This window comes from Thermodesulfovibrio aggregans, from assembly GCF_001514535.1.
In the GTDB taxonomy this organism is placed as follows: Bacteria; Nitrospirota; Thermodesulfovibrionia; order Thermodesulfovibrionales; family Thermodesulfovibrionaceae; genus Thermodesulfovibrio; species Thermodesulfovibrio aggregans.
This window is the reverse complement of sequence record NZ_BCNO01000002.1, coordinates 229,331-285,211: the sequence shown is the minus strand read 5'-3', so window position 1 is coordinate 285,211 and position 55,881 is coordinate 229,331. Positions and strand designations below refer to the sequence as shown.

General features: G+C 35.8%; 60 protein-coding genes, 2 tRNA genes and 3 pseudogenes (2 of these 65 only partly in view). 39 read left to right on the top strand and 26 right to left on the bottom strand.

The window, feature by feature from the left end:
* The 7 genes from rsmB to TAGGR_RS07930 form a co-directional block, all read left to right on the top strand.
* Positions 1-252, top strand: the end of a protein-coding gene (gene rsmB, locus TAGGR_RS07960; protein WP_059176832.1) for a 16S rRNA (cytosine(967)-C(5))-methyltransferase RsmB. The gene continues 1,029 nt to the left of window position 1, outside the view; the window shows 252 of its 1,281 coding nt (coding positions 1,030-1,281); its start codon lies off the left edge, out of view; its stop codon occupies positions 250-252.
* The gene (locus tag TAGGR_RS07955; RefSeq protein ID WP_059176831.1) at positions 252-743 is read left to right on the top strand and encodes a PASTA domain-containing protein; all 492 of its coding nucleotides are present in this window, start codon (positions 252-254) and stop codon (positions 741-743) included. Before rsmB ends, TAGGR_RS07955 begins: the two co-directional genes overlap by 1 nt.
* Positions 740-1,756: a tetratricopeptide repeat protein gene (locus tag TAGGR_RS07950; RefSeq protein WP_059176830.1), complete on the top strand. Its 1,017-nt coding sequence runs from the start codon at positions 740-742 to the stop codon at positions 1,754-1,756. The genes TAGGR_RS07955 and TAGGR_RS07950 overlap by 4 nt, the downstream gene beginning before the upstream one ends.
* A 10-nt stretch (positions 1,757-1,766) precedes the next feature.
* A complete protein-coding gene (locus TAGGR_RS07945) occupies positions 1,767-2,309 on the top strand; it encodes a CDP-alcohol phosphatidyltransferase family protein (RefSeq protein WP_059176829.1) in 543 nt (180 codons plus the stop codon).
* Positions 2,290-3,591 (top strand): DUF512 domain-containing protein, encoded by a 1,302-nt coding sequence (locus TAGGR_RS07940; protein WP_059176828.1) that lies wholly within the window; start codon positions 2,290-2,292, stop codon positions 3,589-3,591. Before TAGGR_RS07945 ends, TAGGR_RS07940 begins: the two co-directional genes overlap by 20 nt.
* A gap of 83 nt (positions 3,592-3,674) precedes the next feature.
* Positions 3,675-3,749 (top strand) — tRNA-Ile (locus TAGGR_RS07935).
* A 9-nt stretch (positions 3,750-3,758) separates the two neighbouring features.
* A tRNA-Ala gene (locus TAGGR_RS07930) sits at positions 3,759-3,831 on the top strand.
* A gap of 9 nt (positions 3,832-3,840) precedes the next feature.
* Here the strand turns inward: TAGGR_RS07930 and TAGGR_RS07925 are convergent.
* Together TAGGR_RS07925 and TAGGR_RS07920 are read right to left on the bottom strand one after the other, a co-directional pair.
* The gene (locus TAGGR_RS07925; protein WP_059176827.1) at positions 3,841-4,020 is read right to left on the bottom strand and encodes a hypothetical protein; all 180 of its coding nucleotides are present in this window, start codon (positions 4,018-4,020) and stop codon (positions 3,841-3,843) included.
* A gap of 152 nt (positions 4,021-4,172) precedes the next feature.
* A pseudogene (locus tag TAGGR_RS07920) lies at positions 4,173-4,514 on the bottom strand (IS1634 family transposase); the annotation flags it as partial.
* Between the two features lie 341 nt (positions 4,515-4,855).
* Between TAGGR_RS07920 and TAGGR_RS07915 the strand changes: the two are divergent.
* From TAGGR_RS07915 to TAGGR_RS10285, 7 genes and pseudogenes are all read left to right on the top strand, one after another.
* The gene (locus TAGGR_RS07915; RefSeq protein ID WP_059176825.1) at positions 4,856-5,266 is read left to right on the top strand and encodes a universal stress protein; all 411 of its coding nucleotides are present in this window, start codon (positions 4,856-4,858) and stop codon (positions 5,264-5,266) included.
* Between the two features lie 12 nt (positions 5,267-5,278).
* A complete protein-coding gene (locus TAGGR_RS11035) occupies positions 5,279-6,547 on the top strand; it encodes a sulfite exporter TauE/SafE family protein (protein ID WP_059176824.1) in 1,269 nt (422 codons plus the stop codon).
* A gap of 2 nt (positions 6,548-6,549) precedes the next feature.
* Positions 6,550-6,939 (top strand): sulfite exporter TauE/SafE family protein, encoded by a 390-nt coding sequence (locus tag TAGGR_RS11030; RefSeq protein ID WP_059176823.1) that lies wholly within the window; start codon positions 6,550-6,552, stop codon positions 6,937-6,939.
* A 15-nt stretch (positions 6,940-6,954) separates the two neighbouring features.
* Positions 6,955-9,042, top strand: a complete 2,088-nt coding sequence (locus TAGGR_RS07900; protein WP_059176822.1) for a molybdopterin-containing oxidoreductase family protein — start codon at positions 6,955-6,957, stop codon at positions 9,040-9,042.
* A 12-nt stretch (positions 9,043-9,054) separates the two neighbouring features.
* The gene (locus TAGGR_RS07895; protein ID WP_059176821.1) at positions 9,055-9,546 is read left to right on the top strand and encodes a 4Fe-4S dicluster domain-containing protein; all 492 of its coding nucleotides are present in this window, start codon (positions 9,055-9,057) and stop codon (positions 9,544-9,546) included.
* Between the two features lie 94 nt (positions 9,547-9,640).
* Positions 9,641-9,895: a transposase gene (locus tag TAGGR_RS07890; RefSeq protein ID WP_059176820.1), complete on the top strand. Its 255-nt coding sequence runs from the start codon at positions 9,641-9,643 to the stop codon at positions 9,893-9,895.
* A pseudogene (locus tag TAGGR_RS10285) lies at positions 9,871-10,035 on the top strand (4Fe-4S dicluster domain-containing protein); the annotation flags it as partial. The gene TAGGR_RS07890 and the pseudogene TAGGR_RS10285, both read left to right, overlap by 25 nt.
* 10 nt (positions 10,036-10,045) lie before the next feature.
* Here TAGGR_RS10285 and TAGGR_RS07885 read toward each other — a convergent pair.
* The 6 genes and pseudogenes from TAGGR_RS07885 to TAGGR_RS11185 form a co-directional block, all read right to left on the bottom strand.
* Positions 10,046-10,384 (bottom strand): annotated as a pseudogene (locus TAGGR_RS07885) (IS1634 family transposase); the annotation flags it as partial.
* Positions 10,385-11,030: 646 nt separating this feature from the next.
* Positions 11,031-11,252, bottom strand: a complete 222-nt coding sequence (locus TAGGR_RS07880) for a hypothetical protein (protein ID WP_059176818.1) — start codon at positions 11,250-11,252, stop codon at positions 11,031-11,033.
* Positions 11,253-11,294: 42 nt separating this feature from the next.
* Positions 11,295-11,810: a hypothetical protein gene (locus tag TAGGR_RS07875; RefSeq protein ID WP_059176817.1), complete on the bottom strand. Its 516-nt coding sequence runs from the start codon at positions 11,808-11,810 to the stop codon at positions 11,295-11,297.
* 30 nt (positions 11,811-11,840) lie between these two features.
* Complete coding sequence (locus TAGGR_RS07870; protein ID WP_059176816.1) at positions 11,841-12,806, bottom strand: hypothetical protein; 966 nt, start codon at positions 12,804-12,806, stop codon at positions 11,841-11,843.
* Between the two features lie 13 nt (positions 12,807-12,819).
* Entirely contained in the window at positions 12,820-12,966 is a 147-nt protein-coding gene (locus tag TAGGR_RS10690) for a hypothetical protein (protein WP_161936201.1), read from the bottom strand.
* Between the two features lie 242 nt (positions 12,967-13,208).
* Positions 13,209-13,547, bottom strand: coding sequence for a transposase (locus tag TAGGR_RS11185; RefSeq protein WP_082673621.1), 339 nt, complete (start codon positions 13,545-13,547; stop codon positions 13,209-13,211).
* Between TAGGR_RS11185 and TAGGR_RS11180 the strand changes: the two genes are divergently transcribed.
* From TAGGR_RS11180 to TAGGR_RS10685, 16 genes are all read left to right on the top strand, one after another.
* On the top strand, positions 13,447-13,875 hold the full coding sequence (locus TAGGR_RS11180; protein WP_082673620.1) for a transposase: 429 nt from the start codon (positions 13,447-13,449) through the stop codon (positions 13,873-13,875). The two genes, TAGGR_RS11185 and TAGGR_RS11180, sit on opposite strands and share 101 nt — an antisense overlap.
* A gap of 24 nt (positions 13,876-13,899) precedes the next feature.
* Positions 13,900-14,424 carry an NADH-quinone oxidoreductase subunit B gene (locus tag TAGGR_RS07865; RefSeq protein WP_153000501.1) on the top strand — a complete coding sequence of 175 codons (525 nt, stop codon included), beginning with the start codon at positions 13,900-13,902 and terminating at the stop codon, positions 14,422-14,424.
* Positions 14,406-15,611, top strand: a complete 1,206-nt coding sequence (locus TAGGR_RS07860; RefSeq protein ID WP_059176815.1) for an NADH-quinone oxidoreductase subunit D — start codon at positions 14,406-14,408, stop codon at positions 15,609-15,611. The genes TAGGR_RS07865 and TAGGR_RS07860 overlap by 19 nt, the downstream gene beginning before the upstream one ends.
* The gene (gene nuoI / locus TAGGR_RS07855; protein ID WP_236698928.1) at positions 15,608-16,192 is read left to right on the top strand and encodes an NADH-quinone oxidoreductase subunit NuoI; all 585 of its coding nucleotides are present in this window, start codon (positions 15,608-15,610) and stop codon (positions 16,190-16,192) included. Before TAGGR_RS07860 ends, nuoI begins: the two co-directional genes overlap by 4 nt.
* A complete protein-coding gene (locus tag TAGGR_RS07850) occupies positions 16,189-16,572 on the top strand; it encodes an NADH-quinone oxidoreductase subunit A (RefSeq protein ID WP_201783834.1) in 384 nt (127 codons plus the stop codon). The genes nuoI and TAGGR_RS07850 overlap by 4 nt, the downstream gene beginning before the upstream one ends.
* Positions 16,557-17,087 (top strand): NADH-quinone oxidoreductase subunit C, encoded by a 531-nt coding sequence (locus TAGGR_RS07845; protein WP_059176814.1) that lies wholly within the window; start codon positions 16,557-16,559, stop codon positions 17,085-17,087. Before TAGGR_RS07850 ends, TAGGR_RS07845 begins: the two co-directional genes overlap by 16 nt.
* Positions 17,080-18,072: an NADH-quinone oxidoreductase subunit NuoH gene (nuoH, locus tag TAGGR_RS07840; protein WP_236698927.1), complete on the top strand. Its 993-nt coding sequence runs from the start codon at positions 17,080-17,082 to the stop codon at positions 18,070-18,072. The genes TAGGR_RS07845 and nuoH overlap by 8 nt, the downstream gene beginning before the upstream one ends.
* Before the next feature lie 11 nt (positions 18,073-18,083).
* On the top strand, positions 18,084-18,605 hold the full coding sequence (locus TAGGR_RS07835) for an NADH-quinone oxidoreductase subunit J family protein (RefSeq protein ID WP_059176812.1): 522 nt from the start codon (positions 18,084-18,086) through the stop codon (positions 18,603-18,605).
* Entirely contained in the window at positions 18,592-18,897 is a 306-nt protein-coding gene (nuoK, locus tag TAGGR_RS07830) for an NADH-quinone oxidoreductase subunit NuoK (RefSeq protein WP_059176811.1), read from the top strand. Before TAGGR_RS07835 ends, nuoK begins: the two co-directional genes overlap by 14 nt.
* The gene (locus TAGGR_RS07825; RefSeq protein WP_059176810.1) at positions 18,897-20,375 is read left to right on the top strand and encodes a monovalent cation/H+ antiporter subunit D family protein; all 1,479 of its coding nucleotides are present in this window, start codon (positions 18,897-18,899) and stop codon (positions 20,373-20,375) included. Before nuoK ends, TAGGR_RS07825 begins: the two co-directional genes overlap by 1 nt.
* Complete coding sequence (locus tag TAGGR_RS11025) at positions 20,372-20,506, top strand: hypothetical protein (protein WP_269083329.1); 135 nt, start codon at positions 20,372-20,374, stop codon at positions 20,504-20,506. The genes TAGGR_RS07825 and TAGGR_RS11025 overlap by 4 nt, the downstream gene beginning before the upstream one ends.
* Before the next feature lie 26 nt (positions 20,507-20,532).
* Positions 20,533-20,742 carry a hypothetical protein gene (locus TAGGR_RS07820; RefSeq protein WP_201783833.1) on the top strand — a complete coding sequence of 70 codons (210 nt, stop codon included), beginning with the start codon at positions 20,533-20,535 and terminating at the stop codon, positions 20,740-20,742.
* Positions 20,735-22,507 carry a Na(+)/H(+) antiporter subunit D gene (locus TAGGR_RS07815; protein ID WP_059176967.1) on the top strand — a complete coding sequence of 591 codons (1,773 nt, stop codon included), beginning with the start codon at positions 20,735-20,737 and terminating at the stop codon, positions 22,505-22,507. The genes TAGGR_RS07820 and TAGGR_RS07815 overlap by 8 nt, the downstream gene beginning before the upstream one ends.
* A 12-nt stretch (positions 22,508-22,519) precedes the next feature.
* The gene (locus TAGGR_RS07810; protein WP_059176808.1) at positions 22,520-24,016 is read left to right on the top strand and encodes an NADH-quinone oxidoreductase subunit M; all 1,497 of its coding nucleotides are present in this window, start codon (positions 22,520-22,522) and stop codon (positions 24,014-24,016) included.
* Positions 24,017-24,029: 13 nt separating this feature from the next.
* The gene (locus tag TAGGR_RS07805) at positions 24,030-25,421 is read left to right on the top strand and encodes an NADH-quinone oxidoreductase subunit N (protein WP_059176807.1); all 1,392 of its coding nucleotides are present in this window, start codon (positions 24,030-24,032) and stop codon (positions 25,419-25,421) included.
* A gap of 70 nt (positions 25,422-25,491) precedes the next feature.
* A complete protein-coding gene (locus tag TAGGR_RS10685; protein WP_059176806.1) occupies positions 25,492-27,075 on the top strand; it encodes a methyl-accepting chemotaxis protein in 1,584 nt (527 codons plus the stop codon).
* A 74-nt stretch (positions 27,076-27,149) separates the two neighbouring features.
* Here the strand turns inward: TAGGR_RS10685 and TAGGR_RS07795 are convergent, their stop codons facing one another.
* The 4 genes from TAGGR_RS07795 to TAGGR_RS07780 are packed head-to-tail and all read right to left on the bottom strand — an operon-like array spanning position 27,150 to position 32,319.
* Positions 27,150-28,490: a sigma-54-dependent transcriptional regulator gene (locus TAGGR_RS07795; protein ID WP_059176805.1), complete on the bottom strand. Its 1,341-nt coding sequence runs from the start codon at positions 28,488-28,490 to the stop codon at positions 27,150-27,152.
* 2 nt (positions 28,491-28,492) lie between these two features.
* A complete protein-coding gene (locus TAGGR_RS07790; RefSeq protein WP_059176804.1) occupies positions 28,493-30,094 on the bottom strand; it encodes an ATP-binding protein in 1,602 nt (533 codons plus the stop codon).
* Positions 30,057-31,703, bottom strand: coding sequence for a phosphate/phosphite/phosphonate ABC transporter substrate-binding protein (gene phnD / locus TAGGR_RS07785; protein ID WP_059176803.1), 1,647 nt, complete (start codon positions 31,701-31,703; stop codon positions 30,057-30,059). Before phnD ends, TAGGR_RS07790 begins: the two co-directional genes overlap by 38 nt.
* Positions 31,690-32,319, bottom strand: coding sequence for an MBL fold metallo-hydrolase (locus TAGGR_RS07780; protein WP_059176802.1), 630 nt, complete (start codon positions 32,317-32,319; stop codon positions 31,690-31,692). The genes phnD and TAGGR_RS07780 overlap by 14 nt, the downstream gene beginning before the upstream one ends.
* 166 nt (positions 32,320-32,485) lie before the next feature.
* Between TAGGR_RS07780 and TAGGR_RS07775 the strand changes: the two genes are divergently transcribed.
* From TAGGR_RS07775 to TAGGR_RS07755, 5 genes are all read left to right on the top strand, one after another.
* Positions 32,486-33,412: a hypothetical protein gene (locus tag TAGGR_RS07775; RefSeq protein WP_059176801.1), complete on the top strand. Its 927-nt coding sequence runs from the start codon at positions 32,486-32,488 to the stop codon at positions 33,410-33,412.
* A complete protein-coding gene (locus TAGGR_RS07770) occupies positions 33,409-34,512 on the top strand; it encodes a hypothetical protein (protein WP_059176800.1) in 1,104 nt (367 codons plus the stop codon). The genes TAGGR_RS07775 and TAGGR_RS07770 overlap by 4 nt, the downstream gene beginning before the upstream one ends.
* Before the next feature lie 2 nt (positions 34,513-34,514).
* Positions 34,515-36,647, top strand: a complete 2,133-nt coding sequence (locus tag TAGGR_RS07765; protein WP_059176799.1) for a tetratricopeptide repeat protein — start codon at positions 34,515-34,517, stop codon at positions 36,645-36,647.
* 73 nt (positions 36,648-36,720) lie between these two features.
* Positions 36,721-37,896, top strand: coding sequence for a hypothetical protein (locus TAGGR_RS07760; RefSeq protein ID WP_059176798.1), 1,176 nt, complete (start codon positions 36,721-36,723; stop codon positions 37,894-37,896).
* Positions 37,897-38,119: 223 nt separating this feature from the next.
* Positions 38,120-40,009: a methyl-accepting chemotaxis protein gene (locus tag TAGGR_RS07755; protein ID WP_161936200.1), complete on the top strand. Its 1,890-nt coding sequence runs from the start codon at positions 38,120-38,122 to the stop codon at positions 40,007-40,009.
* Positions 40,010-40,095: 86 nt separating this feature from the next.
* Here the strand turns inward: TAGGR_RS07755 and hcp are convergent, their stop codons facing one another.
* Positions 40,096-41,703: a hydroxylamine reductase gene (hcp, locus tag TAGGR_RS07750; RefSeq protein ID WP_059176796.1), complete on the bottom strand. Its 1,608-nt coding sequence runs from the start codon at positions 41,701-41,703 to the stop codon at positions 40,096-40,098.
* 159 nt (positions 41,704-41,862) lie between these two features.
* On the opposite strand from hcp, the gene nrfH reads away from it, so the two are divergent.
* The 3 genes from nrfH to TAGGR_RS07735 all read left to right on the top strand — a co-directional run bounded on the left by nrfH (position 41,863) and on the right by TAGGR_RS07735 (position 44,521).
* Positions 41,863-42,327, top strand: coding sequence for a cytochrome c nitrite reductase small subunit (gene nrfH / locus TAGGR_RS07745; RefSeq protein WP_059176795.1), 465 nt, complete (start codon positions 41,863-41,865; stop codon positions 42,325-42,327).
* The gene (locus TAGGR_RS07740) at positions 42,314-43,777 is read left to right on the top strand and encodes an ammonia-forming cytochrome c nitrite reductase subunit c552 (protein ID WP_059176794.1); all 1,464 of its coding nucleotides are present in this window, start codon (positions 42,314-42,316) and stop codon (positions 43,775-43,777) included. The genes nrfH and TAGGR_RS07740 overlap by 14 nt, the downstream gene beginning before the upstream one ends.
* An 81-nt stretch (positions 43,778-43,858) precedes the next feature.
* Positions 43,859-44,521, top strand: a complete 663-nt coding sequence (locus TAGGR_RS07735) for a Crp/Fnr family transcriptional regulator (RefSeq protein ID WP_059176793.1) — start codon at positions 43,859-43,861, stop codon at positions 44,519-44,521.
* A 32-nt stretch (positions 44,522-44,553) separates the two neighbouring features.
* Here the strand turns inward: TAGGR_RS07735 and TAGGR_RS07730 are convergent, their stop codons facing one another.
* Together TAGGR_RS07730 and TAGGR_RS07725 are read right to left on the bottom strand one after the other, a co-directional pair.
* Entirely contained in the window at positions 44,554-45,294 is a 741-nt protein-coding gene (locus TAGGR_RS07730) for an ABC transporter ATP-binding protein (RefSeq protein WP_059176792.1), read from the bottom strand.
* Entirely contained in the window at positions 45,291-46,067 is a 777-nt protein-coding gene (locus TAGGR_RS07725) for an MlaE family ABC transporter permease (protein WP_059176791.1), read from the bottom strand. The genes TAGGR_RS07730 and TAGGR_RS07725 overlap by 4 nt, the downstream gene beginning before the upstream one ends.
* A 64-nt stretch (positions 46,068-46,131) precedes the next feature.
* On the opposite strand from TAGGR_RS07725, the gene TAGGR_RS07720 reads away from it, so the two are divergent.
* Positions 46,132-46,716: a DJ-1/PfpI family protein gene (locus TAGGR_RS07720; RefSeq protein WP_059176790.1), complete on the top strand. Its 585-nt coding sequence runs from the start codon at positions 46,132-46,134 to the stop codon at positions 46,714-46,716.
* Here the strand turns inward: TAGGR_RS07720 and TAGGR_RS07715 are convergent.
* The 11 genes in view from TAGGR_RS07715 to TAGGR_RS07660 are tightly spaced (at most 2 nt apart) and all read right to left on the bottom strand, a layout consistent with a single transcriptional unit that may run on beyond the window.
* The gene (locus TAGGR_RS07715; protein ID WP_059176789.1) at positions 46,713-48,368 is read right to left on the bottom strand and encodes an ATP-dependent helicase; all 1,656 of its coding nucleotides are present in this window, start codon (positions 48,366-48,368) and stop codon (positions 46,713-46,715) included. The two genes, TAGGR_RS07720 and TAGGR_RS07715, sit on opposite strands and share 4 nt — an antisense overlap.
* On the bottom strand, positions 48,365-49,630 hold the full coding sequence (locus TAGGR_RS07710; RefSeq protein ID WP_059176788.1) for an endonuclease Q family protein: 1,266 nt from the start codon (positions 49,628-49,630) through the stop codon (positions 48,365-48,367). Before TAGGR_RS07710 ends, TAGGR_RS07715 begins: the two co-directional genes overlap by 4 nt.
* A complete protein-coding gene (locus TAGGR_RS07705; protein ID WP_059176787.1) occupies positions 49,617-50,378 on the bottom strand; it encodes a hypothetical protein in 762 nt (253 codons plus the stop codon). Before TAGGR_RS07705 ends, TAGGR_RS07710 begins: the two co-directional genes overlap by 14 nt.
* A 2-nt stretch (positions 50,379-50,380) precedes the next feature.
* On the bottom strand, positions 50,381-51,088 hold the full coding sequence (locus TAGGR_RS07700; protein ID WP_059176786.1) for a lysophospholipid acyltransferase family protein: 708 nt from the start codon (positions 51,086-51,088) through the stop codon (positions 50,381-50,383).
* Positions 51,085-51,750, bottom strand: a complete 666-nt coding sequence (gene queC, locus TAGGR_RS07695) for a 7-cyano-7-deazaguanine synthase QueC (protein WP_059176785.1) — start codon at positions 51,748-51,750, stop codon at positions 51,085-51,087. Before queC ends, TAGGR_RS07700 begins: the two co-directional genes overlap by 4 nt.
* Positions 51,747-52,337: a glycerol-3-phosphate 1-O-acyltransferase PlsY gene (gene plsY, locus TAGGR_RS07690; RefSeq protein ID WP_059176784.1), complete on the bottom strand. Its 591-nt coding sequence runs from the start codon at positions 52,335-52,337 to the stop codon at positions 51,747-51,749. The genes queC and plsY overlap by 4 nt, the downstream gene beginning before the upstream one ends.
* Entirely contained in the window at positions 52,334-52,870 is a 537-nt protein-coding gene (pgsA, locus tag TAGGR_RS07685; protein ID WP_059176783.1) for a CDP-diacylglycerol--glycerol-3-phosphate 3-phosphatidyltransferase, read from the bottom strand. Before pgsA ends, plsY begins: the two co-directional genes overlap by 4 nt.
* Positions 52,851-53,855 (bottom strand): D-glycero-beta-D-manno-heptose 1-phosphate adenylyltransferase, encoded by a 1,005-nt coding sequence (rfaE2, locus tag TAGGR_RS10825; protein ID WP_153000500.1) that lies wholly within the window; start codon positions 53,853-53,855, stop codon positions 52,851-52,853. The genes pgsA and rfaE2 overlap by 20 nt, the downstream gene beginning before the upstream one ends.
* Complete coding sequence (locus TAGGR_RS07670) at positions 53,833-54,258, bottom strand: NUDIX hydrolase (protein ID WP_059176782.1); 426 nt, start codon at positions 54,256-54,258, stop codon at positions 53,833-53,835. The genes rfaE2 and TAGGR_RS07670 overlap by 23 nt, the downstream gene beginning before the upstream one ends.
* Positions 54,258-55,325, bottom strand: a complete 1,068-nt coding sequence (gene rseP / locus TAGGR_RS07665; RefSeq protein ID WP_059176781.1) for an RIP metalloprotease RseP — start codon at positions 55,323-55,325, stop codon at positions 54,258-54,260. The genes TAGGR_RS07670 and rseP overlap by 1 nt, the downstream gene beginning before the upstream one ends.
* Positions 55,322-55,881: the 3' portion of a 1-deoxy-D-xylulose-5-phosphate reductoisomerase gene (locus TAGGR_RS07660; protein ID WP_059176780.1), read on the bottom strand. Its footprint extends 586 nt past the window's final position; only the last 560 of its 1,146 coding nucleotides appear in the window; its start codon lies beyond the right edge, outside the window; its stop codon occupies positions 55,322-55,324. The genes rseP and TAGGR_RS07660 overlap by 4 nt, the downstream gene beginning before the upstream one ends.

Genomic DNA, 55,881 nt, shown 5'->3' with positions numbered 1-55,881 from the left:
AGAGTAAGTGAAGAGGAAATTAAAAGACTTTCTAAAATTCAAAAAATAATGCTTGAGAAAGTCTCACGATTTTTAGCTAAAAACTCTTTCCTTGTATACTCTGTGTGTTCAACTGAGCCTGAGGAGGGAGAAGAGGTAATTGAAAGCTTTTTACAGAATCATGATGAATTTAGTAGTATAGATAAGTTGAGAACATATCCACATGTAGAGGGAACAGACGGATTTTTCATAGCTAAACTGTTAAGAAATTGATGAAGAAAGTTTTATACATAGCAGGAGCAATATTAGCAGGTTTTTTAGCAGGGTATCTTTCCTTAACCATTTTTGTTTCAGGAGGAACCACAGAAGTGCCTGATTTAAGAGGAAAGGATATTGTTCAGGCGAATCAATTGCTGAAAGAAAAAGGACTTTATATAAGAATTGACGGAGAAGAGTATTCGGAAATGCCTACAGGAACAGTTTCAAGACAATCTCCGCCTTCAGGCACAAAGATTAAAAAGGGAAGAGAAGTTGGAGTTGTAATGAGTAAAGGATTGAGATTCACAGTTTTCCCTGATGTAAGAGGATTGAGTTTTGAGGAAGTTGAGAAAATTTTGAATGAAAAGAGTATTCCAATAGAAAAAGTAATAAAAATTCATTCAGATAAATATCCTGAAAACACAGTTATCGCTCAGTCACCAGAACCCCAGGAAGGAGGAAAAGCGATAAAACTAATTGTGAGTCTTGGGAAGGAAGAAGAATGAAAAAACTTATTGAAAAAGCTGAAAAATTAAGAAAAGATGGTTTATTTAAAGACTCATTGAGACTGTGGAAGAAGATCTACAAAAATGCTTTAAAGAGTTCTGATATCTCTATAACATTGGATGCTTTAATTGCTCTGGGAGATTTAAGTAGAATTTTGGGAAATTTTAAAAATGCTATTGTTTATTATGAAGAAGCTTTTGAAGTTGCTCAAGCTCTTAAGGATGAAATTTGTCAGGCAGATGCATTAGTGGGGATAGCATTGTCAAAAAAGGCGATGGGACAGTGGAAGGAATCTCTGAAATTTTTAGTAAGAGCAAGAAAAATTTATGAAAAACATAAAGATAAAAAAGCAATATATTTTACACTGTGGGCTGAGGGAACTGTATGGCGATGGGGTGGAAGAATTAGAAAATCTATTGAGTGTTTTAAAAAAGCTCTTGAAGGATTTAGTAAACTCAAAGATAAAGAAGGCATTGGGTATAGTTGTTGTGGTCTTGGTGGAAGCATGAGAGTCTATAAAGATTATGTAAATTCTATGAAATATTACAAAAGGGCAAATGAAATATTTCAAAAAATTGGTGATAAATTTGGAATGGCATACTCTTTTTGCGGAATAGGTAATGCTTACAGAATGATAAATGATCTTAAGAATGCTGAAAAGTTTTTCAAAAAAGCATTAAACCTTTATAGCAAAATCGGTGATATAGTAAGCTCATCATATACTTTGTGGAGTATGTCAATGACATGTATCTTAAAACAAGACTACAAAGCAGCGTTGCAATACATTGAAAGGGCTGAAAAAAACTTCAAAAAATGTAAAGATCCAAGAGGTTTGATATATTGTAAAATCCAAAGAGGCATGTTTAATTATTTAAGCAAGAGAAAAAAACTGGCAAAAAAGTATTTTAATGAAGCCTTAATAGAAGCCGATAGGCACAAGTTTGCACTTGAAAAAAAGTATGCCCATGATTTACTTATGGGAAAATATTCGTTGCCTTATAACATCCCGTAGAGTATAATTTATGATGGTAAATGCAAGGATAATAACAATTCCGAACATATTAAGTTTTCTCCGCATATTTCTTGTCCCCTTTTTTATACTCGCAATGAATTCAAAGGACTATTCGGCTGCATTAAAAATTGTCATTGTTGCAGGTTTAACAGACAGTCTTGATGGAATTATTGCAAGAAAATTCAATCAAATATCAAAACTTGGAGTTGTTCTTGACCCTTTAGCAGACAAATTTCTTCTTTTGAGTATTATGATTACATTTTATATTAACGAGCTTGCACCAAAATGGTTTATAATATTAGTTTTCATAAGAGATGCTCTTGTAGCCATTGGTTGGTTAGAAATTTATTTAAGAAAAAAAGAGATAACAAAACCAACAATGCTTGGAAAAGCAAGTAATGCATCCCAGGTAATTATCTTTGGTTATATTCTTCTTGCAACAAACTTTAATATTCCACCTATACCTCAATTTGGATATTTCTTCGTAAGTTTTTTAGCCATTGTCTCACTATTACAATACATACTGATAAGAAATGGCAAAATCAGGAGTTAAAATTGAACATGTACATACTTCAACTCCTGCCTATAAAGCAGGTTTAAAAGAAGGGGACATAATACTCTCAATAAACCGACATTCTATTAAAGATGTTCTTGATTTAATGTTCTATACTGATGAAGATTTTCTTAAGATTACAGTTGAAAGAGAAGGTAAAAAAATAAGTTTTAATATTAAAAAGAAAGCACAGCCTTTGGGAATAGAGGTAGAACCTTTCAGAGTAAAAAGATGTGTTAATAAATGTTTATTCTGCTTTGTTGAACAACTGCCGAAGGGATTAAGAAAGTCACTCTATGTTAAAGATGAAGACTATAGAGCAAGCTTTCTTTATGGTAATTATATTACATTAACAAACCTCACCCAAAAAGACTACGAAAGAATAAAAAAGTTGAGACTATCTCCTCTTTACATCTCTGTACATGCCACAGATCCTGAGATAAGAAATACTCTTTTGCAAAACTTTGAAGCACCACCTATTATGATGGAACTAAAAAAACTTGCAAGGATGAAAATCAGAATGCATACCCAGGTGGTGCTTTGTCCCGGGTTTAATGATGGAAAAGTTCTTGAGAGAACAATTTTGGAACTTCATAAGCTTTATCCCTATGTTTCTTCAATAGCAATTGTACCTGTCGGGCTTACAAAGTATCACAAAAATGGACTTACTCCTGTGACAAAAAATAAAGCTGAAGAGGTAATAGGAGTTGTTGAAAAATTTCAGAAAAGATTTAGAAAAAAACATGGAATTAGTTTTGTCTATCTTGCCGATGAATTTTATATTAAAGCTAAAATGTCTTTCCCTCCTATTAATATTTATGATGATTTCCCTCAAATTGAAAACGGAGTTGGAATGGTTCCACTATTTATGGACAAAGCAAAAAAACTTAGAATACCATCAATGAAGTTGAAACAGAGATTTGTTACTTTTACAGGAACCTCTTTCTATCCATATCTTTACGAATTCATTGAGAGGCTAAAGAAAAAAAACATTCCGATTGATGTTTATCCTTTGAAAAACAATATGTTTGGAGAGACTGTGACAGTAACAGGACTTTTAACTGGTGAAGATATAATCAGAGGGTTAGCTCAATATGTTGAACCGGGAGATTTTCTTCTTATTCCTGATGTTACAATGAAGGATTCAGATGGAATCTTTATAGATAACTTAAAAATGAGTGATATTGAAAAGATTTTAAAAATCAAAGCAATAAAAATTAGTTCAGAACCTGTGTACTTATTGAAGGAGATAAAAAATCAAGAGAAGTATTGCGGTCAATAAGCCAAATATCACCTCTATACTGAATACCTTAAATTAGCAAGATTGACAAAATTTAACTTTTTAGGTTAATTTAAATTACTGATGGGCCTATAGCTCAGCTCGGTTAGAGCGCACCCCTGATAAGGGTGAGGTGGTTGGTTCGACTCCAACTAGGCCCATTGAGATGTGGGGGTGTAGCTCAGTTGGGAGAGCGCCTGCTTTGCACGCAGGAGGTCGTGGGTTCGAATCCCTTCACCTCCACTTTAAATTTCAAGGGTTTTCATAGTATGCAACACTCTGTTTCACCCCGATTGTGACATTTTTTGTGATGTGAATGTTGTCTAAAGCCTTTACAGCTTCCATGTATTTTAACTCATAACAAAGTTCAGCTACTGATTTACTGCCTTTGATCCCTTCTAAACTCAAGCCATTTTTTCTTCTGCTGTCCATTTAGTACTTTCCGACTTCGTCCTCAGGAAAATGCTTTGCATTTTCTTTGTTTCACTTATACCCCTCTCGTTTGATTTTTTTCTTTCTGTTCTGCTGAAAAAGTTTAACCTCTACAAACTGATCGTGTCCACTATTTGAGGGGTTCAGTATACGATGTAGCCCTGTTCGTTTAGTATTTCCTTTTTTATTTTCTCAGGCAGACTCTTTATTCTTGATGCTATGATGTAACCGTAGCCTCTGTTTTTTATTGCCTCTATGTTTATTTTGCTCATCAATGCTTTGTCAGCTACTATAACTACTTTCCTTATCCCAAATTTTTTGCTGAGTTTGTCAAGCATCACTTCAAGGGTCTTTCCTTCAAAGGTGTTTCCAGGAAATATTTCATATCCCACTGGTCTTCCTTCCATGTCTATAAGTAATCCAAATACTACCTGAACATGATTTATTTTTCCTTCTTTGCTATATCCAAATTCCCTGAATCCATCCCTTCGTTTTTTAAATGAATTTATCAAGATAAAATTGAACAAATTTATAAAAAAGTTGCCACTACACTTTTTGAAAGTAAAAAATTAGAATGTAGATTTTTCAACGGTTTACAACGATAAAATCGCAAAAATTAGCCTCCAACTGACAAAGTCAGGATGAATTTTTTATGAATTTATTCTCAATGGTGGTTGTATTCATTCTGGGATATGTACTGTTCCAAATGGGACAGTAACCTTCTTTTTTTGTTCTAAATGGAACAATCCAATTCAAATTTTATTCTTATTTTTCAATAGGTTGGCATCTGGCAAAACTTTTGCATTTATTTAAAAAAACTCTCAGGAGGTAAACGATGGAAAGAATTTTAGTATGTTTTGACGGTTCTGATTGGTCAAAGAGAGCTCTTGAGAAAGCGATAGAGATTGCTCAGAAATTTGGCTCTCATATTACGGTTCTTTCAGTTGTCCCAAAGGTTTGTTTTCTTGAAATAGGAGTTGACTGTGCAACTGTTGAGGGCATTTTTAAGGCAGAATTTGAAGGCAACCTCAAAAGGGCACAGCAAATTCTTGAAGAAAAGGGGGTGAAAGGAGAGACAGTTATTTTAGAAGGTATTCCAGCTGATGTTATAGTTGACTTTGCGACGAATTTTGACTTAATTGTCATGGGATCAAAAGGAAAGGATGCTACAGAGAGAACGCTATTCGGAAGCGTTACTCAAAAGGTAGCTGCCAATGCTACAAAATCAGTTTTAATAGTAAGATAAGGAGGAGAGTATATGAAACGATTTTTTACACTTTTCACAATTTTAGCTGTTCTTCTATCTTTCTCAATTGCTTACTCACAGAATCCTGCAGAAACAAAACAGCCGGCAAAACCAGCTGAAAGCAAGCCTGGAGAGGCTATGCAGGAGAGTAAACCCGCAGAGGGAATAACAGTTCAGGTTGATAAAACTCAACTTTCAGGTGGGGGCAAGATAACCATCACAGGTAAAGCACCGGCAGGAAAGGATGTTTACATTGAAGTATGGTCTGAAAAAACAGTAAGAGCTGCAAGACTTGATGCAGACCCTGACCCAAAAACAGGAAAGAGACCCTATATCTTTTACATGACCGATGAAATGCCTGGATTTTACAAACTAATAATTCCAGAAAAATACAAATCAGTGCTTGAAGACGCAAAAAAAGAAGGGAAAAAATGGAGTGTTTCTAAGGTTATTAAGGATGCAGGTGCAGATGCAGTTTATGGATATCCTGCAAAGATAAAGATTGACAGATACCAGACTTCTCTCTGGGCGAGCATAATTGGTTCAAGAGGAACAAAACTTGAGCCAATGGATGAAAAGGAAAACAAGCGCAGATCCATGCAATTGCTAAAAGCAAAATTCAGAAGTGTTGGAGCCATATTTTCATCCAATCTTAAAATTGAAGAAGACGGTAGTTTTAAGGCAACAGTTGAAATTCCATCCAATGCAGCTCCTGGAAAATACTTTGTAGTTGCAAAAGTTGACAAAGACATAAAGAGTGAACCCATAGTTGTTGAAAACTCAGTTACATTCCCTAATGTCTATTTACCAAATGCTGGTAGAACTGTGAATGTATTATGGCCATTTCTCCTTACAGCAGCCATAACAACTTTTGGTGTATTGATGGGTGCAGGTGGTGGTTTTATTCTTAATCCAATACTTGTAATGCTTGGACTTCCCCATACTGTCGTGGCAGGAACAGTTATGCCAACAGTCCTTTTCTCTCAGGCTTCTGGAATATACAACTACTCGAAAATCAAGTTTATAAACTGGAAACTTGGTATAACTCTCGGCATAGCCATGCTTGTCGGTGGATTTATTGGACCAAAACTTACTGAGCTTATTACCCTTGAGCAATACAAATTTTTATTTGGCTGGGTTTTGATAATACTTGCAGCTTTGATGTTCTGGCAGACAACACCTAAGTACCTTGAGAAAAATAAGAAAGAACAGGCAATACTCAAAGAGTTTAAGAGAAGAGCTGAAGAAGCAGCAAAGAAAAAACAGGAAGGAGGTAAATAAATATGAAAATAGAATTCTGGGGACAGGAATTTAAGGCAAATCTTGCAATTGGTATTCCAGGTGCATTTTTGATTGCTGTAATGTCATCCATGTTTGGATTTGGTGGTGGTCCCTTTATGGTGCCACTTATGACAGTTTTCATGAGACTTCCCATGTATGTTGTTGTAGGTAGCTCACTTCTTGCCATATTTTTCAATACTCTTATGGGAACTTTCAGACACTACGGATTTGGTAATTTTGATTTGATATTTTTCCTTATAATGTTCCCTGCAGCAATTCTTGGTGGTTTCATAGGTCCCAGAATTGCAAAGAGACTTAATCCAATAGTAGTTAAAAGAGTTGCCTGCGCAGGACTGTTGATTCTTGCTTTACAACTGCTTGGTGTATTTTAAAAGGGGGAATTTATTATGAAAAACTCTGTATTCAGTAACTGTGGAATGTGTTCTGTTAGATGCCCCATTAGAGTTGAGACAACAGACGGAAGAGTTACCTGGATAGAGGGAAATCCTAACATCCCTGGCATGGAGGGAAGCCTCTGTGCCAGGGGCTCTGCAGGTATAGCTCTTCTCTATGACTTTGAAAGACCGCAGTATCCAATGATAAGAACAGGACCAAGAGGCTCAGGTCAGTTCAAGCGAGTCAGCTGGGACGAGGCATTTTCCTTTATCGCTGAAAAGGTAAAGGATCTTCAGTCTAAATATGGCAAAAAAACTGTTGCATTAGTTGACAGAGGTGCTGGACTTTTTGGTGAGATACAGAGACTCATCGTAAGAGGAATGGGTTCGCCAAATTACTTTAACCACGATGACTTTTGTCGCAAAAATGTTGATCTTGCCTATCAGACCCTACTTGGTTACGGAAGACCAGAAGTAGGTTATGACTGGACTAATACCAATCACATAGTGCTTTATGGAAGAAATGCCATCGAAGCTCTTGGTGTAAGGGAAGTAAACAATATTGTAAAGGCACTTGAAAATGGTGCAAAGCTTACCTACATAGATGTAAGAGCATCAAAGACAGCAACAAAGGCAACAAAGTATTTACAGATTAGACCCGGGACAGATTACGCTCTCAATCTTGCACTTATTAATGTAATACTCAAAGAAAATCTCTTTGACAGAGACTTTGTTGACCGCTTTGTAACAGGCTTACCAGAGCTTGAAAACTTTATTAAACCCTATACAGCTGAGTGGGCTGAAAAGGAAACCGGAATCCCTGCCCATGAGATTGTATCTCTCGCAAGACAGCTCGGCGCAGACAAACCTCGGGTTATTCTTTATCCAGGTTGGTTTGCTGCAAGATATATGGATGCCTTCTATTTTGCCCGCTCTGTAATAATTCTAAACGCACTTCTTGGTAGCATTGAGCAAAAGGGTGGATTAATCTTAGCCAAATCACCAAAAGAGGTTGGAGCAAAGGGACTTAATAGCCTTCTTGAGAGAATTCCAGCACCGGAGGAAAAAAGAGTCGAAGCTGAGGAAGGGAAAGGATTCCTCTATGATGGCGCAGGACATATACTTCATCTATTCCGAGCAATTAAAACAGGTCAGCCCTATTCAGTGAAAGCTCTATTTGTTGTAAGATATGACCCATTTGCTGGAATTACCCTTAAAGATATTGAAGAAATCCTTAATGGGCTTGAACTTTTGGTTACGATTGATACAAACTACTCTGCTACTTCATGGTATGCCGATGTAATTCTTCCTGAGTCAACCTATCTTGAAAGAGACGACATAATAGGAATGCAGAGAGGTGCAAAACCTGCCTTTGTTATGAGAAGAAGGGCAGTAAATCCAATTTACGACACAAAGGGCAGATGGGAAATTGTAAAGGGAATTCTTTCAGCCTATGGTGCAGGCGAATATCTGCCCTTTGAGACAATTGAAGAACTATGGAATTATCAACTTGAAGGAACAGGAGTTAAAATTGAGGATTTCAACAAAACCGGGCAGGTTGCACTCTGTAAAGATGCTAAAATCTACAGCCGTGATGAACTAAAATTTAAAACACCTTCTGGTAAGATAGAGATTCTCTCAGGCAAAATGGCAGAAAGAGATGTTCCCTATTTCCTTGACCCCATTACACCAGCTAAACCCAATACAGATGAAGGTGAGTTCAGGCTTGTATTTGGAAGAATGGCAGTTCACACTCATGTGCAGACCCACAATAACAAATATCTCAATGAAATTGTCCCTGAAAATGAACTATGGATAAACTCTGAAGTGGCAAAAAAACTTGGAATAAAAAATGGAGATATCGTCGAGGTTTCCTCAGAAGATTTCTCAGGGAAAATAAAGGCAAAGGTAACACCATTTATTCATCCTGAAGCAGTTTTCATGTATAGAGGCTTTGAAAATGAAGTCCCCTGGAAAACCCGTTCTTACGGTAAAGGACTGAATGAAGGAAGACTTCTCAGAGGTGCCTTTGACAGAATGGCTCATGGTAGTCACACAGGCGCACTCTTTGAAAACTTTGTTAGAGTGAAGAAGGTATAGGGAGGTTAGGAGATGAGCATTTATTACATATATCAGGACCATGACCGCTGTATTGGTTGCTATGCCTGTGAAGTTCACTGTAAAACTAAAAATGAGCTTCCTGTTGGTCCGCGACTCTGTAGAATTATTGAGACCGAGATAAAACTCATAGGTGGAATACCCCGCCAGAGATTTGTATTCATGCCCTGTTTTCACTGTGAGGATCCCTGGTGTGTAAAAGCCTGTCCAACAGGTGCGATGCAGAAACGCTCAAAGGATGGAATAGTCTTTGTTGAGCAGTCTCTTTGTGTGGGATGCAAATCCTGTATTACAGCCTGTCCATGGGGAGTTCCACAGTGGAATCCTGAAACTGGCAAAGTTGTAAAATGTGATTACTGCAAAGACAGAGTTGATCAGGGACTAAAGCCAGCCTGTGTAACAAAGTGCACAACAAAGGCTTTAAGATTTGTTACAGCCGATGAAGCCTCAAAACTTAAGAGAGAAAAATTCGTAAGGGTAGTGTAAAATTTTTTATGTGTAAAATTGACAGAGCAATAAAAGAGGGTGTATCCTCCATTAAATTAACCAAAAATCAAACAAAGAAAGGAGGAATACATCCATGAAAGAAAAACCTTTAACTAATTTAAGATTACCAGATTTATGGAAAGAATTCAACAGTAATTTTAATGAATCTTTCTGGGAAGAATTTGAACAAAAAATGAAGTTAATGAAGAAAAAGTTTATTGAATTAGCATTACAAGAGGAGATAACAGCACTTACAGGGGCTCAAAAATATGAAAGAACCCCAGAGAGAGTTTACCGTAGGAATGGATACTGGAAGAGATACATAATCCTGAAACTGGCAAAGTTGTAAAATGTGATTACTGCAAAGACAGAGTTGATCAGGGACTAAAGCCAGCCTGTGTAACAAAGTGCACAACAAAGGCTTTAAGATTTGTTACAGCCGATGAAGCCTCAAAACTTAAGAGAGAAAAATTCGTAAGGGTAGTGTAAAATTGACNATGTAGCCCTGTTCGTTTAGTATTTCCCTCTTTATTTTCTCAGGCAGACTCTTTATTCTTGATGCTATGATGTAACCGTAGCCTCTGGTTTTTATTGCCTCTATGTTTATTTTGCTCATCAATGCTTTGTCAGCTACTATAACTACTTTCCTTATCCCAAATTTTTTGCTAAGTTTGTCAAGCATCACTTCAAGTGTCTTTCCTTCAAAGGTGTTGCCAGGAAATATTTCATATCCCACTGGTCTTCCTTCCATGTCTATAAGTAATCCAAATACTACCTGAACATGATTTATTTTTCCTTCTTTGCTATATCCAGATTCCCTGAATCCATCCCTTCGTTTTTTAAATGAATTTGTCAAGATAAAATTGAACAAATTTATAAAAAGTTGCCAATACACTTTTTGAAAGTAAAAAATTAGAATGTAGATTTTTCAACGGTTTACAACGATAAAATCGCAAAAATTAGCCTCCAACTGACAAAGTCAGGTCTCCAAAAGAGAGTGGGCTCTAAGGCTAAAAAACTCCATATTGTTACAGAAGAAGATGTCTCTAAGAAGATTCTCCATTTAAAGATAGAGATGATGATTGCGCAGTTGCATGTTATTCTGATTATATAGTGACAGGTTATGCTGAATCGTTTTTTGATTGAATATAGGCATGCATAAACTTAAAGACATAATTCTATCCCTGGCTTCTTAATGCTTGCAAAACTTATGAAATTTTCTCTTCTAATGCAGAAATTCTACTTTGTATAAATTCAAGGTATCCAGTATTTGAGGGATTCAGTATACATAGGGGCACCAGTGAATCAGAGTGCCCCCATATTTTTTCAGAGTCTATTGAATACGCTCATGTGGTCTTGTGTTTCTCTCAATGGCTGTCAGAATAAGAACAATTCCTGCAAGTATCAATATCATAACAGAACTTACGATTGTGCCGAGATATGTAAGTATGTTTTGATTGGCCTTTGCCTTTTCAGTTACAACCTTACTTTTCTCTTATTGATGGACCTTTGGCTGTTTGAACCTCTTTGTCAACCTCTTCATAGCTCACTTTAACAGATACCGATTTTTCATCTTTAAGTAGTTTTGGTAAAGATGTGGCAATAAACACTCCGCTTATGATAAGTGAGATAAAGGCAAAAAGGGCAAAGACCAAAAGAACGCCTCTTACAATCTTAAATATTAACTTTTCAAATCTTTCAAACATGAAATCCTCCTACAATTTTTTAATTTATCGGTTTGTTTCTCTCTATTTTCCTTTTATCAAATTTCCATCTTTGTAGATGTAGGTCTCTTTGCCAGTGCCTCTATACTTGGGCATTTTTACAACAATCGTGTCTGCCTGTCTGGAAACCTCAGGAAGGTCACTGCATGTGCCAAAGTCTTCTGTCTTCTTTGCTGTTCCATCGGATTTAACTGTAACAAAGGTATAAAGCGCTGGACATGCGGTGCCTCCAGTGTTTAGCTCCAGCAGAACAACTTTATCGCCTTTTATGGTGAAGGCTTTTTTCAAATCAATAATGAAATATTCAGAATCAACAAGTCTCAAAACTGATTTACCATTATACTTAAGAATGTAATCTCTCGAGAAGGAGTCCTTCTTTTCAACGGTCTCAAGAGTAAATCCCTGTGCATCTCCACAATATCTTGTCTTGGTAATTACTGCAACCACTGTTTCAATTGTTTTTGTCTCACACTCATACTCTGCATATGCAAATGAAGTGATAATGAAAATCATAAAAATAGAAAACAAAAGCTTACTCATGCATCACCCCTCTTAGTTTTTTATAAATTACTAAAAATCAAAAAAAATCTTTATCACCCCCCTTTCTTCCAATGCTTTAAAATCTCTGTCACAGAGTTCTCTCACAGCACAACTTGAGCATTTATCCTCACTGAGACAGTAACCAAATCTTTCTCCTTCAGTTCTGGAACAGTATGTATAGACTCCTTCGTTTATCTGTCTTACTGTGTATGGAAGGTTCAGAGTTTTAAGAAAATCTCTAATTTTGTCCTTAGTCTCTTCTTCATCTTGATTGATACTAAACCCAAAAAGTTTCCCTATTCCTGTAACTTTGAAAAATCTTATGTTGCTACTGTCAAGCTTTATGATTTCTTTAGCAAAAGCAGATTCCTTAATGTCTGCAAATATAAAGTCAAACATATTTGGTCCAATACCTGCCAGTTTTCTCTCTTTCAGAATAGACTTCTTTAATTTTGAATACTCATCATAGCTTAAACTCAAAAAAGCTTTTTCAAGTTTAGTAAGATCATTTACTGCTGGATTAAAAATCTCTCTAAATTTTTCAAGCAAATAGCTTTTGAAACTTCCCTTGAAGTTTCTCTCAAGAAAGAAACAACTCTGTAACATCTGCCATAGTATCTCCCAGAAACTCTGTCCTTTTCTTGCATCTCTTTTCAAAAAGCACTCAACGGCATGATAAAACTTCCTGCCATTTTCTCCGTAGACACCTTTCTTTGCGTTCTCATAAAATGTTTTACTCAATGAACCTGCGAAGTCTCTATCATAGGACTTACAGTGAAGTTCTGAAGGCAGGATTTTTCCAAGTTCTGATATTGAGAAAATTCCAGCTTTATCGAGTTCTTCAGCAAACTTCCACGCTTCAAATCCGCCCCTTTCATAGCCTCTTTTTATGAAAACTTCATCTATCTCATTCCAACTGGTCTCATACTGTCTCCATCTCTGCTCTGTTGAGCTTACGACATGATTGATTATCTCCTTTGCTTTTTCTATGTCCATAGCTGTCTCCAGCTTAGTTCATTGGAGTCATTTCCTGAAGGGTAACATTTATGTATTCGTCTTTTTCTCCTTTCTCAATCTCGGTTCTGTAGAGGAGCATGTATTGGAACATATTATCGGGATTGGGATTTCGTAAGTTTTTTGGGATTGATATTATCATTTTGCATCTATAAGCATTCTTACCAGCCTCTGAAGCACTTACTCTGTCTGTTGAAAATTCTCACTGAAAATTGACCCACTTTTCTCATGAAAAGTGACCCACCCTTCTATTAAAATAACCCCTAAAACAGGGGGAAAGGAAAGGGTGATAAGCAATTTAAACGAAAAATGGAGGAATACACCTATTTATGAATTTACACAAAATTATTGACATTACCATTCGTAAGGGATACATATGCCTCTTTATACTGATAAAGAAGAACTCATAGATCTCGTTCTTCGCCTTACTTCCCTAAATGCCCTCTCTATTATGTTTGTTGTTCTTAACTTCTTCCATAAACTCTTCGGAGTCTTGTAAAAAGCTGTCAATTGCTCCCAGTTCTTCCTTATACACTCTACTGCTTTAGGATAAAGTCTACCCCACTTGCTCTCCCATAACTGAAAGTTTCTCTTTGCCTCTCTTAAATTCTCTGCACTATATATTTTCTTAGCTTCAAAAAGACATTCCTTTTCATCTTTCTTTCTAAGATANTATCTTAGAAAGAAAGATGAAAAGGAATGTCTTTTTGAAGCTAAGAAAATATATAGTGCAGAGAATTTAAGAGAGGCAAAGAGAAACTTTCAGTTATGGGAGAGCAAGTGGGGTAGACTTTATCCTAAAGCAGTAGAGTGTATAAGGAAGAACTGGGAGCAATTGACAGCTTTTTACAAGACTCCGAAGAGTTTATGGAAGAAGTTAAGAACAACAAACATAATAGAGAGGGCATTTAGGGAAGTAAGGCGAAGAACGAGAACTATGAGTTGTTTTAATAATGTTGAAAGTATTGAAAGAATAATTTTTGCAGTGATAAGCCATTTAAACGAAAAATGGAGGAATACACCTATTTATGAATTTACACAAAATTATTGACATTACCATTCGTAAGGGATACATATGCCTCTTTATACTGATAAAGAAGAACTCATAGAAGTAGAGGAAGGAACTAAGATTATCAGGGGTAGTAATGTCATAGTTACTACCCTTGATAAAATTGTAAACTGGGGTAGGTCTAACTCACTCTGGCCCCTTACTTTTGGACTCGCCTGCTGTGCCATAGAGATGATGGCAGCAGGTGCATCCCATCTGGATCTTGACAGATTTGGAATTTTGTTTAGAGCTTCGCCCCGTCAGGCAGATGTAATAATCATTGCAGGAACTGTCACATACAAAATGGCGCCAATTGTAAAAAGAGTCTATGATCAGATGCCTGAACCAAAGTATGTTGTTGCCATGGGAAGTTGTGCTTGCACAGGAGGAATTTTTAACACCTACAGCACAGTTCAGGGAGCAGATCAGTTTTTACCTGTAGATGTTTATGTTCCTGGATGTCCACCAAGGCCAGAAGCTCTGATGTATGGATTACTTAAACTAAAAGAAAAAATTATGAAGGAGCAGGGTAGATGGGGCAGCTGGAAATAGAGAGAGTAGGTGAGACAACTTTTGTTCTTCAGATGGGCCCCCATCATCCGGCAACTCACGGAGTTCTCAAGCTTGTCTGTGAGTTTGAAGGTGAGAGGGTTGTGAAGATAACTCCTGATGTTGGTTATCTACACAGAGGAGTTGAGAAACTCTCTGAAAGCAAAACCTACGCCGGTGCAATGACCCTCACTGACAGACTTGATTACATCTCAAGCATGACCAATAACATTGGTTACTGTGTTGCTGTTGAAAGACTAATGGGAATAGAACCGCCTCCAAGAGCGAAATTTATAAGAACAATGGTTGCAGAGCTCACAAGACTTAGCAGTCATCTGCTTTGGCTTGCAACCCATGCACTTGACATTGGTGCAATGACAGTTTTTCTCTATGCTTTCAGGGAAAGAGAACAGATTCTACAGTTTTTTGAGAAAATATGTGGTGCCCGTCTTACAGTTAGTTATCCAAGAATTGGTGGTGTAAGAGTTGATATAAGGGAGAATGTGCTTGATGAGATATACCGGTTTATGGAAACAATGCTTAAAAGAGTTGATGAGTATGAAACACTTTTAACTGAAAATCGGATATGGATTGCAAGAACAAAAGGAATTGGAGTAATAACTGCCCAAGAGGCAGTGTCTTTGGGACTTACAGGTCCTGCTCTTCGTGGTTCAGGTGTTTACTATGATATAAGAAAATTAATCCCCTATGATGCCTACTCTGAAGTGGATTTTGAAGTTCCTCTCGGTGAAAATGGAGATACCTATGATAGATACCTCTGTAGAATTCGTGAGATGAGGCAGTCAGCTCTTATTGTAAAGCAGTGTATTGAAAAAATGCCTGCAGGAGAGATTATATCAGAACAATCGCCCGATATTGATATGGCTTTTCAGGGCAAGAGAAAGATTGTAGCCGATGACTCTCTTTTGAGCGGTTTTATCAAGTTTATCGACGAAAAGCAGGAGATAATGCCAAAAGGAGAAATCTATTCAGCCATAGAAGCCCCTAAAGGTGAGCTTGGCTTTTATATAATAAGTGATGGTTCAGGAAGACCGTACAGAATGCGCGTTAGAGCTCCCTCTTTCATCCATATTTCAGCAATTCCAGAACTATGTGAAGGACATCTGCTTGCCGATGTTATTGCAATTATCGGAACTCTTGATATTGTTATGGGAGAGGCTGACAGATGATTAACATACTACTGAAAAAACTCCTTTTCATTGACCTCATAAAGGGAATGCTCATAACCTTCAAAACTATCTTTACTCAGCCTGTGACAATTCGCTATCCAAAGGAAAAAAGACCCCTCGAGTCAGGTTTTAGAGGAAGGCATGCCTTTGTTCGCGATACTGAAACAGGAAAAGAAAGATGCGTTGCCTGTACCAAATGTGCACAGGTCTGCCCGAGCCAGTGTATTTACATTGATTATTCAATCAACAATGAGACAGGCGCAAGAGTACTCACTAAGTATGAGATAGATGCATTGAGATGCATTTTCTGTGGATATTGCGAGGAAGTATGCCCGGTAAATGCCATTGTTCTTACCGAGTTTTATGAATATGCTTCCTATGACAGAAAAAGCAACTACTTTGATAGAGAGAGCCTGCTACAAAACTGGGATGAATTCATGAGACAGTATGATGGAGAAGATTATCTCAACAAGTTCTGGTATTTACCTGGTATTAATCGCAATAGACTTCCATTTGGTAAGAGGCAGCCAAAGAGAGTATTAAAAATATCAAATTTTAAAAATGAAGAGGAGTCGCAATGATGGAGCCTGGAAGCTATATTCCTTATAGGTATTTGCCTGTTCTCATTGCCATGATATTTGCTACCCTGTTTGGTGTTGGAGGACTGTTTTTAAATAGGTTTTTAGCTCCAAGAAAGTTCAATCCTGTTAAATTCATTGCCTATGAATCAGGTAATCCACCAAGTGGAGATACAAGGGAGAGATTTTTTATCGGATTCTTTTTACTTGCCATACTATTTGTTGTGTTTGATGTGGAAGTTATATTTCTCTATCCCTGGGCAGTTGCTTTTGATTTGATATCTCTTGAAGGTTTCTGGGTAATGATTATTTTCATAGCACTTATCCTGGTAGGCTATATTTATGAAATCTTTACAGGAGCTCTTACATGGCACAGGAAGTAAATTTAACAGATGAGTCCTTAAAAATTGCCCATGCTCTGAATGAGAGATTTCCTGAGCAGATGCTTGACATTAATGAATTCAGAGGACAGATTTCAGTTACTGTAAGGAAAGAAAAAATAAAGGATATATTGAAATATTTAAAAGAGGAACAGGGTTTTAATCATTTACAGGATTTATGCGGGGTGGACAATTATCCTGAAAATCCAAGATTTGAGGTTGTCTATAATCTTTACAGCATCTGGAGAAGGCTTCACATAAGGATTAAGGCAAAGATTTATGAGGAAGAACCTGAAATTGACAGCGTAACAGAACTATGGAAAGGTGCAAACTGGCATGAAAGAGAGTGTTATGACATGTTCGGTATCAGGTTCAGGAGTCATCCAGACTTAAGAAGAATATTGATGCCAGAGGATTGGGAAGGCTTTCCTTTGAGAAAAGACTATCCTTTAAGGGGAAAGGAACTCTGGAGAGGTTTTAAAGAGATCATTGAAAATGCTGGAGGGAACAGTGACTGAGCTTCTTATAATGCTTATTAAAACAACAGTTGTTTTTGGAGTAGTTCTCACCCATGTGGCATACACAACCTATGCAGAAAGAAAAATTATAGGAAGAGCTCAGGCAAGAATGGGACCAATGGAAGTTGGACCTCATGGACTGCTACAACCAATTGCTGATTTTATAAAGATATTTTTCAAGGAAGATGTTATCCCTTTAAATGCTGAAAGGTTCATATTTCAAATTGCACCAATTATTGTTCTCGTCTTCACAATGATAAATCTTACTGTTATTCCCTTTGACAGAAACTTTATCCTTGCAGACCTTAATATTGGCTTACTTTTTATTTTAGCCTCTGCGTCCATATCTGTCTATGGAATTATTCTTGCAGGCTGGGCATCTAACAGTAAATACTCTTTTCTTGGTGGACTTCGTTCAGCAAGTCAGGTGCTCAGTTATGAGATCGCACTTGGGCTCAGTCTTGCAGGAGTAGTTCTTGCAGCAGGCTCCCTTAATCTGAGAGATATTGTAGTTGCCCAGCACAATACAGCTTTAGGCATATATGCCATCCCCCAGATAATTGGATTTATTGTATTCGTAATTGCAGCCTTTGCCGAGACAAACAGAGCTCCCTTTGACCTTCCAGAAGCTGAAACAGAACTCGTTGCAGGATATCTTACCGAATACAGTGCATTCCGATATGCTCTTTTCTTTCTTGCCGAGTATGTTGCCATGTACATAATGGCATCCCTCTGTGCCCTGTGTTTTCTTGGTGGATGGACAATTCCAAAGTTTATAACAGATATCTTACCCTTTCTTGAAAGAGTTCCTGGAATAATCTGGTTTGCTATAAAAGTTTATGCATTTATTTTCCTCTATATATGGGTTAGGGCAACTCTACCAAGATATAGATTTGACCAGCTTCTTAACATTGGTTGGAAGGTTCTTATTCCTGCAGGAATTGTGAATTTGCTAGTCATAGCTTTTTTAAAAAAGTTTATTTAGAGGGATGAGAAATGTTAGCTGAAGTTTTATTTGGATACTTTGCTATTGTGATACTTTTCTCAGGTATTGCTGGTATTACAAGAAAAAATCTTGTTCACAGTCTTCTATGGATACTTCTCATGTTTGTTCATCTCGGTGGAGTTTATCTTCTTTTGAATGCAGAATTTCTTGCGATGGTGCAGATAATTGTTTATGCCGGTGCCATTCTTGTTATGTTTCTCTTTGTGGTATTTTTACTTAATTTAAAAGAGGAGATAAAACAATCAGTATTCATCAGTTCATGGCAGACAAGAGTTTATTGTTCTCTGTTGCTTCTGTTTTTTGCCCTTGCCGGAGCTTTTACATATAAGAAAAATTACTCAGGCAACTATACAATAGAGCTTATTGAAAGACAGGGACATACAAAAACGCTTGGGCTTGCAATATTTAATGATTATTTATTTCCATTTTTAATCTTAGGATTTATTCTGATAGTTCCTTTAATTGGCGTAGGAATAGTTGCAATAAGGAGAAAGACAAATGGTGCCGCTTAGCTATTACCTTGCTTTGAGTGTAGCTTTATTCTTTGTTGGATTTACAGGTTTTCTCATAAGGAGAAACCTTATAATGATGTTTATTTCAATTGAGATTATGCTTAATTCAATTAATATCTCTCTCATAGCTCTCAGTCATTACATGCAGGACATAAGAGGACAAATTCTTGCTCTATTTGTAATTGCCATTGCGGGTGGTGCTGTTGCAGTGGGATTAATAATCCTCATCTTAGCTTATAAAAATAAACCTACTCTAAAGCTTGAAGACTTTAACATTTTGAGGGAAGAGTGATGAATGTAGAGCAATCAATTTTACCACTAATTCCAATTCTTGCTTCTCTGGTAGCCATTCCACTGATAATCGCTACAGGGGAGAGAAATCCAAATCTCCGTGAGTTCTGGTCTGTAATTGCTGGTATTGTTAAGTTTGCCGTTATCGCATCAATGCTCCCTGCGGTATTAAACGGCAAGATCATAGAGTTTGAACTCTTTAAAATCCTGCCAGGTATTGAGATAAAATTCAGAGTTGATGCTCTGGGAATGCTCTTTGCTCTTGGAGCTTCCTTTTTATGGATAGTTACTACCTTTTATTCAATTGGATACATGCGTGGACACAACGAGAAAAAGCAGACAAGATACTTCGCCTGCTTTGCTGCTGCACTTTCAACTACCATAGGTGTAGCCTTCTCAGCCAATCTGTTTACAATGTTTCTCTTTTATGAAGGATTAACTTTTGTGACATATCCACTTGTTGTACATCATGAGACAGATGAAGCAAAGGCCGGGGCAAGAAAATATGCCATATATCTTATAGGTGCTGCAAAGGTTTTTCTTGTAGCAGCAATTGTAATAACCTATATGATTGCAGGTACTCTTGATTTTCAGAAAGGCGGAATATTTACAGAAACTGTGAGACACACTTACTCAGGTTTGCTCGGAATAGTATTTCTTATGTATATCTACGGTTTTGCAAAAGCTGCTGTTATGCCCCTTCATGGATGGCTTCCTGCAGCAATGGTAGCACCCACTCCTGTAAGTGCTTTGCTTCATGCAGTTGCTGTAGTTAAAACAGGAGTATTTACTGTATTGAGAGTAATATTCTTCATATATGGAACAGACTTTCTCAAAGAACTCTCCACAACAAACATAGCTCTCTTTATGGCAGCCTTTACAATAACAGTAGCTTCAATGATTGCTCTAACAAGAGATAACATCAAGGCAAGACTTGCCTTTTCAACTGTAAGCCAGCTTTCCTACATTATTTTGGGAGCTCTCTTACTTACCTATGATGGCATGATCGGAGGTATTATTCACATCTCTAATCATGCGTTTGCTAAAATAACTCTCTTTTTCTGTGCAGGCTCTCTCTATGTATGTGCTCACAAGACCGAAGTCTCTCAGCTTGATGGAATTGCAAAAAAAATGCCATGGACTATGGCAGCATTTACAATAGGTAGTCTTGGAATGATAGGCGTTCCTCTTGTAGGTGGTTTTGTAACAAAATGGTATTTACTTGTTGGAGCTTTAGAGAGAGGAAGTATTGAAATACTGGCGGTTCTACTCTTAAGCTCGTTGCTCAATGCTGGATACTTTCTTCCTATTATCTATCGTGCCTATTTCAAAGAGCTAAAGCACAATGATGGACACTCCCACGAAATTAGAGAAAATCCCTTTATGGCAACGACGCTTACTATTACCTCTATAATAAGTATAGTTGGTGGAATATATCCCGATTTGATAATAAATCTCGCAAAGGAGGTTCTCAAATGAATCAAAATGAACATGAAGAAAGACTGATTCTGAAGCATGATCCTATACCTCCATATAGAACAGTATTTTACATTGTTTTTATCATCGGCGTTATTTATCTTACAGCAATAATTATCCTGGGAGCTAAGTGATGGAAAATAAAAAAATGAGTAAGGGTTTGAAGAAAATTTTGACTATTTTCTACTCGTTTCTCGTCATTTTAATTCTAATTGATCCCTTTATTCATAAACATGCCTACTTCGGATTTGATGAATATCCTTCTTTTTACGGAGCCTATGGACTTGTGGCTTGCATCATACTTGTCTTAGCAGCGAAGTATATTCTCAGACCAATTGTAATGAGAGGGGAGGACTACTATGATGACTAATCTGATTCCACCTGCAGGAATTCTAATTTTTGGTTCACTGTTAATACTTTTGTTCAGGGGTAGAATGAGGCAGGTTTACATGATAGCGCTTCCCTTGCTCACCATTCTGTACGTCTTCAGTCTTCCTGAAGGAGTTTACTGGAAAGTAAGGATTCTTGAGTATGAACTTATATTTGGAAGAGTTGACAGACTCTCTCTTGCTTTCAGCTATATCTTCGCAATCATAACTTTTATCTCTTCTATATACAGCTTACATGTGAAAGATAATCTTCATCTTGTTTCAGCCTTTGTCTATGCAGGTGCCGCACAGGGTGCTGTTTTTGCAGGTGACTTTGTAACACTATTTATATTCTGGGAAATTATGGCATTTGCTGCAGCCTATATAGTCTGGTCTGCGAAGACAAAGAAGGCTGTAAGTGCAGGAATGAGATATTTGATGGTGCATATTTTTGGAGGTTTACTACTTCTTGGAGGGATAATTATCCAATATCATGAGACAGGATCTTTACTTTTCAACTATGTTGGGTTAAAAGGGCTGAGTTCATGGTTGATATTTCTTGGTTTTGGGATAAATGCAGCTTTTCCTGTTCTACATGCATGGCTACCTGATGCTTATCCTGAATCAACAGAGACAGGAACAGTTTTTCTCTCAGCCTTTACAACGAAAACAGCTGTTTATGTTCTTGCCAGAGCATTTCCTGGTACAGAGCTTTTAATTTATATTGGTGCTGCAATGACGGCATTCCCAATATTCTATGCAGTTATTGAAAACAATCTCAGAAGAGTTCTCTCATACAGTCTCATTAACCAGGTTGGGTTTATGGTTACCGGTGTGGGAATTGGTACTCAACTTTCTTTAAATGGAACAGTGGCGCATGCTTTCTGCCACATTCTTTACAAGGCTTTACTTTTTATGTCAATGGGAGCAGTGCTGTATAGGACAGGGAAAATAAATGCCACTGATCTCGGTGGTTTGTATAAATCAATGCCTCTTACTACAATATTCTGTATTGTTGGTGCAGCATCCATCTCTGGTGTACCCTTTACAAGTGGATTTGTAAGTAAGTCAATGATAGTCTCAGCAGCAGGAGAGGGTGGTATGCTTGCCATATGGATTGCTCTTCTTTTTGCCTCCGCAGGTGTTTTCCACCACTCCGGAATAAAAATTCCCTTCTTTGCTTTCTTCAGCCATGACTCGGGTATAAGAACACAGGAAGCTCCAAAACACATGCTTGTTGCTATGGGAATTGCCGCATTTCTCTGCATTGGAATAGGAGTTCTACCAGGTCCTCTTTACTCCATTCTTCCGTATCCTGTTGAATATGAACCATATACAGCAGCCCATGTAATAGATCAGACTCAATTGCTTGCCTTCTCTGCATTGGCTTTTACTTTGCTCATGCTTTCAGGAATATATCCTCCTGAGATAAGGTCAGTAAATCTTGATGCTGACTGGTTTTATAGAAAAGGATCAGCTCTTTTTATGAGATTTGCTAATAATGTTCTCGCAAAAGTTGAATACAACATAATAGGTCAGGCTTATGAGTTTATGGTTATTAAGCCTATTTTAAAGATTGCAGGATTTTTAAAATTAATTGATACCTCAGGAGTTGATAAAACTTATAATAACATGGCGACGGGTTCGATAAGGCTAAGCGATGCTGTCAGGGTTATTCAAACAGGAAGAGCCAATGATTATGCATTTGTAATGGTTATAGGTATCATCTTGTTGATTTTGATAGTTTTAATTCCAATAGTAATTTAAAGGGGTGAGAGGATGACTGAAACAGCACTTTCCTATCCAATTCTGTCAGTGGTTACATTTTTACCTCTCGTTGGAGTCCTTATAATACTTCTACTTAAAAACAACGAACTTATAAAATATACAGCCTTGATCACCACAGTGGTTGATTTGATAGTTTCAATACCAATATTTACAAATTTTGATAAATCAAATCCAGCCTTTCAATTTGTTGAATCCTATCAATGGATTCCAGCAATAAATGCTTATTACAAGGTGGGTGTAGATGGAATAAGTATTCTGTTTGTTTTACTTACCCTCATCATTGGTATTCTCTGTGTAGCTGTTTCATGGACTGCCATCAAGGAAAAGATAAAGCTTTTTTATTCGCTCTTACTGATAATGCAAACAGCAATGATAGGTGTCTTCTGTGCCATGGATTTACTTCTTTTCTACGTATTCTATGAGGCTATGTTGATCCCCATGTTTTTGCTTATAGGAATTTGGGGCAGTTCCAATAGAGTTTATGCCTCTGTAAAATTTGTTCTCTTTACCTTTGCAGGAAGTGTTCTGATGTTCATTGGAATTATAAGCCTTTACTTTATGGCAGGTAAATCTTTTGATGTGCTTGAAATTTCTAAGGTCAAACTCCCTCTGGATTTCCAGTACTGGCTATTTTTTGCACTTTTTGCTGCATTTGCTGTAAAGGTTCCCATGTTTCCACTACATACATGGCTTCCTGACGCCCACACTGAAGCTCCAACAGCAGGAAGTGTGATACTTGCTGGAATTCTACTTAAAATTGGAGGTTATGGATTTTTAAGATTCTCCATTCCATTTTGCCCAGATGCTACAATTGCTTTAAAGCTCTTCATGCAGATTTTATCACTGATTGCTATAATCTATGGGGCATTTGTAACACTCATGCAAACAGATTTTAAAAGACTAATTGCCTATTCAAGTGTGAGCCACATGGGATTTGTAACCTTAGGAATTTTCTCATTGAATGAAACAGCTATTCGGGGTGGCATACTTCAGATGATCAATCATGGAATTGTAACCGGAGCTCTCTTTATGTGTATAGGTGTTATCTATGAGAGAACTCACACGAGAGAACTAATTAAATACGGCGGTCTCGGGAAGGCTGTTCCAATTTTTGTTCTCTTCTACACCTTCTTTTCAGCTGCAGCAATTGGTTTCCCCGGAACAAACTCTTTCATAGGAGAATTTCTTGTGATGTTAGGTGCTTTCAAAAGTAGTTTCTACATAGGCACACCACTAATTCTGGGAATATCTCTCGGTGCAACATACATGATATGGCTTTACTATAGAGTCGTTTTAAATGAGATCAAACCAGAAATAAAGGAGCATCTTTACGATTTAAACTTAAGGGAGATAGTAATGTTTATTCCTCCTGTTTTTCTTGTGTTGCTCATAGGACTTCAACCTTCAATACCACTTAGTTTCATGGATACATCAATCAAGTATCTATTGGATATATTTTTGAATTCAGCCAGTGTGAGCATGAAGTAGGAGGTGTGTTATTATGGATAAATACTTACCGCTTATGCCTGAAATAGTTTTTACCACTCTTTTCCTCATCTATTTTGTTTTCGGTCTTTTTATAAAAAACAGACAGACTCTGGGCATTATGGTTATTGTTATCTCTTTGATAACCTCTTTAACTTTGTTTGGAGTAAACGGTTCTGCTTTCAATGATATGTTTGTTGCAGACAAATTCAGTCAGAGTCTTAAACTTGTCTTTCTTCTGAGTCTCTTTTTATGCACCCTGATCTCTTTGCGATATGAAAAAATTCAGGATAGAGTCTTTTACGAGTACTCTCTTCTCTTACTCTTAAGTACCCTTGCCATGATGCTTATTGTTTCATCAAGGGATTTTATTCCTCTTTTCCTATCAGTTGAGTTTATGTCTTTATGTATATATTTGCTGTCAGGATTTATTCTGTCAGATTTAAAATCAAACGAAGCTTCTCTGAAGTACTACATTCTTGGAAGTTTTGCCTCAGCCATACTTCTCTTTGGTATATCTGCTATTTATGGTGTTACAGGAACAACGACATTTGATGGTATAGCACAATTTTTTAAAAATTCTTCAAATATCTCGATTTATCACTATGTTGGAGCAATAGGAATAATAACTGCCCTGGCCTTTAAAGCAGGTTGTGCTCCTTTTCATCAATGGTCTCCTGATGTATATGAAGGTGCGCCAACAACTATAACAGCTTTCATGTCTGTAGCTCCAAAGGCAGCTGCATTAGGTGCTTTAGGAAGAGTTATATTTGAAACCTTTAGCTTAAAACCTCAATTGTGGCTCAGTCCTCTTATTTTAATTGCACTTCTTACAATGGCTACAGGAAACATTCTTGCCCTGAGGCAGAACAATTTAAAAAGACTTCTTGCATACTCATCAATCGCCCATGCCGGATATGTGATGCTTGCAGTAATTGCCTGTTCTCAGGAAGGTCTGGACTCAATAGTTTTCTATATGTTTATCTACACATTCATGAATATCGGAGCCTTTGCTGTTGTATTGATTCTACCTGAAGGAGAAAAAATAGATAGATATGTGGGACTTTCAAACACAAATATTTTCGTCGCCCTTAGTATGCTTGTTTTTATGTTTTCTCTTGCAGGTATTCCTCCTTTAGGAGGATTTATTGCTAAGTTTTTGGTTTTTAAATCAATTATACATGCAGGTTATGTATGGGTTGCTCTGGTTGGAATTATTTTTAGCATACTCTCTGCCTATTACTATCTTAGAGTTGTAGTGAAGATGTTTTTTGCAAGTTCATTGGAACAATCTCAGCCACTTCATAGAGTTCCAGCAAATTTAAAGTTTGCTATAGGAATTAACACCTTTTTAGTAATCACTCTGGGTATCTTCCCTGATATCTTAAGGTTTTTATTTATCTATTAATATTATCTATTAATTTGTTAAATTTTATGATAAAATTAGTTTATATAGTTTATAAAAAAGGAGGGATTGGATGAACATTAAAAGATTGCTTCAATTTATTAATATAATTATTCTGCTTGTTCTTGTCGGTTTATTTATAATTTCCTACTTTAATGAAAAGGGATTTCAGGAAAGAATTGAAAAACTTACAAAGAGGGATTTAAATCTTTTAATTGCCCTTAATGACATGTATGCACAGGGACTTCAGACAGGTCAGGCTACAAGAAATGTATTTATCAATCCAAAGGATGAACAGGCAAAGAAAAACTATCAAAAGGCTCATGAGGAATTTATGAAAGCAAATGAAGAGGCTATTAAACTCACAACAGGAGATTTTCAGACAGAGCTAAAGAAAATAGCACAACTCTGGCAGCAGGACCATGCAAAGAAAATGGAAATCCAGCAACTGGCTATAGAAGGCAAAAAGGATGAAGCAGTTCAGAAAATAGTTGAAGAGACAAAACTCTGGAGAGAGATAAAGGACTTGATTTTTAAGTTGACCGATTCTCATAAAAAAGAGTTTGAGAAACTGAATCAGGAAATTTCAAATGTGAGAAAGAGAAATTCTATAATTTATTCCGCTGTACTGCTTATTTCACTGGCTGGATTGAGTGCTTTGCTTTATTATTCATATAAATCCTATGAAAAGAGTATGAATTCTGCACTCAGTTGCTTTACAAAATTAGAACATGGAGACCTCAGAGAAGAAAAAACACAAGCCTGTGATTTAATTGGAGATATTTATCAGAGAATAGTGACAGGTATGAGAGGAACTATTATCAAAATAAGAGATGTTGTTAAGAGTACCAACAACATCGCGACATCACTCAAGGAAGAAACCGACAGTCTTGAGAAAAACTCCCGTGAACAGCTTTCCCGAATTGATCATGTAGCATCTGCTTCAACGGAAATATCTCAGACCATAATTGATGTGGCAAAAAATGCTGCCTCTGCCTCTGATTCTGCAAAACAGGCAAACGAGACAGCACAGAAAGGTAAACTTGCCGTTGAAAAGGCAGCAAAAGCTATGATTGAGATTGCAAACTCCATTAAATCTGCAGCAAGCACCATAGAAGAGCTTGGACAGAGTTCACAGGAAATTGGTGAGATAGTGCTTACAATCAAAGACATTGCAGACCAGACAAATCTTTTAGCACTTAATGCCGCAATTGAGGCAGCCCGTGCTGGAGAGCAGGGTAGAGGATTTGCAGTTGTTGCTGACGAGGTGCGTAAACTTGCAGAAAGGACTGCAAAAGCAACAGAGGAGATTGCTGAAAAGATAAGAAATATTCAGACTCAATCTGATGCCTCTGTTGATGCAATGAATCAAAGCAGTAAACAGGCAGAAGGAGGAGTCTCCTTGGCTCAGGATGCTATGAGAGCCCTTGATGAAATTGTTTCAGCTACCGAAGGAGCATTGGATATGATTCAGAGAATTGCTGTTGCTACAGAGGAACTTTCAGCAACAAGTGAGGAGATTGCACAAAACATGGAGACTATAAAAGAAAGCGTTGATGCAACTGTTAGAATGATTGAATCTGTAAGAGATGTCTCAGAAAAACTTTATTCTGAAATGAAAACTCTTGACCAGAGTGTGGAGTATTTCAAAATTTAACTGATTTCTTCATCTGGCATACCCCCCCACCCTCCTTAAAGAGGAGCTGGGAAGAGAGCTTTCCAGCTCCTCTTTTATTCATCTTCTGATTTTGGCAATAATCCATGATGCTTCATTTTAGTGCGCAGTTGTTTTCTTGAAATTCCCAGTATTTCTGCTGCTTTAGTCTGATTCCATCCAGTTGTGTTAAGTGCTTTAATAATTAATGATTTTTCAAGTTCAAGAAGGTTAAGGCTACTTTCATTTTTTGCAACCCATCCAGTTTTTTCCTGTATCCTTCTTGGTAGATGTTTAATGGAAATTAATCCCGATGGAGACAGTACAACAGCTCTCTCCATTACATTTGCCAGTTCTCTTATATTTCCGGGCCAGTCATAACTCAGAAGTAATTCCATTACTTCTGGTTCAAGCTGTGGAATCGGTTTGTTATTTTCCTTTGAAAATTTGTTTAAAAAGTGATTTACAAGAAGTGGAATATCCTCTTTTCTTTCTCTCAAAGGGGGGAGATTTATTCTTACAACATTCAATCTCCAATAGAGATCTTCTCTAAATGAACCTTCTTGAACTGCTTTTTCAAGGTCTCTGTTTGTCGCTGAAATTACTCTTACATCTACTTTGATTCTTTGTGTGCTACCAATTCTCTGAATTTCCTTTTCCTGAAGAAATCTTAAGAGTTTTTTCTGAAGAAACATTGGTAATTCTCCAATTTCATCAAGAAACACAGTGCCTTCATTTGCAATTTCAATGAGTCCTGTTTTTCTCTCCGAAGCTCCAGTGAAAGCTCCCTTTTCATGACCAAAAAGCTCACTTTCAAGAAGATTTTCAGGTATTGTGGTACAGTCAACTATTACAAAAGGTTTTGATTTTCTCAAAGAGTTATTATGAATAGCCCTTGCAACAAGCTCTTTACCTGTTCCAGATTCTCCAGTGATAAGAACATTTGCATTACTCTCCGCAACCATCTGCATTATGTAAAAAACTTCCTGCATTGCTTTGCTTTTTCCAATTATCTCAGGAAAGGGTGATTTTATATCTTCTATTTTTTGATTTCCCTTTGACTTTTCAATTGCTTCTTTTAGTACATTTAGAAGCAATTGGGTATCTACAGGTTTTACTAAATAGTGATGGGCACCAAGTTTCATTGCTTCAACTGCCTTTTCAATTGTTCCATAGGCTGTAAGCATTATGGTTGGAATTGATATTTCGCTTTGCCTGAGCCATTTTAATAGGTCTATTCCATCCATCTTGGGTAGTCTGTAGTCAAGAAGCAGACAATCAACAGAGGAATTTTTAAGAATCTCTATTCCCTCTTCTGCTGAAGTTGCAGTCAAAACTGTGTATCCTTCTTTTTTTAAGATTGCTGAGATTGCTTTAAGAGCACTTATCTCATCATCTATATATAGAATCTTTGCCATAATCAAGATTCCTTTATTGGTAATTCTATTGTAAATTCTGTTCCTTCATTTAGTTTACTATTTACGCTTATACTGCCGTCATGATCCTTTATTATTCTCTCTACACATGCAAGTCCAAGCCCTGATCCTGTAGTTTTTGTTGTAAAAAAGGGTTCAAATATTTTACCAATGAGTTCTTCTGGTATTCCACTTCCTGAATCCTTGATTGTAATTTTTATCCTTCCATCAACCTTTTCTGTTTTTACACTTATTATATCTCCTTCTTTGGTAGCATCAGTTGCATTTACTAAAAGATTAAGCACAGCCTGTTTTATTTGATGGTGATCAAAATAAAATTCGGGAATTGATGGATCAAATTCAGTTTTAAGAATTTTATTTTCCTCTTTTATTTCCCTATCTACAAGCTTGATCACATCTTTAATAGCATTATTGATATTGCCCTTTTCATATTTAAGGGGAACAGGTCTTGCATAGGATAGAAAACTTGTTATGAGTTCATTTAATCTTTCTGTTTCTCTATCTATGATTGAGAGAAATTCTCTCAATACTTCTCCCTGAAAATTTGATTTTAGATAGGAAGTTGATGCTTTTATGGCATTAAGGGGATTTTTTATCTCATGAGCTACAGTCATTGCCATCTCTGCCATGGCAGATGACTTTTCAAGCCTTAATTTTTCCTTTGTTGTCCTGTCAAGTTCCTGAAGTGAATTTCTAAGCTTGAAAATCATTTCATTGAAGGTTTCAATTAAATATCCTATTTCATCGCCACAGGAAATTTTATAAACATAACAGTCTTTACAATCAATATTATGACACTTTTTACAGTTTTCCTTTGCTTCACTGATAAACCAACATCTTTCCTTGCCATAGGCAGGGCAATCAGTTTTATCACATTTAAATACATCTTTACAGAGCACGTTGTTTGGATTTTCACATAGTTCAAGTTTATCAGTTCCTATGTTTGCCATTTTGCTTTTAAGTCGTTGTAAAGGTTTTATAAGAGTTTTTGAAAGCATGAAGGATAAAAATACTGTTAGAACAAAGGAAAGAATACTCAGGATATAGATATAGTTTTTAAGATTTCTTGTTGCCTCATCTATGTAATAGTTTATTTTATTTTCTGATATACCAGCCCTTAGAGTTCCAAAATAGTTATCTCCAGCTATTACCGATAAATTTATGTGAATAATACCGTTTTCATCTGTTTTCTGCCATTTACCGTAATCTATATTTATTAATTTTCCAAGTTGACTTTTATCACTATGCCCCACAATTCTTCCGTTTTTGTCAGTTAACATGATGTATTCCATACCTGGATTATTCATTGCTAAAGATATTTTTTCATCAATTGCCAAAGGATCAAAGAAAATGAGATTATCTATTACATCCTTTGACAGATTTTCAAGAATTAAGTAAATATTTTTATCTATCTGAGTTCTTAAGGATTTTTTCTGGTAATTAAGGATTAAAAGATTGAATGAAATCATTATAACTAAAAAGAGAACGAGAAATGAAAAAAATATTTTCCAGCCTATGCTAAGTCTTTGAATGTTTTTCAGAGTTTTGTCAATAACTGAGTTTTTTAAGTATTTTATAATCTTCATCTGTTGACTCTTTAAAACCTTTTACTTTAGCTTTGCTTAAAATTGTCTGGTCATTCAATTCTGTAATAAGCTTTTTAACCTTTTCTGTCAATTCAGAATTTTTATTATTAACCACTGCGAAGGGCCAGTTTGGAAGATATTCACCATAGTCAAGAATTTTTATTCTGGATAAATCAACTTCATCAGACCATACACTTAGGGCTGCTTCTCTTACAAAGCCTGCATCAGCCTCCCCTTTGTAAATGCCTATAATAACTTTTTCCTGTCTTTTTGCATCTATAAGTTTGAAGTCTCTATTCAGATTAAAGCCTTTTTTCTCAAGATAGAGTTTTTGAGATAGATATCCACCTGCTGAAGAAGGAGACACTATCATTATTTTCTTGCCTTTTAAATCATCAATTTTATTAATAGGGCTATCTTTTCTTGTGATTATTATACCTCTGAATTTCTCCCCTCCGCATATTCCTTCATCAGTGGTGCAGTCTTCACCTACAGTTATGGCAAGCGGTTTTATGGGATATTTTTTTGATATGAGCGAAAATACATAGGGATTTTGATAGGAAAAGTTAACCTTTCCTTCGCTAACAATCTGTATGAACTCTTCAAAATTTTTAGGAATTACCAGTTTAAATTCGTATCCTGTTTTTTCAGAAAGATATCGCATTAGGGGATCATATCTTTTATAGATTGTCAAAGGGCTATAAAGAGGCAAAACAGCGACCTTGATTGTCTTTTGCCCATATTCAATATAATCAACACCTTTAAGATTTCTGAAGAGGACTCTTATGTAGTCAAAATCCCTGTCTTCAGCAGGAACGAATTTCTTAACACCCATTGTTTTATATAAAAAATCACCTGCTTTGTTGATAACATTATCTTTTATTTTTTCTATTTCTTCCTCTTTTAAATTATTTGTATGGGCAATTAAAAATCTCGGTGTTGGTTCTGAATATCTTATTATTTTAAGCCCATCTTTAAGATACTTATTTGCAGTTATTTCGCTCATTGCTCCTATATCATGATCACCAATCAGTATGGAAAGGGCAATTCTCTGTTCCTTCTGGAGCATATCAACAGACTTGAAGTCCTTAATTGAGATATCGACATCTCTAAGCATTGAAAGAGGTATTAGATAGCTAAAAGAAGATTTTTCTTCCCCAAGGGCAAGTTTTTTCCCGAGAGAGTCAAATATTTTCTCAATCCCTTTTCCTTCTTTAGTTACAAAGACACTTCTTGTTTCTGCAATACCACCTTCAGGTTTAATGAGGGGAAATACTTTATTTTTCATATTCCATTTGAGTTCACAATAAGTTGCAGGATCTATAATGAGAAGGTCTATTTTGTCTTCTTTTATTTTTTGTTCTAAGTCATTGAAATCTCTTGATATCTCTATGGTTACAGGCTTTTGAAGGCTTTCAGAGAGAAATTTTTTTAACGGATATAATTTTTCGTATATTTCTCTTGGAGACTCTTCAGGCAATACTCCGATAACCAGCGGTTTAGCTATGTATTCATCTTTTTGTTCTATAGAATGCTTCTCTTGAGATGATTTACTGCATGAAAGGGTAAATATAAGAAATATGGAAAATAAAATCCTAAACAATGTCATGATAAAAAGGATTTGTCTTTATTTCTGTTTGAAGTTCTGTTTTAGGACCATGTCCTGGAAGCACTTCTGTATTCATGGGAAGTTTGGCAATCTTTTTGAGAGAATTTAAAAGTTTATCCATACTGCCACCGATTAGGTCTGTTCTTCCAACAGAGCCTGCAAAGAGGGTGTCACCTGTAAAAAGATGGTTTTCAATGTAAATACACATGCTTCCTGGAGAATGCCCTGGTGTATGAATAAATTTGATTTCTTTGCCAAAAATTGTGATTGTTTCCTCATTTTCAATTAATTTATCCGGTTCTGGCTGTGGTTCTATTTCAATTCCAAAAAACTGCATTGCAACCTGTGGTGAGTTTTTATAAATTTCAATATCTTCTCTATGAAGAATGACATCAGCTCCTGTTTCCTCTTTGATTTCTTTTACTGCTCCGATATGGTCAAAATGTCCATGAGTGCAGATAATATATTTTATATTTAAGTCTTCTTCCTTAACAAAATCAAGAATTAAATCAGGTTCATCTCCCGGGTCTATGATAATGCCTACTTTTGTTTTTTCGTCGTAAACAACATAACTGTTTACAAATAGTGGACCTACTTCAAATCTTTTTATTTTCATGTTTTCCTCCCCAGCTTTTTTAAAATATAACCAAGTTCTTCATTTTTTAGCAAATATTTGAGGAATAAATTAGAATATTCCCTGAGATAGCAGAAGATGTTGAATTAACTGAAAGGTAATTTTCACTTGATATTTAGATATCAATCTGTTAAAATTTGGCAGAAAAATGAAATTGAAAATTTTTCTGAGTTTAGTAATTCTTTTTTTCTTGAAAGCTGCTTATGCTGAAAACAATTATTTTCTCTCTAAAACCCTCCTTGTTCTTCCACAAAACAGTCTGGTAAAGATTAAGTGGATAATCTCTCCTGACCCTAAAAATAAATCAATTGATACTACAGCAGATAAATTTCACTTTTTTATTGACTATAAAAATGAACCTGTCATTCTTTATGACAACAAGCTTCTTTTTAATCCTCTTACAGGATACATGGCAAAGTTCAAAAATCCTGTAAAAGATGTCATATGTCTTGACAACGGAGTTTTGCTTTTTTCAGACGGTAGTAATCTCGGATTTATTGAGGTTAAAAAAGATAATGATATTATCCCTGCTGCAATTATAAAAGCTATTGCAAGACTGCCTATGTCAGAGTCTAAACTATTCAGGGGAGAGGATTCAGTCTATGCTTTAGCATTTAATAAAAAAACAAAAAAGCATGAAGTATATCTTTTTAATAACTCAAGAAGTGTTTTTCAAAAAATCGCGTCTCTTAATGAACCCCTAACTTCCCTTACAGGTAAAGGACAGCATCTTTTTATAGCCAGTGGTAAATTAATAAAAGAGTTCAGAAATGGCAAGCTGTCAGTTATCTATGAACATCCAAGACAGGAGATAAAAGAAATTTTTTACAATGATAAGGTTGGTTTAATTTACAAAACCTCAAATGGAGTTGGATTGGTAAAAAACAATACTGCCCTTGAGTTTTTGCAGACTGAAAATCCAACACTTTTTCTTAAAAACACCAGCCTCTATGTTTTCTTTAGTTCAGTTCAGGGAGTTCTTGAAATAATGAATATTGATGATTTAAAAAACTACAGTTTCAAAGTTGAAAAAATTATAGATATCAAGCAAACATTTCAGGAGGAACTGCCATGAGGCAGAAAATTATAGTTTTAGTTATAGTTTCTTTTCTAATTTTTCAGCCACTGCTTATTTCAGCAGGAAGCATTCCCATGCCAACAGGAAGAACCTGTGATGGAAGTCAGATGCCGGATGGAACTTTCATTCCTGCCGGTCAGGTAAGAGAGATAACCTATGGTGGAGTGAGATATAGATGTGTTGGCTGTGGCGGTTGCACGCCAATAAGTAGCGGCTCTTCAAGTAACTCCTCTTCATACACTCCCTATGTTCCTCCAGCTTCCACCTCTCAGCAGATGGCAATAGGACTAATGGGGGCTTTCCTTTCAGGATTTTTCAGCACTTTGATGAGTGGAATGTTTGACGATAACTCTGCCTATGATGCTCAGAAGCAGAGAGAGTATGAAGAACAGCAGAGAAGGCTTGCAGAGGAAAAGAAAAGGCAGGAAGAGCAGAAAAAACAACTACTTTCCAGGTATAATGCTCTTGTTGCTCAGGCAAAAACTCAAACACAGTCAAATCAGCCCACCTCACCATTTAGTTTTCAGACACTTGGTAGCCAGCTTACAGCTTTTCAGTGGCAGTCTCCAACTGCTGTCAATCCCAACAATTCAGCTATTGATGACAGTGATGAAAAATTAAGAGCAGGCTCAGAGCTTAATCCAATAGACCTCAATCAAATCTTTGGTAATGTATTGCAGGATAAGACAATTGAAAAAATAGAGGAAAAGATTGATGATTACGGTGAGAAAATCGTTGAAGAGCTCGATAAAAAATACGGCAAAGAATGGGGCTCAAAATACTATGGAAAGGGACTGCCGATTGTTAAAATTGCAGTAACAGCCAAAACTGAAGGAATTGCTCAGGCAGGCGCTGAGACAATTGACTACGGAATTTCCCTGATTCCAATGCCCACTCTTACATCAGAAATAGCAGACATAGGAAGAAAAATATATACAAAGATTGCATTCTCTGCTCTTGACAAATTTCTCTCTGAAACAGAAAAGGCTTGTGCCATGCTTGGTATGAACTGTGATAAAGAGAAATTCTGGCAGGAAACTGAAAGTGAAATGAATACAGGACAAAAAATCATATATAAATGGCTGAAAGGAGACTAAAGATGAAAGCTATCAGATTTTTGCTCCTTATACCTCTTGTCCTTGCTCTTATAAGCTGTGAACCCATAAGGATAACAACAAAAGTTGAACCTTTTAAAATTGAACCTCCAAAAGAGGCTCCTGTGGTAAAAAAGCTTCCCTATGAGGCAGTTGTCTTGGTTGATGATTCTGAAATCTCAAGTGCAACCCATTATGATTATAATGCAGGAGTAATTCACACCGTAGAGTTTCCAACGGGAAGTATTCTCAGACAGGTGCTTCCAATATATTTTGATTCGATGTTTACCAGAACAATATATGAAAAAGATCTCTCTTTTATCCCTTCTCAAAATCAAGTAGTAATTGATGCAAGAATTGACAATATAAACTTTTCCCAAAAATGCTGTTTACCTACAGTATTAGAGGTCAATGCAAGAACTAAGTTTATAATTTATGACAACGACCTGATAGAAATTGCCTTACCTGTGTATGGGATAGGTTATGGAACAACTTCAAAATCCGGTCTTTTTGTCTCAATAGATAAAAAAGATTATGGAAACACAGCCTATCAGGCAATATCCAACTCTTTAAAAACTACGACAGATGAACTTTATCAGGCAATTCAGAATCCAAAGGCTCAGATTTCAGAGGCAAAACAGTTGATAAATAAAGACCCATCCAATATTTATGCATACAGGGTTGTTGCAAATTTATCTTTGAAAAACAACGATATTGCAGAGGCTGTGGCAGCAGCACAGATGCATGTTCAGCTTGCTCCTAAAGACCCTGATGGTTATCTTTTGCTTTATAAGTGTTATTTAGCACAGAAAAAATATAAGGATGCCGCTTCACAGCTTGAGCAGGCAGTTGCCTTAGCGCCTAAAAATGCTAATTTAATCATGAAACTTTATGATTTCTACACAAAAAAAGGCAGATATGAAAAGGCAGTTGAAGCAGTGAAAAAATATATTGAGCAGAGACCTGATGACAATTATGCACCATTAAGACTTGCTTTGCTTTATTTTAAAATGGGTAGATATGAAGAAGAAGTCAAAATCTCTGAAAAGGCAATAAACAGCCTTTCTTTCTCTGGAATTGGTGCAAGTATTATAAAAAATGAAGATGAATATGCGAAGATAAAATCTATTGAGCCAAATAGCCCTGCCCAGAAAGCAGGTCTTGAGCCTAATTGTGAGATAGTTGAGATTGATGGAAAATCAACAGTTGATATGAAACTGAATGAGATAGTTGCAAAGCTTAGAGGAGAGGAAGGAACAGAGGTAAAACTTACATTAAGAAAACCTGAAACCGGTGAAACCTTTACCAAATCCCTTATCAGAGAAAAATTTTACACAGAGCCTGTGGCAGCATCATATATGAGTTTAATTGCGCTTATCAATCTTGAAACAAATGAAAAAACCAAGGCTCAGTCCTATATAGAGCAGGCTCAGAAAATCTCTTTTCAGAATGATTTTGTTAAAATTGCAAAAGCATCTCTTTATCTCAAAGAGATGCAGTATGAAAAAGCTTTAAATGAGGCAACAGCAGTAAAAGACAGTGACTATGCTTTACTTATTCAGGCAATAGCCCATGCAAAAATGGGAAACTATGAACAAAGCCTGAGTCTGTATAAAAAATTTTCAAACTCAAATAGTTTGCTGATTACAAAAAGAGCAATAAATGAGTTTTTCACAGCCCTTTATCCCTATTTAGAAAAAGTTGAAAACAAAGCCATTGAATATGAAAAAGCCGGGCAGTATGGACAGGCTCTAAAAGAATATGCCAGATTGATTGAAATATCAGACGCTGATAAAGCTAAATGGGTAAGAAGCAGAGTTGCAAGAATCATTGCTCAGAACCCCTCATTAGTAGAATTAAAGGATGAGGCGAGAAAATATTTTCTCCATGCAGAGGTTCTTTTTACAAAGGATAAATTTGAAGAAGCCATAGAAGAGCTTGACAGAGCAATACAAATTCAGCCCTTTAATCCTCAAATTTACTTTAACAAGGCTCTTTTACATGAAAAAATATCAGACTACGCAGGGGCTATTGAAAACATGGAGATTTATCTCCAGTTAAATCCCAATGCTCCGAATGGACAGACAATAAAAGATCAGATATACAAATGGAGGTTTATACTTGAAAAAGAACTATAATTAAAACATCAGATATTTTTTCTCTGTTTTTTCAATAAAACGATGATACTAAAATAGAAAAAAGATGTTTAGGATGCTTAAAAAAGAGAATATCTGGAATGAATCGGTTTATCTGAGCAGTGAGAGTAAATTCACAAAAGAATTGAAAATTTTAATTTTGCTCTTCATTGTGGTGGTTTTAGAATTACCAATAATATTTCTTTTACTGAAACCAGCTTTTCATGACGAGAAAGATTTTTACCTTTTTATTTTTGCAATGATTTTTATGATATTAGGAGTTTTTTCAATTGTCGTTTTATCTGCTCCTTCAAAACTATATTCAATCAGTGTAAATAGACACAAAAACTCAGTTGAGTTGAGGTGGATAAGAAATCTCTTTCTCGAAAAAATTGAAACCATCCCCTTTGAAAAATTATCAAAAATTTATGTATCTATAGTAAATACACGTGGCAAAAATAGAGTAATAATTAAAATAGAAAAAATTGATGGTAATAGAGTTAATGCAGTCTTTACCTTATTAGAAACAGATAAGGAAGAAATCGCAAATGTTTTTCTCAACATGGCATTGATAGCAGGTTTTCAAAGTTATACTGCCTTCAGAGAGGGAAATTGTTTTAGTATAAACTTCAGCAAAGGCTTTGAGGAAAAAACAAGACTTAATTACTCATCTAAACTAGTCTTTGAAGAAGGAAAAAGAGATATTGAAAAGGATAAATTGAGAATAACGAATCTTGTAATTGAGGAACTAAATCCATTAAAGGTTATTCTATATAGAAAACCCAATCTCTTTGATATAGTCAGATTTTTAATTTTGTATTTGATTTTTCCACTACTCTTTTTATTCATATTAATCTACGAGAAAACACAAAAACTCACTGCCCTATCCATATCGCTATTTGCCTATGTCATTATTTTATATTTAACTCGACGAATGATAGCTCCAATGAATATTCTGATTGATAAGATGAGAGGCACAGTCAAGGTAAAGAAAATTATCTATTCTTATACTTTCCCTATATCTGAAATTAAAGAGATTCAGATATCTGATATGATAGGAAGGAGAACAGGTACCTTTCTGTTTTTTGTAGATGCAATAATGAAAGATAATAGAAAAAATCAACTCTTTTTCATAGAAGTAAAAAGTCAAGAAAGTTTAATTCATGAAACCTATGTAAATATTAAAATTCTCTTGGATCAGATTTTCGGGGAACTTAATATACCAATCATTGAAATGACGAAAAATTTTTGACTGCTGCCCTTGACAAAACTGCCATTGTTGTGATTTAATTTTTACCCATGTATAGCAGGACATGTAATAATAGGAAATTACATTTAATACTTCTCTCTCTCTCTCTCTCTCAATCCAAATCTTCCTGGATTGGTTTAGAATTAGCCTATATTTTTTAAAAAATCAAGAATCTAACAGGAGGTATTAAAGACTGTTAAATTTTTAACAGATGGGGAGGGGAAAAATGAAAATAAGTTTGTTAATGAAAGTAATTTTATTACTTCTTTTTATTTTCTCACTTACTGGCACAGTTTTGATGTTTTTCTATATTTCAAATATGTTAGATGATGGAAAAGTTGTCAATTATGCTGGAATTGTAAGAGGAGCAACTCAGAGACTGATAAAGCTTGAACTTTCAGGAAAACCTTCTGATGAGCTGATTTTAAATCTCGATAAAATCATTGCAGGACTCTCGGAAGGAAGCAAGGAATTAAATCTTCCAAAGGTTACAGATTCAAAGTTTCTATCAAAATTAAATGAAACCAAAACTAAATGGACAGCATTAAAAGATCTAATCAAAAACTTTAGACAGGACAGAACACTATCAGGAAAACTTATTGAAGACTCAGAAAGTTATTTTAAAACAACCAATGAACTTGTCTCGGCTGCAGAGGAGTATTCAAGGAGTAAAGTTGTTACCTTAAAAATAGTTCAGATATCAATTTTTGTATTGAATACAGCACTCCTTGCATTGGTCTTTCTCATGACTCAGAGAAAAATCGTAAAGCCGATATACTACTTTTACAATTTGATTGAGCGTATTTCCAGAGGTGATTTGACTCAAAAAGCTGATGTTAAAGGAAAAGACGAAATCTCACAGCTTGGTGGATTTCTTAATGGAATGATTAAATCTTTCTCAGTGATTATAGATAAAATCCTTGATACAGTTCTGACTGTGGTGAATGAAACTGACCATCTTAGAGAAAAGGCTCAAAGAGCTTCTGAGGGAGCAAAAAATCAGTCCTCACAGGCATCACAGATTGCAACAGCTGCAGAACAGATGAGTCAGACGATAACAGACATTGCAAGAAATGCCACTCAGGCAGCAGAAAGTGCAGAAGAAGCCATGAAAACTGCCAATCAGGGTAAAGCACTATCAAGCGATGCTATAAAAGTGGTTGAAGATGTTTATCAATCAACATCCCAACTGTCAGAGGTTGTTAAGAGACTCAATCAGAGAGCTGAAGAGATAGGTGAGATTGTAACAGTAATAAAAGACATAGCAGATCAGACAAATCTTCTTGCCCTCAATGCTGCAATAGAAGCAGCAAGAGCTGGTGAGCAGGGTCGTGGATTTGCAGTTGTGGCAGATGAGGTAAGAAAACTTGCAGAAAGAACAATTAAGGCAACTGATGAAATATCGGAAAAAATTAGAAACATTCAGAATGAGTCTCAGCAGACGAGCAAATCAATGGAAGTTTCTCTTAAAAATGTTACAAGGGCAAATGATTTTATAAAGGAACTTGGTAACTCACTTTTACATATAGTTGATTCGGTGAACAGGGTTAAGGATCAGATTACACAGATAGCAACAGCGGTTGACGAACAGTCTGCAGCAAGTGAAGAAGTTGCCAAAAATATAGAGAAAACATCAGAAATTGCAAAGGAAATGGAAAAAATTGCATCAGATGTTATGATTAGCGTAAATGATCTTGTAAAAATTCTTGAAGAGTTAAGAAATGTTACATCAGGTTTTAAGACAGAGACAAGTCAATTTATGATAATTGATCTTGCAAAAACAGACCATAGAGTTTTCGTAGGGAAAATTGGAGCCTGTCTTACCGGTTCAGGTTCATTGACTGCAGAACAGTTACCAGATCACAGGAATTGTAGATTTGGAAAGTGGTATCAAGATGAAGGACAGAGACTGTGTGGACATCTTGCAAGCTTTAAAGCAATAGATGAGCCTCATGCAAAGATTCACGCTCTTGCAAAAGAAGCTATTTCTGCATGCAATCGTGGAGATACAAAGAGAGCTGAAGAATTATATATGCAAATAGAAAAACTATCACATAATCTCATGAATTTGCTTGATAATCTGAAAAGAGACTGTCAGCAAAATAGAAGGGCATGATAGAATAAAACATCAATAATTTGAGATTGATTCTCAGGAAAAAGCCTGCATTCAGCTTTAGTATCCCTGAATGCAGGCTTAAATGTTTATCCCAAAATCTCTTTCAAGTCTTCGTCTACTGTTTTTATAGGCTTTATGTTAAAGTTATCAACAAGAACCTTCAGAACATTCGGGCTTACAAAGGCAGGAAGGCTTGGTCCAAGACGGATGTTTTTAATGCCGAGATAAAGAAGTGTTGTAAGAATAGCAACAGCTTTCTGCTCAAACCATGAAAGAATTAGTGAAAGAGGAAGCTCATTTACTCCTACATTAAATGCCTTTGAAAGTGCCAGAGCGATCTGAATTGCCGAGTAGGCATCATTGCACTGACCAACATCAAGAAGTCTTGGAATCCCATCAATTGAACCAAGTTCTTTATCAAAAAATCTGAATTTACCACAGGCAAGGGTAAGTATTACAGTATCTTGTGGTGCTTTTTCAACAAACTCTGTATAATAGGATCTTCCAGGCTTTGCACCATCACATCCTCCTACAAGGAAGAAATGCCTGATTTTACCAGCTTTAACAAGCTCTATAACTTTATCGGCAACACCTAAAACAGCGTTCCTCGCAAAGCCTACCATCACTGTTTTGCTTTCTTTGTCCTCTGGAAAACCAGGCAATTCAAGAGCTTTTTCAATGACCGGGGTAAAGTCCTTATCTTTGATATGTTTTACTCCGGGCCAACCAACAACACCTGTGGTGAAGATTCTATCTTTATAGGAATCAAGTGGTCTTATAATGCAATTGGTGGTCATCAATATTGCCCCTGGAAATTGAGCGAACTCTTTTTGTTGATTCTGCCATGCTGTGCCATAGTGTCCATAAAAATGCTTATATTTTTTCAACTCGGGATAAGCATGACATGGAAGCATCTCTCCATGGGTATAAACATATATACCTTTTCCTTCTGTCTGTTTAAGAAGAATTTCAAGGTCTCTAAGGTCATGTCCTGAGACAACTATTGCTTTACCTTTTTTATAACCAAGTGGAACTGCTGTTGGTACAGGATGCCCGTATCTGCCTGTGTTTGCTGCATCAAGAAGTTCCATTGCTCTGAGGTTTGTTTCACCTGCTTTTAAAACCATGTTAAGCCAGAAATTAAGGTCTCCATTCCTTTGCATTGAATCAAGGGCATCATATATGAAGGCATATACAGAGTTATCCTCTTTTCCAAGAATTGCAGCATGGTCAGCATAAGCAGCAATGCCTCTCAAAGAGTAAAGGGTAATTTCTTTAAGTGACTGAATATCCTCATTTTGATAGCTGTGAAAAAGTTTTCTGTTCGCATCTTCTCCTTGTTTTACAAGTTCCTCTAAACTGTCTGCTGGCTTAAAATTGCATGCCTCTGTTTCCTGAACTTTAATCCCTTTTCCTTTAAGTTCCTCTCTCAGATTCACTGCTTCGTAGATAAAGTTTTTAATTGCCTCCGAATCAAAGTTAACATTCGTCAATGTTGAAAAGAGTGCTTCCACAGTAAATCTGTTAACTTTGCTGTCAAGCTTGCCTTCTTTCAATTCTTCCTTTGCATAAGTTGCAAGCCCCTGAAGTGCATAGGTCAGAAGATCCTGAAGATAGGCTGTATCTGGCTGTTTTCCGCATACACCCAGTTTTGTACATGGATTTGCTGTTTGCTCACATTGTCTGCAAAACATAGATAAACCTCCTTAAAAAGTTTTTTATAATCTAATTTTACCAGATTAATCAGGAGAAAAATATGATTTAAATCATATTGAGGTAAATTAAAAAAATTTATCATTGAAATATGAAAAATTTTTTGATAAAATGAAAGCAAACAAGAAAGGGGGTGAATTATGAAGAGGGGTTGGATAGTTGTTGCAGTAGTAATTTTTATTTTTATTCTGGCTATCCTATCTCCTAAGCTTCTTGCTAAAACAAACACTCCAGAGTTTTGTGCCAGCTGTCATGTTATGGAAGAACAATACCTAACTTTAATGAAAGGAGGATTACACAACTCTCTTAAATGTGTTGACTGCCATCTTCCCAATAATTCAAAGGTAAGTTTTTATTTCTGGAAAGCAGTTGATGGTAGCAAGGATTTTATAGCCTTTCATACAGGAAGTGTCCCAGATCAAATCAAAACTTCAGCCCATGGTAAAAAAACAATCCAGCAAAACTGTATAAGATGCCATGAAGGTATGGTTTCACGAATTACCATCTCAGACAGAAAATGTTGGGATTGTCATAAAAGAATATCACATAAACAGGCAGGTTTAAGAGAAACCTTTAAGGAGGAGGTTTTTAATGAAAAGATTTAGCTTTATTTTATGCTTTATTTGTTTGCTTATTCTTTTTGCCTGTGCACCAGAAAAACCGAAGGAGTACAAAACCGCCTCTATCCCTGAAAATGAAGTTGATCCCGAAGTATGGGGAAAAGTTTATCCAATCCATTATGAAATGTATAAGCAATCACAGGAGCCTACACCTGCAGGTAAAAGTAAATACAAAAGAGGATGGGATACAGATAAAGTTATTTATGATAAGCTTTCTGAGTATCCCTTTATGGCATTGCTTTACAATGGATGGGGCTTTGGAATTGAATACAATGAACCGAGGTCTCATTTTTACAGAGTAATTGATCAGCTGGAAATAGACCCATCAAGACTTAAACCAGGAGGAGTATGTCTTACTTGTAAAACATCCTATGCACCTGAACTTGAAGCGAAATACGGTATTGCCTACTATAACAGACCCTATAAAGAAGTCTGGAGCTGGATTCCAGAAAAACATAGAAAGCTTGGAGACTCATGTATTGACTGTCATAATCCAAAGGATGCTTCTTTACAGATAAGAAGAGGATTTACCCTTGTTAAGGCTTTGCAGACTATGGGAGTTGATACAAACAGTATTCCTCATCAGCAGATGAGAAGCATAATCTGTGCCCAGTGTCATGTGACCTATGTAGTTCCAAGAGACAAAGATATGAAACCCACAGGACTTTTCTTCCCATGGCAGGGAAGCAAGCTTGGTGGAATTTCCATTGAAAACATTATAAAAGTTCTGAAAAGTGATCCTTCCTATGGTGAGTGGAAGCAGGCAGTTACAGGGTTTAAGCTTGCCTACATAAGACATCCTGAATTTGAGTTTTTCTCAAACAATTCAACTCACTGGAATGCTGGTGTATCCTGTGCAGACTGTCACATGCCCTATAAAAAGGTGGGTGGTTTTAAAGTATCAGAACACAGAATTATGAGTCCTCTTAAGTCTGACATGAAGGCATGTCTGCAATGCCATGAGGAAACCCCTGAATGGCTGAAACAGAGAGTGCTAACTATACAAGACAGGACAATGAGCCTGCTTATTAGGGCAGGTTATCAAACAGCAGTTGCTGCAAAGTTGTTTGAAATAGCAAATAAAGCTCAGGAAAGTGGAAAACAGCTTGACCAGAATCTCTATAATAGAGCAAAAGATTTATATCTTGAGGCACTTTATAGAGTTATATTTATCGGAGCTGAAAATTCAATTGGATTCCATAATCCTACTGAAGCTGGTAGAATTCTTGGTGATGCCACTGCCTATGCATCAAAGTCAGAGGCTGTGCTAAGAACAATGCTTGCTCAAGCCGGTGTCAGTGTTCCTGTAAACATAGACCTTGAGCTTAAGAAATACCTTAATAATCGTGGAGAAAAGAAGCTTAACTTTAAGCCAGAGCAGGAATTCAAGGATCCATATGGAACTCAACAGAATATAGAGGCTTTGCTTAAGTAATCTTTGGGCGACAGTGTTCAGAAAATCTGAGCACTGTCGCTCTTTATTATTCTCCTGATTCAAAATCTGTTAAAATTATCTATGCTCAGAGATTTATCAATTTTAAAAAATCTTAACGAAGAAGACATTGAAACTCTTGAGAAAAACATTAAAATAGTTAAATTCAAAAAAAGAGAAACCATTTTCTCTGAAGGACAGGAGCCTGAGTGGTTTTACATCCTCCTTAAGGGTAAAGTAAAAATCTCAAAACTTTCATCAGATGGAAGAGAGATTGTTCTTGAAATAGTTGATGCACCAGATTTTTTTGGAGCTCTGGCAGTTATTAAAAATTTTCCCTATCCTGCAAATGCCATAGCTATTGAAGACTGTGAATTAGGAAAAATACCTTCAAAAGTTTTTCTTAAGATTATCAAAAAAAATCCCCATCTTGAAGCTCATATATTACATCATGTTACAGTAAGACTTAAATCAGGCATAGAAAGTCTTAAAAATATCGCTCTTGAAGATGTAACATCAAGAGTAGTCTATCAACTTCTCAAGTTAGCAAATAAATATGGCAAAATTACCCCAGAAGGAGTTCTTATTGATATTAAAATCACAAAACAGGAACTTGCTGAAATGACAGGAACCACAACTGAAACCGCTATAAGGACTATTAGCAAATTAAAAAAAATGGGCTATATTGGTGAGCTTAATAAAAAAATTTTAATAAAGGATATAAGAGCAATGGAGTCACTTTTCTAATTCTTGTCCATTGGTAATCTTTTTTGGTCATTCTACTCAATTTTGAAGAATAGTTCTTTTATAAAATCTTTTACGACAGGAATATTTGTTTTGATAAGTTCATCTTTGCTTCCATCAAATTTGATCTCTCCATCTTTGAGGAAGATAAATCTGCTGCAAAGTTGCCATGCAACATAGACAACATGCGTTATTATCATAAAACCTATATTTTCTTTATCTGCTAAATCTTTAATCAGAGACACAATTCGTTCAGAGTTTACAGGGTCAAGTCCTGCTGTTGGTTCATCATATAGAAACATTTTTGTTTTTCCAACTGCCAGAGCTCGTGCTATTGCTACTCTGCGGTGCATACCTCCACTGAGTTCCTCTGGCATAAGTTCTTCTGCATCTTCTACTCCTACACGTTTAAGCAGATCTTTTACTCTTGAATAAATCTCTTCATCGGGAAGATTTAAAAGTTCTCTCATGAAAAAGGCAACATTTTCTTTTACAGGTAAAGAATCAAATAAAGCTCCTTCCTGAAAAACGATGCTAAACTTTCTTCTTATTGGTATTAGTTCTTCTTCATTTAGTTCAGTTATATCAATTCCGTCAATTATAATTCTTCCTCTGTCAGGAGTTATTAACCCCAGTATTAATTTTAAAATGGTTGTTTTTCCACCACCACTTTCGCCAAGAACTGCTATGCGTTCATTGAATTTTGCAGTAAAACTTACACCTTTAAGAACTTCTCTATTCCCGTAAGAAAACCATACATCATCAAAAACTATCATACTGTGAATCCCAGAGCATAAAGTAAGATTCTTGTAAGTATAAAATCTGTTGCTATTACTATAACAATTGATGTAACAACTGCTTTGGTAGTTGAGGTTCTTAAACCTTTTGCACCACCCCGAGTTGTAAGTCCGTAAAAGCAACTTATGCAAGATATGAGATATCCAAAAATAAAAGGTTTTATTGAACCAGAAAAGACATTTTGAAAGTTTAGTTCTCTAATAATACTTGACCAATAGAAGGAACCACTCTGGTTACTTACAAAAACAGCTATGTAGTATCCACCTAAAAGACATACAAGATCTCCTATTATCGTAAGGCAGGGAAGCATTATAACTGAAGCAATTACTCTCGGGATTACTACTTTTTTAACGGGATCAATTCCATAAACTCTTAATGTATCTATTTGATGACCGAGAATCATTGAGCCAATTTCAGCGGTCTGTCCAGCACCAACCCTGCCTATGAAAACCAGTGCTGTTACAAGAGGACCAATCTCCCTTATTACTGCAATTCCAACAATTTTACCTGTGTACATTTTTAATCCAACTCTGCTAAGTTCTGCGCTAAGCTGTAGAGTAAGTGCCATCCCAACAAAAAGACAGACCAGAGACACGATAAAAACAGAGGAAGAGCCAGCATACTCCATCTGCTCAACTATGTCATCAATGTAAAGAGGTCTTTTAAAAACTCTTAAAGTAGAGTTTATGCAGAGCAGGTAGAAATCCTGTAAATCTGCCATTGTTTTCTTTATTTTTTCATTAATTTTCATAAGTGTAACAATATATTAACATAAAAGATTTATAATAAAATAAAACTTCATGAGGAGGTGGAATATGCCTAAAAAAATTTTAATGCTTGTTGGAGATTTTGTGGAAGACTATGAGGCAATGGTCCCATTTCAGATGCTTAAAATGGTTGGACACACTGTTCATGCTGTATGTCCCGGTAAAAAAGCGGGTGAAACTGTAAAGACCGCTGTGCACGATTTTGAAGGAGATCAAACCTATACGGAAAAAAGAGGTCACAACTTTATGCTAAATGCAGATTTTGAAAAAGTTAAACCAGAAGATTATGACGCCCTCGTAATTCCAGGTGGAAGAGCTCCTGAATATCTGAGACTTAATGATAAGGTGCTGGAAATAGTAAAACACTTTGTTGAATCAGGTAAACCTGTTGCTGCCATATGTCATGGAATTCAGCTTCTCACTGCTGCCAATGTTATAAAAGGTAGAACTCTCACAGCATATCCTGCAGTAAAAGCAGAAATCTTACTTGCCGGCGGAAAATGGTGTGAGGTCAATTCGACATTTTCAAATGCCTGTGTAGATGGAAATATTGTGACTGCGCCTGCCTGGCCCGCTCATCCTGAATGGATAAGAAAATTTTTGGAACTTCTTGGAACAGAGATAAAAGCTTAAAAAAGAGCTTTTTGTTTTGGTCCGGCTCTATTCTGCCGGACCTTTTTTATTACATATTCCTCGGGTATATCTTTAAGAAAGGAAGAAACAGGCAGGGTTATTTTTTTACCATTTATGAGTCTTTGTCTTGAGTGAATAAGTATTAATTCATCCATTGCACGGGTCATTCCAACATAAAAGAGTCTTCTTTCTTCTTCAATGTCTGTATCAGATGTTAGCGTATATGGTATTAGACCTTCATCAAAGCCTGCAATAAAAACAACAGGAAATTCGAGCCCCTTTGAACTGTGAAGAGTAAGAAGACTTACTGCATTAATATTTTCTGGGAATAGATCAACAGGTGTAAGGGATGTAAGTTCATCAATTAAAGCTTGAATTTGCTCTATAAGTTTACCATCTTTGTATGTTTTTGCAATGTTACTTAATATAAAGATTTCTGTATTTGAGAGCTCTTCATAGAGGTTGGAAGATTCAATAAAACTCTGTAACGGCATATTTGTGAAAAGTTTGTCTGAATAATTAACTATTGCATCAGTAATTTTTTTTGTGATCTTAGATGTCCAGTGTTCTGTATCTTTCTTTATAGTCTTTACAGGAATTCCTTCTTTATCTAAGCAATCTTTGATTATTTTTAGTTGATTGTTTGTTCTTGTAAGAACCGCAAAACTTGAAAAGCTGCAGGACGTTTCTTCTTTATTTTTGTAAAGTTCTGTAAAATCTGTTGCACCAAGCCTTTGTTTTATCTCTCTGAGAATTGTTTTTGCCTCTTCGTATTCATCTTCGACCTCAAAAAGAATTATAGGAGATTTTTGTTCTCTCGTAGATTCAATTTTTTTGGAAAATCTCTTTGTATTTGCTGTTATAAACTTGTTTGAAGCTTCTATAATGTTTTTCTGGGAACGATAATTAAGAGAGAGATTTATTAAAGTTAAATCTGGAAAATCCTTTGGTAGTTCAAGAAAAAGTTCAATTTCTGAGCCTCTAAAAGAGTAAATAGCCTGATCAGGATCACCAAATACTGTAAGGTAGCCATTTTCTTTAAGAAGTCCTTTTATAAGTGCATATTGAATTTTATTTATATCCTGAAATTCATCAATAATTATATGTGAAAAAAGAGCTGGTATCTGTTTTTTATTGACTAATTCGAGGGTTTTTAACAATAAATCATCAAAATCAAGAAGATTAAGTTCTTTCTTTTTTTCTTCGTATTTTTCATAAATCGGTAAGATTTTTTCATCGAGGGGTGTGTTTGTATTTTTAAAATTGGTTATTTTTTCAATGATTCTGTCCACATTCTTTTTGTGTATGGCAGAGATTATCTCTTTCTGTTTTGTTCTTGTGCAGATTTGAAAGTGTTTTTCTCTATCGGAAAGAAATTCTCTCAATAGTTTTAAGCAAAGAAGATGAAAAGTCCCTATAAAGGGAAGATTTTTTTCCTGTCTCAGGTTAGTTATAACTCTCTGTTTCATTTCAATAGCTGCTTTCTGTGTAAAGGTAAGAGCAGCAATCTCTTTGGGTGAGACTCCTTTCTCTAATAAATGAATTATTTTTGCTGTTATCGTGAGAGTTTTACCAGTGCCAGGACCTGCCAGAACACAGCATATTCTATCTGAAGTTTCAGCAGCTATTTTTTGATTTTTATTGAGATTCATCTAAAAAGAAGTGTTTGCCCTTTAATAGATGTCTCTGATTGTTCACCAAAAACTTTCACTTTCCCATATTCTCCATCATACCCTGGTTCTACATAAACTTTTCCTTCTCTCATTCTTTTAATTGCCTCTGCCAGTTTGGAATCAAATTTTTCAATATCCAATAGATTTTTTTTCAAAAGTATATCATATTCACTACCAATTTTATAAAGCGCTTTCATGTATGTATCAAAAACTGATTTAGATTGGACTGAGCATTTTTTTATTTCAGAAATTATTTCAGGTAAGGGAATTATTGATTTAAAAGGAAGTGCTCCGTCAGGTTTGAATTCTTCAGGTCTGTCTGAAAGGAGTTCAACTCTATGCATAACTCCTACAGTAACTTTTTTGCCACATACAGGACATAGATAGTTTCTCTTTATTGTTTCTTTTGGCGAAAGTCTTACTCCACAACTTCTATGTCCATCATAGTGATATTTCCCTTCTTCAGGGAAAAACTCTACGGTACCAAGAAACCCTTTGCGTGTTTTTATTGCCTCAGAAATGGCATTGTAGTTAATTTCAATATCAAAGATATTGGCTTCTCTGCCAATTTTTGCAGGTGAATGGGCATCAGAGTTAGAGACAAGAACTACTCTGTCAAGTTCACTTAGTCGCCAGTTCATTGGTGGATCAGAACTTAAACCAGTCTCAATTGCATAGATGTAAGGAGTGAGTTCTTCAAAGCATTCACTGAGACTGTCAAAACCGGATTGAGAACCAAACACTGAAAAATGAGGTGTCCATGCATGAGCTGGTATTATCATTGAAGATGGTGAAATCTCAAGAATTATCTTCATAACTTCCTTTGCATCCATTCCAATAATGGGCCTGCCATCAGAGCCAAGACTTCCAATTTGAGACAAAGTATAGTTTATCTTGGTCACATCCTTTGTTGAAGGGGACAAAATCAGGAGATGGATTTTTCTTAATTTGCCATTTTTTTGATATATGCAGCTTATCTCAGATGAAAGAATGAAGAATATTTCCTGTTTGCATGAGTCTGGCACATCAAGACAGTATTGTTTTTTGAGAGTGAGCAGACCGTTTCCTTCTTCATTAAGTTTTTTTTCTATTTCCTTCAACCATTCTGGATGGGTGAAATCACCTGTGCCAATCAGTTTTATGCCTTTAAGCTGAGCCCACTGGTGTATTGTCTCAAGAGTCATATCTTTACTTGTTGCCCGGGAAAACTTTGAGTGAATATGAAGGTCAGCGTAAAACATTTACTATAATAACATCCAGTTCTGTAGCTTTTTTTATCGCACCTTGTGTTTTTTCTTTACATACTACAACAGGTAATGTTTCAGTGTCTGTAGCTTTTTTAAAAATCTGGGCTCTTCTGTAAGCTCTTTCTACATCTTTTCTGTCAGCTTTTACAGAAGCTTCGGCAATGAGGAATACTTTTTTTGTAGGGTCCTCTGTTAGCACACCTGTTGCTACAAGATCAACATCAAGGGCATCCTGTCTTTCTTCAAAGGTAATTTTGTTTTCGTCAAGGGCATCATCTAAAATTTCTACATATTTTTCACCATTTAAAACCTTACACCTTCTTATAATATTGCCAAAAATAGATGGTGCTTTGTCCTTTAATTTTATTTCAAACATATCACCTTTAAGCATCCCAACATCATCCTTTAATATTTTTACATCCTGCTTAAGCACCGCCACATCCTGCTTAAGTATAGCAACATCCTGCTTAAGCACCGCCACATCCTGCTTAAGCACCGCCACGTCCTGTTTAAGTACAGCCACGTCCTGTTTAAGTACAGCCACGTCCTGCTCAAGGTTTTCCACCTTTTCTTTTAGAGGGTGAAAATCTTTTATTAAAAATTCCTCAAATTTTTTTGGTAGTTCTAAAAGTTCTGTAGTTAAAATGAGCTGTCTTAATTCTTCAAGCCATTCAGGATGAGTTTTAAGAACCTTAACAAGGTCTTGAAAAGTTTCTATTCTATCATTGGCTTTGACTTGCATGTCTAATTATAACATTTTTTAAGGGAGTTTTCTATGAATTGTATGATTTCAAGATGCTCTCGGACTCCTTTGTCTTCAATGTATAGAGGTTTCCCTATAAAAAAACATATTGGCTTTGAAGGATCAATTTTACCAAAATCTTTAAAGATTTTACCTACTCCCCACGCATCTGTCCTTAAAGCTATAGGTACAGCAGCAACATTAGCTCTTTTTGCAAGTTTTATCCCAAGAGTATTGAACTTGGTCGAATCAAAAACAACTTCTCGGGTTGCCTGAGGAAAAACTATAACAGATATACCTTCCTGAAGCCTTTTTAATCCTTCAGTCATGACTACTCTGTAGTCTTCCTTTGGATTTTTTCTTGTAACAGGAATGGGATTTAAGGCAGACAGAATTTTACCGAAAAAGGGATACTTAAGAAGAGAGTTTTTCACTACAAAGGTGACTCTAAAATCTTTACCAATTACTGCTGGCAGAACAAGTGTTTCAAGGGTGCTCATGTGGTTTGCTATAAAAACGCAGGGTGGTTTTAGTTTTTTCAGGTTTTCAGTTCCTTTAATTGAAATTTTGCACCCTACATTTCTCATAATATCAAGAATTTTTAAGCCATCAATGACTAATTCTTCATAGGTATATTTGCCTTTTTTTGTTTTAATTGCGCTGAGAATTATTTTTTTTACTACACTTGTATGAACTCTAAGTGTGATCATCTTAGTAAAGGGTCTTTTATACCTGCCTCTTCAAAGCCTTTTAATCTGTATAGACAGCTTGGACATTTAAGACATGGTTTCGGAGGTTCACCCTGAGGGTTATAGCAACTCCATGTAAGAGAGTAATCAACTCCAAGTTCAAATCCTTTTTTAATTATTTCTCCTTTTGTAAGATAAAGAAGTGGAGCTTGAATTTTGAATTGCAATTTTCCTTCTACTGCGACTTTTGTGGCAAGATTTGCCATTCTTTCAAAAGCTTGAAGATATTCAGGCCTACAGTCTGGATATCCTGAGTAATCAACTATATTGGCACCGATAAAGATATATGGTGCCTCTATCACCTCAGCCCAGGCAAGGGCAAAACTCAAAAATATTGTATTACGGGCTGGTACATAGGTAACAGGAATTCCCTCTGGTGTTCCTGATGGTACATCGATCTCTGATGTTAAGGCTGAACCTCCAATCTTTCTTAGATCAAAGGAAATAATCAAATGTTCTTTTACTCCTATATGATTTGCCACCTTTCTGGCTGCTTCAAGCTCTATTTTATGTCTCTGTCCATAGGCAAAAGAAAGAGCAAAACAGTCAAATCCTTCGTGTTTTGCTATTGCAAGTGTTGTTGAGGAGTCAATTCCGCCACTTAAAAGCACAATAGCTTTCATCTTTTTTCTCCAATTTTGGGTTCTTCTCCCTTAATCAGTCTTTTTATATTTGAAATATGCCTTGTATAAATTAAAATTGTAAAGAGCCATGCAAAAACTAAAAAATCTTTTGGATAATTTATCAAAATCACATTCAAAGGTAGTAAAGCAAAACTGACAAGAGCTCCCAATGAAGAAATTCTTGAGATTTTAACAGTTATTATCCAGATTAGAACTGTAAGGGCTCCAGCCAGAGGCATATAGGATAAAAGAACACCTATGGAAGTAGCAACGCCTTTGCCTCCTTTAAACTTAAGAAAAGGCGTAAAACAATGCCCGAGTATAGCACATATTCCTACAGTTCCAACCAAGATATGATTGTTTCCGTAGGAGGTAAGTTTTATAACTAAAACAGGGATAGCACCTTTTAATATATCAAGCAAGAGGGTAATCAATGCCTCTTTTTTCCCAATGACTCTCATTACATTTGTTGCTCCAATGTTTCCACTTCCTGTTTTTCTTAAATCAATTCCTTTTGTTTTACCGATAAGATATCCCCATGGTATGGAGCCTAAGAAAAAAGATAGTATGCAAAAAAGAAGACTCATTTTATATTCCTCCAGAAATGAAATAGATACTGAATTCCAGACAGTACAGCCATAAAGGTTGCAATATATATTAAAATGAGTCCTAAGTCATAAAGATCAACTCCATATATTTCTTCAGCAATAAGTAAAAGTATTATTGATAACATCTGTAACACGGTCTTTACCTTCCCTGCAGTTTCAGCAGGGATGACAATACCACGCGATAAGGCATAAAAACGCATTGTGGTTATTATAAACTCCCTTAAAACAATAACAGTGGCTATCCATGCAGGAACTCTTGCTATGTCTACAAGAATAATTAAAGCAGATATTACAAGAAGTTTATCAGCAATGGGATCTAAAATGATTCCTAATTTTGTAATCTGTCCAAATTTTCTTGCCAGGTATCCATCAAGAAAATCTGTTATAGAGGCTATAATAAATAGAAATGCTCCAAATTGCGGATTTGCAGGTGCTTCTATTATAAAAATTGGAATAATGAATATGCGAACTATTGTTAATATTGTTGGTATATTAAAGATTCGTATATTCATCTATAAATTTATCCCACAGTCCCTTTGCTTTCAGAATTATATCACAGAGTTCTCTTACAGCACCCTGTCCGGCTTTACAGTGAGTAACTAAATCTACTATTTTTTTAACCTCTTCATGGGCATCCTGTGGCGCCACTGATAGTCCTGCTCTGCTTAAAATAGACAGATCAATTATATCGTCTCCCATGGCACTAATTTCTTCTTTTTTAAGGTTATATTTTTCAACTATTTGCTGAAAAATTTTAAGTTTTTCACGACTGCCCTGATGAACCTCTGTAATTCCGAGTTCTTTCATTCTTCTTTGAAGTGCCTTTGAATTTCTCCCTGTGATTATCGCAACACCAATACCTGATTTATTAAGCATTACAAGACCATGTCCATCTTTAACATTGAAAATTTTAAATTCATTGTTCTCTTCATCAAGAATTATGTCTCCACGAGTTAAAACTCCATCTACATCAAGAATAAGAAATTTTACTTTTTCTGCTTTTTTAATGATTTCAGCTGAAGGTTGACTTTTGAAAGTTTTATATTTACTCAAAATTTTATTAATAATTTCAGTTGTTGAAACTCCTTCAACATATGGGAGACTGTAAACTTCTTTGACAATATCTGCACCGACAATTTCTTCAATTTTCCAGTCTCCTCCTTTAACAAGAACATCTGGCTTTAGATATTTGATTAGTTCATAGGGTGTGTCTTCATCAAAGAATGTTACGAAATCAACAAACTCCAAAGCAGAAAGTACTTCAGCTCTTTCATTTTCCGGATTAATGGGTCTCAGAGGTTTTATTTTTCTAACAGATTTGTCAGAGTTTATTGCTACTATTAGTATACTGCCGAGTTTTTTTGCTTCTTTTAAATATCTTATGTGTCCTACATGAAGTATATCAAAGCATCCATTTGTAAAAACTGTTCTTTTACCTTCTTTTTTGAACTTATCTATCTTTTTTTTGAGTTCTTCAGGTGTTAGTATTTTGCTCATAAATCTTCTGTAGGGCTTTTTTAAGAATTTCTCTATCAGTTTTGAATGTAATCTTATCCATTGCCTCTTCAGGATCAAACCACTCTGCTGAGTTAATTTCCCACTGAGGAGTTATCTCTCCTTCAGTGTATTGAACAAGAAAGTATTTTACAGTTTTAAAGTATTTTTCTCCTTCCATAACAAACCAGTAAGAAGTTTCTCCAATTTCATCAACTATTTTACCACTTATGCCTGTCTCTTCTTTTATCTCTCTTAAAGCAGTTTGTTCAGGCCTTTCTCCTTTTTCTATTAATCCCTTTGGTAAAGCCCATATTTTACCTTCTTTTGTTGAGATCAATAAAATTTTTAACTTTCCATTTTCAAATTTATAAACAACTCCACCTGCAGAGAAAACTCTTTTCATTATGGCATTTTTCCTGGATTTAAAAGTCGTGCAATATCATTATAAAAAGCAAGCATCATTAAAGCAATTAAAAAGGCTATACCAATTTTTTGTGAGAGTGCAATAAATTTCTCACTAAGAGGTTTTCTTCTTATTGCTTCTATTAAGAAAAATAAAATATGCCCACCATCTAAAACAGGAATTGGAAGGAGATTAAGGATCCCGAGATTTATACTTATTATTGCTGCAAAGCTTAAGAAACTTATCAGTCCCTGTTCAGCTGTTTTGCCTGCAGCTTGAAATATAAGAATAGGACCTCCTATGACGTCTGTTGAAACAACTCTTTGGAAGATTTTTACTATTGTAAGATAAGTAAGCTCTATGATTTCATAACATTTTTGAATAGATTTATTGAGAGCAGTAAAAGGTTCCTCCCTTTTTATAAAAACTGCTTTTTCATCTGGTTTTATTCCAATTTGTCCTACAATAATTTTTTCTCCAAAGATATTTTTTGCCTCCTTTGGTTGAGGAGTTATCTGAATTTGAATAATTTCTCCATTTCTATCAACTTTGATATTGAGAGCTTTATTAGGATTCTGCTGGATAAAATGAGCCATATCAAACCAATTTGAAATTTTTTGTCCATTGATCTCCACTATAGTATCTCCGGGTTTTAATCCTGCCTGAAAAGCTGAAGAATTCTCCATCACATCTCCTATAACAGGTTTGATTACGGGAACTCCATGAACAAATACGACCCAGAAGAGAAAAACAGCACCAGCTATGTTAAAAAGAGGACCTGCAAAAACAATAAAGATTTTCTTGTATATTGGTTGATTTTTAAAAGACCGTCTTGCATCAACTACTTCTTCACCAACTTCTTCGCCATACATCTTTACATATCCACCAAGAGGTACAGCACTTATAAGATATTCTGTTTCACCAATTTTTCTGCCAATTATTTTGGGACCAAAACCAATTGAAAATTTAAGAACTCTTACTCCACTTATTTTTGCAGCTAAGAAGTGACCAAGTTCATGGACAAATATTAAAAAGCCGAATAGAATTATTGCATAAATAAAATTCATCTTTTAATTTCCTCCAGTGCTTTTTTCCTTGCCCAGCTATCAATTTCAAGAATTTCTTCTATCCTTTCAGGATAAAAAATCTTGTGGGCATCCATTACTTTTTTAATTAACTTTGGTATCTCATTAAATTTTAACTTTCCTGAGAGAAAAGCTTCAACCGCTATCTCATCAACTGCATTTAAAACTACAGGCATACTGCCTCCAAGCTTAACTGCCTCGTAAGCAAGTTTGAGACATGGGAAAATCTCTGTATCTGGTAATTCAAAATTAAGCTCTCTCAAACTGCTCCAGTCTATTGGGGAAATGATATCTGGAAGTCTTTCTGGAAGTGATAGAGCCAGTGCAATGGGTGCTTTCATATCAGGATTGCTTATCTGGGCAAGATAGGTTCCATCAATAAATTCAACAAGACAGTGAACAATACTTTGAGGATGAATCAAAACTCCAATATTTTCAATTGGAATATCGAAAAGATGGTGAGCTTCAATGACCTCAAATCCTTTATTCATGAGAGTTGCTGAATCTATTGTAATTCTTTTTCCCATTTTCCATTTTG

What these genes read in the sequence shown, in the direction of transcription:
- rseP (WP_059176781.1), bottom strand. Translation starts at nt 55,325, where the DNA reads ATGAATTTTATTTATGCAATAATTCTATTCGGCTTTTTAATATTTGTC.
- nrfH (WP_059176795.1), top strand. Translation starts at nt 41,863, where the DNA reads ATGAAGAGGGGTTGGATAGTTGTTGCAGTAGTAATTTTTATTTTTATT.
- plsY (WP_059176784.1), bottom strand. Translation starts at nt 52,337, where the DNA reads ATGAGTCTTCTTTTTTGCATACTATCTTTTTTCTTAGGCTCCATACCA.
- TAGGR_RS07705 (WP_059176787.1), bottom strand. Translation starts at nt 50,378, where the DNA reads ATGCAAGTCAAAGCCAATGATAGAATAGAAACTTTTCAAGACCTTGTT.
- TAGGR_RS07775 (WP_059176801.1), top strand. Translation starts at nt 32,486, where the DNA reads ATGAAATTGAAAATTTTTCTGAGTTTAGTAATTCTTTTTTTCTTGAAA.
- nuoI (WP_236698928.1), top strand. Translation starts at nt 15,608, where the DNA reads ATGATTAACATACTACTGAAAAAACTCCTTTTCATTGACCTCATAAAG.
- TAGGR_RS07950 (WP_059176830.1), top strand. Translation starts at nt 740, where the DNA reads ATGAAAAAACTTATTGAAAAAGCTGAAAAATTAAGAAAAGATGGTTTA.
- TAGGR_RS10685 (WP_059176806.1), top strand. Translation starts at nt 25,492, where the DNA reads ATGAACATTAAAAGATTGCTTCAATTTATTAATATAATTATTCTGCTT.
- TAGGR_RS07890 (WP_059176820.1), top strand. Translation starts at nt 9,641, where the DNA reads ATGAAAGAAAAACCTTTAACTAATTTAAGATTACCAGATTTATGGAAA.
- TAGGR_RS07740 (WP_059176794.1), top strand. Translation starts at nt 42,314, where the DNA reads ATGAAAAGATTTAGCTTTATTTTATGCTTTATTTGTTTGCTTATTCTT.
- nuoK (WP_059176811.1), top strand. Translation starts at nt 18,592, where the DNA reads ATGGTGCCGCTTAGCTATTACCTTGCTTTGAGTGTAGCTTTATTCTTT.
- TAGGR_RS07850 (WP_201783834.1), top strand. Translation starts at nt 16,189, where the DNA reads ATGATGGAGCCTGGAAGCTATATTCCTTATAGGTATTTGCCTGTTCTC.
- TAGGR_RS11025 (WP_269083329.1), top strand. Translation starts at nt 20,372, where the DNA reads ATGAATCAAAATGAACATGAAGAAAGACTGATTCTGAAGCATGATCCT.
- TAGGR_RS07780 (WP_059176802.1), bottom strand. Translation starts at nt 32,319, where the DNA reads ATGAAAATAAAAAGATTTGAAGTAGGTCCACTATTTGTAAACAGTTAT.
- TAGGR_RS07860 (WP_059176815.1), top strand. Translation starts at nt 14,406, where the DNA reads ATGGGGCAGCTGGAAATAGAGAGAGTAGGTGAGACAACTTTTGTTCTT.
- TAGGR_RS07770 (WP_059176800.1), top strand. Translation starts at nt 33,409, where the DNA reads ATGAGGCAGAAAATTATAGTTTTAGTTATAGTTTCTTTTCTAATTTTT.
- TAGGR_RS07845 (WP_059176814.1), top strand. Translation starts at nt 16,557, where the DNA reads ATGGCACAGGAAGTAAATTTAACAGATGAGTCCTTAAAAATTGCCCAT.
- TAGGR_RS07670 (WP_059176782.1), bottom strand. Translation starts at nt 54,258, where the DNA reads ATGAAAAGAGTTTTCTCTGCAGGTGGAGTTGTTTATAAATTTGAAAAT.
- TAGGR_RS07725 (WP_059176791.1), bottom strand. Translation starts at nt 46,067, where the DNA reads ATGAAAATTAATGAAAAAATAAAGAAAACAATGGCAGATTTACAGGAT.
- TAGGR_RS07755 (WP_161936200.1), top strand. Translation starts at nt 38,120, where the DNA reads ATGAAAATAAGTTTGTTAATGAAAGTAATTTTATTACTTCTTTTTATT.
- TAGGR_RS07915 (WP_059176825.1), top strand. Translation starts at nt 4,856, where the DNA reads ATGGAAAGAATTTTAGTATGTTTTGACGGTTCTGATTGGTCAAAGAGA.
- TAGGR_RS07735 (WP_059176793.1), top strand. Translation starts at nt 43,859, where the DNA reads ATGCTCAGAGATTTATCAATTTTAAAAAATCTTAACGAAGAAGACATT.
- queC (WP_059176785.1), bottom strand. Translation starts at nt 51,750, where the DNA reads ATGAAAGCTATTGTGCTTTTAAGTGGCGGAATTGACTCCTCAACAACA.
- hcp (WP_059176796.1), bottom strand. Translation starts at nt 41,703, where the DNA reads ATGTTTTGCAGACAATGTGAGCAAACAGCAAATCCATGTACAAAACTG.
- TAGGR_RS07805 (WP_059176807.1), top strand. Translation starts at nt 24,030, where the DNA reads ATGGATAAATACTTACCGCTTATGCCTGAAATAGTTTTTACCACTCTT.
- TAGGR_RS07790 (WP_059176804.1), bottom strand. Translation starts at nt 30,094, where the DNA reads ATGAAGATTATAAAATACTTAAAAAACTCAGTTATTGACAAAACTCTG.
- TAGGR_RS07945 (WP_059176829.1), top strand. Translation starts at nt 1,767, where the DNA reads ATGATGGTAAATGCAAGGATAATAACAATTCCGAACATATTAAGTTTT.
- TAGGR_RS07880 (WP_059176818.1), bottom strand. Translation starts at nt 11,252, where the DNA reads ATGTTTGAAAGATTTGAAAAGTTAATATTTAAGATTGTAAGAGGCGTT.
- TAGGR_RS07925 (WP_059176827.1), bottom strand. Translation starts at nt 4,020, where the DNA reads ATGGACAGCAGAAGAAAAAATGGCTTGAGTTTAGAAGGGATCAAAGGC.
- TAGGR_RS07870 (WP_059176816.1), bottom strand. Translation starts at nt 12,806, where the DNA reads ATGGACATAGAAAAAGCAAAGGAGATAATCAATCATGTCGTAAGCTCA.
- TAGGR_RS10690 (WP_161936201.1), bottom strand. Translation starts at nt 12,966, where the DNA reads ATGATAATATCAATCCCAAAAAACTTACGAAATCCCAATCCCGATAAT.
- phnD (WP_059176803.1), bottom strand. Translation starts at nt 31,703, where the DNA reads ATGACATTGTTTAGGATTTTATTTTCCATATTTCTTATATTTACCCTT.
- rfaE2 (WP_153000500.1), bottom strand. Translation starts at nt 53,855, where the DNA reads ATGAGCAAAATACTAACACCTGAAGAACTCAAAAAAAAGATAGATAAG.
- TAGGR_RS07955 (WP_059176831.1), top strand. Translation starts at nt 252, where the DNA reads ATGAAGAAAGTTTTATACATAGCAGGAGCAATATTAGCAGGTTTTTTA.
- TAGGR_RS07825 (WP_059176810.1), top strand. Translation starts at nt 18,897, where the DNA reads ATGAATGTAGAGCAATCAATTTTACCACTAATTCCAATTCTTGCTTCT.
- TAGGR_RS07760 (WP_059176798.1), top strand. Translation starts at nt 36,721, where the DNA reads ATGCTTAAAAAAGAGAATATCTGGAATGAATCGGTTTATCTGAGCAGT.
- TAGGR_RS07815 (WP_059176967.1), top strand. Translation starts at nt 20,735, where the DNA reads ATGACTAATCTGATTCCACCTGCAGGAATTCTAATTTTTGGTTCACTG.
- TAGGR_RS07710 (WP_059176788.1), bottom strand. Translation starts at nt 49,630, where the DNA reads ATGTTTTACGCTGACCTTCATATTCACTCAAAGTTTTCCCGGGCAACA.
- TAGGR_RS07900 (WP_059176822.1), top strand. Translation starts at nt 6,955, where the DNA reads ATGAAAAACTCTGTATTCAGTAACTGTGGAATGTGTTCTGTTAGATGC.
- TAGGR_RS07700 (WP_059176786.1), bottom strand. Translation starts at nt 51,088, where the DNA reads ATGATCACACTTAGAGTTCATACAAGTGTAGTAAAAAAAATAATTCTC.
- TAGGR_RS07720 (WP_059176790.1), top strand. Translation starts at nt 46,132, where the DNA reads ATGCCTAAAAAAATTTTAATGCTTGTTGGAGATTTTGTGGAAGACTAT.
- TAGGR_RS07895 (WP_059176821.1), top strand. Translation starts at nt 9,055, where the DNA reads ATGAGCATTTATTACATATATCAGGACCATGACCGCTGTATTGGTTGC.
- TAGGR_RS07765 (WP_059176799.1), top strand. Translation starts at nt 34,515, where the DNA reads ATGAAAGCTATCAGATTTTTGCTCCTTATACCTCTTGTCCTTGCTCTT.
- TAGGR_RS07865 (WP_153000501.1), top strand. Translation starts at nt 13,900, where the DNA reads ATGCCTCTTTATACTGATAAAGAAGAACTCATAGAAGTAGAGGAAGGA.
- TAGGR_RS11035 (WP_059176824.1), top strand. Translation starts at nt 5,279, where the DNA reads ATGAAACGATTTTTTACACTTTTCACAATTTTAGCTGTTCTTCTATCT.
- TAGGR_RS07875 (WP_059176817.1), bottom strand. Translation starts at nt 11,810, where the DNA reads ATGAGTAAGCTTTTGTTTTCTATTTTTATGATTTTCATTATCACTTCA.
- pgsA (WP_059176783.1), bottom strand. Translation starts at nt 52,870, where the DNA reads ATGAATATACGAATCTTTAATATACCAACAATATTAACAATAGTTCGC.
- TAGGR_RS07715 (WP_059176789.1), bottom strand. Translation starts at nt 48,368, where the DNA reads ATGAATCTCAATAAAAATCAAAAAATAGCTGCTGAAACTTCAGATAGA.
- TAGGR_RS07795 (WP_059176805.1), bottom strand. Translation starts at nt 28,490, where the DNA reads ATGGCAAAGATTCTATATATAGATGATGAGATAAGTGCTCTTAAAGCA.
- TAGGR_RS11030 (WP_059176823.1), top strand. Translation starts at nt 6,550, where the DNA reads ATGAAAATAGAATTCTGGGGACAGGAATTTAAGGCAAATCTTGCAATT.
- TAGGR_RS07730 (WP_059176792.1), bottom strand. Translation starts at nt 45,294, where the DNA reads ATGATAGTTTTTGATGATGTATGGTTTTCTTACGGGAATAGAGAAGTT.
- TAGGR_RS07940 (WP_059176828.1), top strand. Translation starts at nt 2,290, where the DNA reads ATGGCAAAATCAGGAGTTAAAATTGAACATGTACATACTTCAACTCCT.
- TAGGR_RS07810 (WP_059176808.1), top strand. Translation starts at nt 22,520, where the DNA reads ATGACTGAAACAGCACTTTCCTATCCAATTCTGTCAGTGGTTACATTT.
- TAGGR_RS07835 (WP_059176812.1), top strand. Translation starts at nt 18,084, where the DNA reads ATGTTAGCTGAAGTTTTATTTGGATACTTTGCTATTGTGATACTTTTC.